This window comes from Streptomyces barringtoniae, assembly GCF_020819595.1.
Lineage (GTDB): Bacteria > Actinomycetota > Actinomycetes > Streptomycetales > Streptomycetaceae > Streptomyces > Streptomyces barringtoniae.
Genome location: NZ_JAJHNP010000006.1, coordinates 222,954 through 279,502, shown reverse-complemented (window position 1 = coordinate 279,502; position 56,549 = coordinate 222,954). Strand labels below are relative to the sequence as shown.

Here is a 56,549-nt window from a genome sequence, read left to right as displayed (position 1 = left end):
CCAGACGCAGCAGCAGTTGCGGCTGACCATCGAGGCGCTGCGCGAGCGGCAGGAGCACGAGCTGATCAACAACGAGGAGTTCGGGCTGCTCAACAACGCCGACTTCGACCAGCGCATCTCCACCTACTCCGGCCCGCCGACCCCCGACGACATGGACGAGCTGCTCAGCATGCGGCGCAAGACCCGCTGCTTCCTCGCCCACCCCAAGGCCATCGCTGCGTTCGGCCGCCAGTGCAACAAGCGGGGCCTGTACTTCGGCAGCATCGACCTGAACGGCAACCAGATCCCCGCGTGGCGCGGCGTGCCCCTCCTGCCCTGCGGCAAGATCCCGATCAGCGAGCAGGGCACGACGTCGATCATCGCCATGCGCACGGGCGAGGACGACCAGGGCGTCATCGGCCTGTACCAGACGGGCATCCCGGACGAGGTGGAGCCCGGCCTGAACGTCCGCTTCATGGGCATCAACGAGCAGGCGGTCATCTCCTACCTGGTCAGCACCTACTACTCGGCGGCCGTCCTGGTTCCCGACGCCCTCGGGGTCCTGGAGAACGTCGAGATCGCCCGCACGAACGGGAGCTGACGGCGGTGTCGTTGATCTCCCGGGTCACGGCACCGACCGCGGCCCACGACGTGGCGGGCCTGGTCCGGGCTCTGCTGTCGCAGGGCTCCCCGCCACCGCCCGGCGCGGGACTCCCCACCGGCCCCACGGGCCTGGGTACGTCGGCAACCCACATTCCCTTCGCACCAACGGCCATCCCGCACCGCTCCCGCACGAACGCCCTCCCGCTGCCCCTGCCGACGCCGACGACGACACTTCGGCCGGGCGCGGTGGATCCCCCGACGAGCGCCGGCCCGGGGACACGCGGGAACCGGCCGGAGGCCGGGCAGTCCGCGCCGGTCGGGCATCGGCCCGGGGTGGTGCGTCCGTCCGCGGCCGGGAATCCGGCAGGAACCGCACCCGAGCCGACGGCCGGCCGGCCCGCGGCGGTGTCTTCGCCGGAGTCCGGGCCGTCACCGGCGAGTGGATATCAGCCCGCGGCGGAGCGTCCGCCGACGGGCGGGAACGCGGTGACGGAGCATCAGCCAGAGGCCGGGGGCTCAGCGGCCGGGCATCCATCGGCGACCGGGCGGTCGGTGGGAGCCGCGCAGTCGGCGGTGGCCGGGCAGCCCACGGTGGCCGGGTATCCCTCGGCGGCCGGGCAGTCGGTGGGAGCCGGGCGGCCTGTTGTGGCCGGGCAGTTGGTGGCGGCGAGGCAGCCGACGGCGGTCGGGCATCGGCCCGGGGTGGTGCGTCCGTCCGCGGCCGGGAATCCGGCAGGAACCGCACCCGAGCCGACGGCCGGCCGGCCCGCGGCGGTGTCTTCGCCGGAGGCCGGGCCGTCACCGGCGAGTGGGTATCAGCCCGCGGCGGAGCGTCCGCCGACGGGCGGGAATGCGGTGACGGAGCATCAGCCAGGGGTCGGGGGCTCAGCGGCCGGGCATCCATCGGCGACCGGGCAGTCGGTGGGAGCCGCGCAGTCGGCGGTGGCCGGGCAGCCCACGGTGGCCGGGTATCCCTCGGCGGCCGGGCAGTCGGTGGGAGCCGGGCGGCCTGTTGTGGCCGGGCAGTTGGTGGCGGCCGGGCGGCCTGCGGCGGTCGGGCAGGCGGCGGTTTCGCAGGCGGGTGCGGGTGCGGGTGCGATGCAGTTGCCTGCCGGGCCCACTGGGCTCGGTACATCGGCGGCGGCTCTCGGCCGTACCGGTCCCGGCGCCTCGGCGGCAGTCGTCGCGCCCGACGGTTCCGGCGCCTCGGCGGTGGACCGCCGGGCCGCAGTCCTCGAGCCCCACCGGGAGGCACGCGAGGCGCCGGTATCCGATATCGGGCTCCGGCTGCACTGTCCGCCCGCCGTGCGCGACGATCCCGCCCTGGGTGAGATCGTCACCGAGCGTCTGGTGGAGTGGGCCGAGGAGGTCGGGATCTACCCGGGCCGGCTGGACAGGATCCGCGAGGCCGACTTCGGTCGGCTGATCATGCTCGCCCATCCCGAGTCCGACGACCCCGAGCGGCTGCTCGCGGCGGCCAAGTGCGCGCTGTCGGAGTGGGCCGTGGACGACCACTACGTGGACGGCGAGGTCGAGGAGGCAAGGCCGCAGGAGCTCGGCCGGCGGCTCGCCATCGCCCACTCGGTGATCGACCAGGCCCACCTCCCGCTCGCCTACGCCCCCCAGCTGGAGGAGGCCGTCCGGGCGGACCCCGTCATGCGGGCCCTCAGGGACAGCCTGCGCAACCTCCACTCGTACGCGACGACCTCACAGGTGCGCCGGCTCCGCCACGAGCTGGGCATCATGTTCGTCGCCTACAACCAGGAGGGCTACTGGCAGACCGCCGGTCACCGCCCGCCGGTGTGGGAGTACCTGATGCACCGGCACGAGAACAGCTTCATCCCGTGCATGGTGCTCGTCGACGCGATCGCCGGCTACGAGATCCCGTACGGCGAGTTCTCCGACCCCCGGGTCCGGCGCGCGTTCACGCTCGCGGGCACCGCCACCGTGATCGTCAACGACCTCTACTCCATGGCCAAGGAGAAGGGCCCGACGGACTACAGCCTGCCCCGGCTGATCGCCGCCGAGGACGGCTGCTCGCTGGAAGAGGCCGTCGACCGCACCGTGGACATCCACAACGAACTGATGCTCACCTTCGAGGCCGAGGCGGCCGCGCTCGCCCGGGCCGGCTCCCCGGAACTGCGCCGCTTCCTGGCCGGCACCTGGGCCTGGGCCGGCGGCAGCCGCGAGTGGCACGCCGGCAGCGCCCGCTACCACGAGACCGCGAAAGCCGCCTGAGCCGGCGCCTCCCGCACCCCCACCCCGTTCCCAGTAAGGAACCGCATGTCCAAGATCTCCACCCAGATGGAAAGCATCGCCATGGGCGATGTCCTGCGCACCGAGTACCAGAAGTCGGTCGCGGAGTACTGGAACAAGGAGAAGGACCCCGTCAACATCAAGCTCGGCGAGGTCGACGGCCTCTACCACCACCACTACGGCCTCGGCGAGTGGGACCCCTCGGTCCTCGCCGGCCCGCCCGAGAACCGCGACCAGCGCATCATCGAGGAACTGCACCGCCTGGAGACCGCGCAGGCCGACGTCCTCCTGGACCACCTCGGCGACATCAACCCCGACGACCACCTCCTGGACGCCGGTTCCGGCAGGGGCGGCACCAGCTTCATGGCCAACGCCCGCTTCGGCTGCCACGTCGACGGTGTCAGCATCTCCGAGCAGCAGGTGGCCTTCGCCAACGACCAGGCGCGGCACCGCGGGGTCACGGACAAGGTCCGCTTCCACTTCCGCAACATGCTCGACACCCGTCTGGAGACCGGATCGCGCCGGGCGATCTGGACCAACGAGACGACGATGTACGTCGACCTGTTCGAACTCTTCGCCGAGTTCTCCCGCCTGCTGGAGTACGGCGGACGCTACGTCTGCATCACCGGCTGCTCCAACGACGTCACCGGCATGCGCTCCAAGGCCGTCAGCAGGATCGACGAGCACTACACCTGCAACATCCACCCGCGCAGCGAGTACTTCAGGGCACTCGCGGCGAGCAACCTGGTGCCGATCCAGGTGGTGGACCTGACCCCGGACACGATCCCGTACTGGGAACTGCGGGCCAAGTCCTCCGTCGCCACGGGCATCGAGGACCCGTTCCTCGCCGCCTACAAGGAGGGCAGCTTCCACTACCTCCTCATCGCGGCCGACCGCATCTGAAACCAGGGCACATGCATGGTGTCGTACGCGCGGGGCGTTGCGGCACCACGCCCGGCGCGGGAGCCGGATCACGGGCCTGTCAAGCGCTTGCGGGGTACCCCGACACCTGTGGGAGAGGACATGAGAGCACATTGCCTTTGGGGCAAGGCCGTTGTCGTCGGCGGCAGCTATGCGGGACTCGTGACCGCACGCGTACTGGCCGACTTCTTCCGCGAGGTCGTCCTCGTGGAACGGGACGCCGTCGACGAGGACACCGGCGCTCATCCGGGTGCACCGCACGGCTACCAGGGGCACGCGATGCTGGCCAGGGGCGGCGAGATCCTGGAGCGGCTGTTCCCGGGACTGCGCGAGGAACTCAGGGAAGCGGGAGCGCCGGTCTTCGACTACGGGGAGGGCATCGACTTCCTGCTGCCCGTCGGACGCGCGCCACGGCAGCGTACGGGCGTCCCGGTCCAGAGCTTCACCCGTGACGAGCTGGAACGCCGCCTGCGACGCAAGGTGCTCGCACTTCCCCACGTCACGCTGGTGCCGTCCACCAGGTGCACGGGTCTGACCCGGGACTTCGCGGGCCGCGTGAACGGCGTGAGATGCCAGTCGCAGAGCGAGAAGCCCTTCCAGCTGGCCGCCGATCTGGTCGTCGACGCCTCCGGACGGTCCAGTTCCCTGGTGGACTGGCTGAACGAGCTGGGGATCAGCGTGCCACCCAAGCGGACCGTGAAGGCGAAGGTCACCTACACGTCGATGAACTTCGACCGGCCGGCGGAGAGCGATCCCGACCATCCCGACTACTACGTCGCCTATCAGATGCTGTTCGCTCCCCGGGTGCGCCGGGCCGGGATCCTGCTCGCCGTGGAGCGCAGCCGGTGGACGTGCATGCTGTTCGGGTTCCACGACCAGCCGCCGACCGACGACGAGGGCTACCTGGCGTTCGCGAAGAGCCTGAACACACCGCACCTGGCCGAACACCTCGCCCGGCGCACCGACCAGGAGCCCACCCGTCGCTACACCAACGTCGACAACCAGTGGCGGCCCTTCCACACCGTCCGCGACTGGCCGGACCGCCTCCTCGCCGTCGGCGACTCGGTGTGCGTCTTCAACCCCGTCTACGGCCAGGGCATGACGGTCGCCGCGATGGAGGCGGAGCTGCTGCAGCGCATGCTGCAGCGATGCGGCACGACCGGGCGGCTGGACGGTCTCGCCCGCGGATTCCAGAGGAAGGTGGGCCGTCTGCTGCTGCTTCCGTGGACGGTGTCCACCAACTCCGACCTGATGTGGACCCCGGACGGCCAGTCCCTCGGCGCGCGCCTCGCCCACTGGTACAACATGCGTCTCTTCCACGTGGCGGTACAGGACGCGGCTGTGTGGACCAGGTTCGTGCGAGTGGTGAACATGATGGCCTCACCGGCCCAGCTGTTCCATCCCTCGGTGGCCCTGAAGGTCCTGACGCTCACTTCCCGGAATACGTGACGCATGCCGACCAGGCGGCGGGGAGCCGGCGGCGACGACGGCGGCTCCGACCGGCTACCCCGCCTGCCCCATCCCCGCCGCGTTCGGCCAGCTCTGGGCGTTGGGCCAGCCTGTTGCCGGGGCCGGGGTCAGGCCGGTGGGCGGGGCCGGGGTGGCGGGGGCCGTCATGCCGCGCACCTGGGCGGCCGTGAGGCCACCGCGGGCCGGGACACCCGGCGGGGTGGGGCCGGCCACCGCGGCGGGGGCCGGGATGGGGACGGGGGCGGGTGCCGGGGCCGGAGCCGCGGGGACGGGTGCGGGGAAGGCGGCGGGGGCGGGTGCCGGGGCCGCGGGGACGGGTGCGGGGAAGGCGGCGGGGGCAGGGGTCGGCATCGGAGCTGGAACCGGGGCCGGAACCGGAACCGGAGCCGGAACCGGAGCCGGAGCCGGAGCCGGAGCCGGAGCCGGGATCTCTGCCGGTGGCTGTGGCATCGGCGCCGCCTGGGCTGCCGCCGGCATCGGCATCCCGGCGCCGGGCGGGGGTACGGCGGCGGGGAGCGGCATGCCGGTGCCGGCGGCCGGGGCGGGAGCGGCGGCCATGGCCTGGGCCTGCGCGGCAAGCTCCGGCATGCCGCCCCCGTTGGTCTCGCTCATCAGCCGGTCCACCGCCGCCGTACCCGAGCTGTAGCTGGTCCCTGTGCCCAGCTCGGGTACGGCGGCTCCCCTCCTGGACCCGTAGAGCACCTGTTCCAGGCCGGACACCAGGCGACGCACGTCGACCTGGGGGCGCACCACGAGTCTCAGGAAGCGGCTGGAGGAGCCGATCTTGTTGCCGCACTCGCGGACCAGGATCCGGTGCTCGGTGAGCATCCGGTCCCGGACCACCGTGCCCTCGGCGCCGACGGGCAGCCGTACGAAGAGGAAGTTCCCCTGGGACGGGTACACCGTCAGGCCCGGGAGTGCGGAGAGGTGGCCGGTCATGTCCAGGCGGTCGCGGCGGACCTGCTGCAGGCTCTGGGCGTACTCGGTGCCGTGCTCCTTCAGCATGAACACCAGGTGTTCGGCGAAGGAGTTGAGGTTCCACTTCGGGAGCATCGCCCGCACCTTGCCCGCGAGCGCCGGGTTCGCGACCAGGTAGCCGAAGCGGACGCCGTGCAGGCCGAAGTTCTTGCCGAGGCTGCGCAGCACGATGACGTTGGGGCGGAGCATGGCCTCCTGGACGACGCTCGGTTCGGCCTCCGCGTCGGCGAACTCCAGGAAGGACTCGTCGACGATCACCAGGTCGAGGTCGGCCATCGCGTCCATGAACTGGACCACCTGCTGCTTGCGCAGATAGCCGCCGTCGGGGTTGTTCGGGTTGCAGATCACCGCGACCCGCGTGCCCCGGGTGCGGATGAAGTTCGCGTACTGGGCGAGGTCCAGCGCGAACCCGCTCGCCTCCTGCAGCGGGAACATGTCGACCCGTTTGCCGGTCTCCATCGGCTGGTCGGTCCAGCGGCCGAAGGTCGGCACGGGGATCGCCAGGGACTCACGGACCAGGAGGTGGTCGATCCAGGTGATCAGCTCCGTGGAGCCGTTGCCCATCGCCACGCACTGCGGCGGCAGTCGGAGGAGGCTGCACAGCTCGGCGGTGATGGTGTCGGCGCTGCTCGGGTAGTAGGTGATGATCTCGCGCAGCCGGGCCGCCAGCTCGTCGTACATGGCCGGGGTGGGGAAGTACGGGTTGCACGGGATGCAGAAGTCCACCGGGCCGGTTCCGTCGCCGCCCTCGCGCGTCAGCGCCGCCATGGAGGGGCTGTGCGCGGGGGTGCCGCGGAACAACGAGGTGACGTTGCCGGCCAAAGGGACCTCCGTTTCGGGTGGCCCGTGCGGGGGAGCACGGGCCACCCATCGGTACGGAGGTGACGGCAGTGGCGTTCAACTCACCTGCCGTGTGAGCCGGTTCACGCCTCGAACGTGTGGATCGTCGTCGTCCGGTAGGTCTGCCCGGGCCGCAGCACGGTCGACGGGAAGTTCGCGTGGTTCGGCGAGTCCGGGAAGTGCTGGGTCTCCAGGCACAGGGCGTCGCCCTGACGGTAGGTGTGACCGCCGGTGCCGGTGAGCGTGCCGTCGAGGAAGTTGCCGGAGTAGAACTGCAGGCCGGGCTGGTCGGTGGCGATCTTCAGGGTGCGGCCGGAGCGCGGGTCGCGCAGGGTCACCACGTGTTCCGGGCGCTGCGTGATGCCCTTGTCGAGGACCCAGTTGTGGTCGTAGCCCTTGGCCTGCACCTGCTGGACGTGACCGGCGCGGATGTCCCGGCCGATCGGCTTGGCGTGGCGGAAGTCGAACGGGGTGCCCGCGACCTTCGCCAGCTCGCCGGTCGGGATCAGGCCCGAGTCGGTGGGGGTGTAGCGGGAGGCGGCGATCCGGAGCTCGTGGTCCTCGATGGTGCCGCTGCCCTCGCCGGCCAGGTTCCAGTAGACGTGGCTGGTGAGGTTGACGATGGTCGCCTTGTCCGTGGTGGCCTCGTAGTCGATGCGCCACTCACCGTGCCGGGTGAGGGTGTAGGTCACCTTCGCCTTGAGCGTGCCCGGGTAGCCCATCTCGCCGTCGACGCTGGTGTAGTGCAGGTGCAGGCCGACCTCGGAGCCGTCGGCGAACGGCTCGACGTCCCACACGTGCTTGTCGAAGCCCTGCTTGCCGCCGTGCAGGCTGTTCACGCCGTCGTTGACGGAGAGCTGGTAGCTCTTGCCGTCGAGCGTGAACCGGCCCTTGCCGATGCGGTTGCCGTACCGCCCGATCAGGGCGCCGAAGTACGGGCTCTTGGCCACGTAGTCGGCTATGTCGTCGAAGCCCGCGACGACGTTGGCGTGGTGGCCGCGGCGGTCGGGGACCTCCAGGGTCTGGACGATGCCCCCGTAGTTCAGGACCTTCAGGCGGGTGCCGCCGTTCTCCAGCGACCAGCGGTAGACCTTGGTGCCGTCGGCGAGCGTGCCGAACAGTTCCTTCACCGGCTTACCGCCTCCCGACGAACCGTTCGCGGCCTGGGTGCCCGTCGCGGCAGCGGCTGATGTCGCTGTCGAGCCGAGGGTGGTGGCGGCGAGGCCCGCCGCAGCGGCTCCCGCGATGACCGTGCGTCTGTTCAGTTCCATGTGCGGCTCCCGTAAAAGAGGGGCCCCGTCACGAGCGGCGGGGCCCGGTCTGACTCACGAACCGGACTTGCGCTTGTTCCACACGTCGAAGCCGACCGCCGCCAACAGGGCCAGGCCCTTGATGACCTGCTGCCAGTCGGTGCCGACGCTGAGGAGGTTCATGCCGTTGTTCAGCACGCCGAGGACGAGACCGCCGATGATGGCGCCGAGCACGGTGCCGACACCGCCGCTCATGGAGGCGCCGCCGATGAACGAGGAGGCGATGGCCTCCAGTTCGAAGCCGTCGCCCGCCTTCGGCGAGGCCGCGTTCAGACGGGCGGCGACCACCAGACCCGCCAGGGCCGCGAGCACGCCCATGTTCAGGAACACCTGGAAGGTGATGCGTTTGTCCTTCACACCGGACAGCTTGGCCGCCGGCAGGTTGCCGCCGATGGCGTAGATGTGCCGGCCGAAGACCGAGTTGCGCATGACGTAGCCGTAGCCGCCCACCAGGACGCCGAGGATGATCAGGATGATCGGCGCGCCGTCGTAGCTGGCGAGCAGCATGGTGAGGGCGAGGACCGCGGCGACCAGCGCCACGAGCTTGAGCAGGAACAGCTTGAAGGGCACCACGTCGAGGGAGAACTCCTGCTGGCGGCGCCGGTCGCGCACCTCCTGCCAGACCACTGCGGCGATCAGGACGATGCCGAGGAGCAGGGTGAGGTTGTGGTAATTGGTGTTCGGGCCGACCTCGGGCAGGAAGCCGTTGCCGATCTTCTGCAGGCCGTTCGGGAACGGGCCGAGGGTCTGGCCCTTGAGCAGGATCTCCGTCAGTCCGCGGAAGAGCAGCATCCCGGCGAGGGTGACGATGAACGACGGTATGCCGAAATACGCGATCAGGAAGCCCTGTACGGAGCCCGCCACCGCACCCACCAGCAGGCACAGCACCAGGGCGACGGGCCACGCCACATGGTGCTGCACCGTGAGCACGGCCGCGAAGGCGCCCACGAACGCCGTGATCGAGCCGACCGACAGGTCGATGTGCCCGGCGATGATCACCAGCATCATGCCGATCGCGAGGATCAGGATGTAGCTGTTCTGCAGCACCAGGTTGGAGACGTTGCGCGGCAGCAGCAGGTCGCCGCCGGTCCAGAACTGGAAGAGGACGACGATCAGACCGAGCGCGATCAGCATGCCGTACTGGCGCATGTTGCGTCGCAGGCCGCCGAGCACCAGCCGCAGCAGGCCCTCGCCGGCGGCCGGTCCGCCCTTGCCCGGCGGTGCGGCCGCCGGCGTCTTGTCGGTGACGTCCGTGCTCATCGGGTTACCTCTTTGTCCTTCGTCATCTGGCGCATCAGCACTTCCTGCGTGGCCTCGGCCCGCGGCACCTCACCGGTCAGCCGTCCCGCGGCCATCGTGTAGATGCGGTCGCACATGCCGAGCAGCTCCGGCAGCTCGGAGGAGATGAAGACGACCGCCTTGCCCTGGGCGGCCAGTTGGTCGATGACCGTGTAGATCTCGTACTTGGCGCCCACGTCGATGCCGCGCGTGGGCTCGTCCAGGATCAGCACGTCGGGACCCGCGAAGATCCACTTGCTGAGGACGACCTTCTGCTGGTTGCCGCCGGACAGCTTGCCGACCGGCTCGAACACCGTCGGCGCCTTGATGTTCATGGACGTGCGGAAGCCCTCGGAGACCTGCCGCTCCGCCTGCTCGTCCACCACGCCGCGCTTCGCGACCTTCTTCAGCGCGGTCAGCGAGATGTTCCGGTTGATGGTGTCGATCAGGTTGAGGCCGTAGTGCTTGCGGTCCTCGGTGACGTACGCGATGCCGTGCCCCACCGCCTCCGCGACGGACTTCGTACGGATCTCCGTGCCGTCCTTGAGGACCGTGCCGCCCGCGTAGCGGCCGTAGGTGCGGCCGAAGACGCTCATCGCGAGTTCGGTGCGGCCGGCACCCATCAGGCCCGCGATGCCGACGATCTCGCCCCGGCGGACGCTGATCGAGACGTCTTCCACGACCTTGCGCTGCTGGTCGATGGGGTGGTGGACGGTCCAGTTGCGGATCTCCAGCGCGGGGGCCGCGCCCTCCTCCGGCGTGTGCGGGGTGCGTTCGGGGAAGCGGTGGTCGAGGTCGCGGCCCACCATGCCGCTGATGATCCGGTCCTCGGTCGTCCCCTCCGCCTTCACGTCGAGCGTCTCGATGGACCGCCCGTCGCGGATGATCGTCACCGAGTCGGCGACCCGGCGGATCTCGTTCAGCTTGTGGGAGATGATGATCGAGGTGATGCCCTGGTTCTTCAGCTCCAGGATCAGGTCGAGGAGTTTGCCGCTGTCCTCGTCGTTCAGGGCCGCCGTCGGCTCGTCGAGGATGAGCAGCTTCACCTCCTTCGACAGGGCCTTGGCGATCTCCACGAGCTGCTGCTTGCCCACGCCGATGTCGGCGACGCGGGTCTCCGGGTGCTCGTCGAGGCCGACCCGGCGCAGCAGTTCGGTGGCGTGGCGCAGGGTCTCGCGCCAGTTGATGAGTCCACGCGTGGCGTGTTCATTGCCGAGGAAGATGTTCTCCGCGATGGAGAGGTACGGCACCAGCGCCAGCTCCTGGTGGATGATGACGATGCCGTGCTGCTCGCTCGCCCGGATGTCCTTGAACCGGCAGAGCTCTCCCTCGAAGAGGATCTCGCCCTCGTAGGTGCCGTGCGGATGGACGCCGGAGAGCACCTTCATCAGGGTCGACTTGCCGGCGCCGTTCTCCCCGCAGATGGCGTGGACCTCGCCCTGACGGACGGTCAGCGTGACGTCCGACAGCGCTTTGACACCGGGAAAGGTCTTGACGATCGAGCGCATTTCCAGGACGGGTCCCGCCATGGTCGTGCCTTCCAATCAGTGTGGGTCGGGCAGGTGGGCGGACTTACTTGAGCTGGGACTCGGTGTAGTAGCCGCCCTTGACCAGGACGTCCTCGTAGTTGGTCTTGTCCACGCTCACCGGCTGCAGCAGGTAGGAGGGGACGACCTTGGCGCCGTTGGTGTAGGTCTTGGTGTCGTTGACCTGCGGCTTCTTGCCGTGCAGGACGTCGTCGACCATGGTCACCGCGACCGCGGTCTCCTTGCGGCTGTCCTTGAAGACGGTCTGGGACTGCTGGCCCGCGATGATCGACTTCACCGAGGCCAGCTCGGCGTCCTGCCCGGTGATGACGGGCAGCGGGTTGCTGCCCGAGCCGTAGCCGTCCGACTTCAGCGCGGAGATGATGCCGATGGAGATGCCGTCGTAGGGCGAGAGCACCGCGTCGACCTTGCCGCTCTTGTAGGAGGAGGTGAGGATGTCCTCCATGCGCTTCTGCGCGGTGGTGCCGTCCCAGCGCAGGGTGGTGACCTGGTTGAGCTTGGTCTGCCCGGACTTGACCACCAGCTCCTTCTTGTCGATGTAGGGCTGGAGCACCTTCATCGCGCCGTCGAAGAAGTACTGGGTGTTGTTGTCGTCGTTGGACCCGGCGAACAGCTCGATGTTGAACGGGCCCTTCTTGCCGCTGTCCAGGCCGAGCTTGTGCACGATGTAGGTGCCCTGGAGGGTGCCGACCTTCTCGTTGTCGAACGAGGCGTAGTAGTCGACGTTCTTGGTGCCGAGGATGAGCCGGTCGTAGGCGATGACCGGGATGTTGGCCTGGGCGGCCTCCTGGAGCACGTTGTTCAGGGACTTGTTGTCGATGGCCGCGATGATCAGGCCCTTGACGCCCTGCGTGATCATGTTCTCGATCTGCGAGACCTGGGTGCTCGGGTCGTCCTCGCCGTAGACCAGCTTGGTCTTGTATCCCTTGGCCTTGAGGTTCTTGACCATGTCGTTGCCGTCGTTGATCCACCGCTCGGAGGATTTCGTCGGCATCGCGATGCCGATGGTGGCGCCCTTGACGTCACCGGTCTTCTCCTTGCTGCCGCCCGAACTGCTCTGTCCGCAGGCGGTCAGGGTGAGGGCGAGCGAGGCTGCTCCGGATATCGCGGCGAGTGCGGCTCTGCGGTTGCGCATGGTGATCCGTCCTTGGTCTTCTCGGTCGTCTCGTCGTTGAGGGGTCACACGGTGATGGGGAAGCGGTTGAGCGTTCCGGGCAGCCGGGAGCCGAGCGGCGCCATGTCGCCGTCCGCGCCGTGCCGGGCGAGCAGGTCCAGGGCGAGTCGGCCGCGCCGCACCCGCTCCCGGGCGGTGTCCAGGGTCACGTCCCTGAGGTGGGTGCCCCACGGATAGATGCCGGGTGCCTTGGACAGGCCGAACTTCAGATACAGCGGGGCGCCGCGCCGGATCAGCTCGGCGACCTCGTACATCCGCACATAGCCGCCGAGGTCGTCGGGGGCCTCGATGTACATGTCCATCGGGGCCGCGGACACCCGGCGGATCTCGGTGAGGTGATCCAGCGTCAGGTCGCTGGGCACGTTGAGGGAGTCGGCGCCGAGCCGCTCGAAGACGGCGTACGAGGCCGGGTTGACGGGGCCGATGAGCGCCGAGACCTTCAGCGTCGTGCCGGCCGGGATGATCCCCGCCTCGCGGGCGCGGTGCAGGGTCCACAGCACGCCCTCGTCGGCGACCAGCAGACACTTCACGCCCAACTCCGTCGCCCGTACGGCGTCCTCGACGCACCCGGCGACCGCGTCGTGGCCCCGTGCGCGCAGTCCGGCCCCCCGCGAGTCGGAGCGCACCGAGCCGCCGATGTCCCAGGTGCCGCGCGGGCCGGTGAACAGGCAGAGTTCGATGTCGCGTGCGGCGGTGGCCTCGACCATCTCGGTGATCTCGGCGTCGGTGAGCATCCACACGCCGCTGCCCTGGCTGATCCGGTGGATCGGCACATCCAGGCGCGAGGCCTCCTTCAGGACGACCGCCAGCGCTTCCGGACCCTCGCACGAGGGGATCTCGGTGCGCCAGCGGCCGCCGCCCGGGAAGCTGTGCGCGGAGGCGTCGGCGGGGTCGAGGGCGGGCGCGCCCAGGCCGAGGGCGGTGAGCGCCTGCTCACCGGGTCGGCGGGCCGCCGGGGCGGAAGCGTCGGTCGTCACAAGCTGTCCTTCATGTTCGATATATCGGACGAGGTTCGCGGCTCGGAGCGGGATACGGCCCGGGTGGTGCTGCGAAAAAAAAGCGGCCGTGGTGGTACGCCGGTCAGGGCGCCGTCAGGTCACGCCCTGACCGGCGTACGTCTTCAGGGACGGAGCAGGACCTTGCCCACCTTCGGATCACCCGCCCCGACCAGCTCGATGGCCTGCGGGAACCCGGTCAGCGGCAGCTCGTGCGTGACCAGCGGCAGCGGGTGAAGCAGTCCGGCGCCGAAGACCCGCACGGTGTGCGCCCAGGCGTCCGGCGGCGCCCCGAAGACGGTGTGCACCTCCAGCTGCCGTACGACCAGATCGGTCGGGTCGAGCCCCTCCGCGCCCGGCGCCGGGATCCCGGTCAGGACCAGGCGTCCGCCGCGCCGGAGCAGCGCGGCGGCGGTGCGCGCGGCGGAGGCGGACCCGGCGGTCTCGATCACCACGTCGAAGTCGTCCGGGAGCTGCTGGTCCTTCAGCCGGAAGTCGCTCGCCCCGAACCGCCGGGAAAGCGCCTCCCGGTCGTTCCTGGTCCCCACGACGAGCAGCTCCGCCGGCGAGACCGCCTTCAGGAACTGCACGGCGAACATCCCGAGTGTGCCCGTGCCGACCACCGCGACCCGCTCGCCCGGCAGGGCGCGGGCCTTCAGCGTGGCGGCCGCGATGCAGGCGGCCGGCTCCAGCAGGGCGGCGGCGGTGAGGTCGGCGTCGTCCGGCAGGACGTGCAGCAGCCGGGCCGGGAGGGTCAGCGTGGCGGCCATGGCGCCCGGCTGGGTGAACCCGGTCTCCTCGTACCCGTCGGTGCACAGGGTGGTCTCGCCCGCGTGACAGCGGTCGCAGACCTGGCAGTTGCGGAAGCCCTCGCCGACCACCTTGCGGCCGACGAGTCCCGCCGGCACCCCGGCGCCCACCTCCGACACCGTCCCCGACCACTCGTGGCCGGGGGTGAGCGGGTAACGGACGTACCCCTCGGGCCGGTTGCCCTGGTACACCTCGCGGTCGCTGCCGCAGATGCCGACCGCGTGCACGGCCACCAGCGCCTCGCCGGGACCGGGCTCGCGCGGCGTGTGCGCCACGAGCCGGTGCCGGCCCGGCGCCTCGACGACGACGGCGGTGCTCACTTGGACCCCTTCGGCCTGCGCTGCTCCCAGCCCTCGGCCCACAGGTCGAACCGGGCCTGCTGCTGCGGGAACTCGGCGGCGGCGTCCACGTCCAGCTCGACGCCGAGGCCGGGCGCGTCGGACAGGTGGAAGTACCCGTCCACGACCTGCGGCGCCCCCTTGACCACCTTCTTGATCTCCGCGTCCGCGAAGTCGTTGAAGTGCTCGAGGATCTTGAAGTTCGGGGAGGTGAAGCCGACTTGGAGGGACGCGGCGGTGAGCACGGACCCGCCGACGTTGTGCGGGGCGACCAGCATGTAGTGCGTCTCGGCGGTGGCCGCGAGCTTGCGGGTCTCCCAGATGCCTCCGACGTGACCGACGTCGGGCTGGATGATGTCCACGGCCTGGCTGTCGAACAGCTCGCGGAACTCGATCCGGTCGTGGATGCGCTCACCGGTGGCGACCGGGATGTCCACCTTGGCCGCGACCTTCTCCAGTGCCTTCAGGTTCTCCGGCGGCACCGGCTCCTCCAGCCAGGCCGGCTTGAAGGGCGCCATCTCCCTGGCCAGCCGGACGGCGGTGGCGGGGGAGAAACGGCCGTGCATCTCCAGCATCAGCTCGGCGTCCGGGCCGATCGCGTCCCGTACGGCCTCGATGAGGGAGACGGCGTACAGGGTCTCCTGGTGGTCCAGTTCGAAGTGCCCGGTGCCGAACGGGTCGATCTTCAGCGCCCGGTAACCGCGCTCCACGACCTGCTGGGCGGCCTTGTGGTACGCCTCGGGCGTTCGCTCGGTCGTGTACCACCCGTTGGCGTACGCCTTGACCCTGTCCGTCACCTTCCCGCCGAGCAACTGCCACACCGGCACGCCCAGCGCCTTGCCCTTGATGTCCCAGCAGGCCATCTCGACGACCGCGATGCCGGACATGACGATCTCACCCGCACGGCCGTAGTCGCCGTACTTCATCCGGCGGACGAGGTCCTCGACCGCGAACGGGTCCGAGCCGAGAATGTGATTGGCCTGGGCCTCCCGCAGGTAGCCGATCAGCGCGTCGGTGTGACCGAGCATCCGGGTCTCGCCGACTCCCGTGATCCCCTCGTCGGTGTGCACCTGCACGTAGGTCAGGTTGCGCCACGGCGTGCCGACCACGTGTGTGCTGATTCCGGTGATGCGCACGGCAGTTGCCCCTCAGCTGTTCGAGATTTCGTCACACGTTCGAAATGCTGGCGTGACAGTAAGGACGGGGCGGCGGGGGTGTCAATGGGTCGAACAGGTAACGGTTTCGACAAGCCTTTCGAGAATTCTTTCGCTTTCCACGAAACCTTCACAGCGGCGCCTAGGAACGTGACCGACGGGGAATCTAGTCTTCCGGCGTCATGGACTACTGCTACCCGTGCCAACGGCACCTCAACGGCGCCCTGGCCTGTCCCGGGTGCGGAACTCCGGCACGCGCCGGAGCAGAAGCGCCGGCCGCGTACGCGCGCGCGGGCACGGGTGAGACGCAGGGGTACGGCGTTCCCCAGCAGTACGGGTCTGCGCAGTACGAGTCTGAGCAGTACGGCTCCCCGCAGTACCGCGTCCCCCAGCAGCCGGCCGGTCCGGAACAGGTGGCGTGGACGCAGGGGCGGGAGCCGCACGAGGACTGGGCTCCCGAGGCGGAGTCCGGCACCGAGGCCGCGGCCGGCAGCGACCCCGAGCCCGATTCCCCGGCCGACCCCGACTCCGAGCCGGAGGCCGGTGGCCGGGCCGCGCGGCGCCGGGCACGCGGCGGCACCGCGGTGGGCCTCGCCGACGCCGACGCCAGCCGCCGCGACCGCAAGGCCGCCGCGCACCGGCGCCGGCGCCGCCGTACCGTGCTGATCACCGCGGGGTTCGTGCTGGCCGCGGGCAGCCTCGGTCTCGCCGAACTCGGCACGGACGCGCCGTTCTCGCCCTTCTCCAGCGGACAGCCGGACACCGCCGCGGACACCGCGGCCGACGGCGGCACGTCCTCCGCGTCCCCGGGCGCCACGGCCGACCCGGCCGCCGACACCTCCGGCGCGACCCCCGGCGTGGCCGGCTCGGCCTCCCCGGACGCCTCCGCGTCCGCCTCCAAGTCCCCGAAGGGCAAGGACTCCAAGTCCCCCGACGCCAAGGACACCGACAAGGCGCAGCAGACCGCCGCGACGGGCTCCGGCGCCCACCCCAGTCCCCCGGCCCCCACCGCCACCTCCCGGCCCGCCTCCACCCCCACCAGCGCCCCGACGACCTCACCCCCCTCCCCGACACCCGCCCCGACCAAGACCTGCACCCGCTTCCTGTGGTGGTGCACCTGATCCCGCCGCACATCCCCCCCAACCCGCCGAGCCCCACTGCGCCTGCCCCCTGCGCATCCGCACGGCATCCGCTGTGCGGGGGCGGCGTCGCCCCGGCCATGGGCGGTCGGTGCCGTCGACTCCGGTCGGTGGGCCGCGGGGAGCGGTGGCGCTGTGTCCCTCCTCGCGCTCGCCCGCCGAGGCCTGCGGTCGGTTCTGCGCGGGTGCGCCTGAGCCTCGCGCATCCGCATGTGCCGGCTTGCGGCATCCGTCGTGCGGCTCGCGGCATCCGTTGTGCGGGGCGGCGTCGATCCGGCTGGCCACGGGGGGTCGGGCCTGCGCGTCCGTGCGCCACCCCCCGCGCCATCCACCATCCGGGGCAGCTGTGACACCCATGGGCGTTCGCGGCGGTTGAGTCGAACGGGTACATCGCGCCGTACCGGTCTCGGGAACGCCCGGAGCGGGAACGGGCGTCGTAGTGGGGGGCAGCGAGCAGCGGCTCAGTTGAGGAGAGCGGATGACGCAGCAGATCACCGTCCACGGCACGGTCGCCGAGGGCTTCGAGGCGGTGCGCGAGGAGTTCGCCGCCTTCGTGGCCGGGGAACGCGACGACTACGAGGGCCAGTTGTGCGCGTATGTGCACGGACGGCAGGTCGTCGACCTGTGGGCGGGCGCGGAGGCGGACTCGCTGTACGCCGTGTACTCGTCCGCCAAGGGCGCCGCACACCTGGTGGTCGCGCTCCTGGTGCAGGACGGCACGCTGGAGCTGGACCGCAAAGTCACCTACTACTGGCCGGAGTTCGGCGCCGAGGGCAAGGGGGCGGTGACCTTGAGAGACCTGCTGGCGCACCGCGCGGGCCTGATCGGGATCGACGCCGGGTTCTCCGCCGAGGAGATGGCCGACGACCGGGCGATGGCCGAACGGCTCGCCGACCAGAAGCCGTTCTGGCGACCCGGCACGGCGTTCGGCTACCACGCGCTGGTGCTCGGCGCGCTCACCGGCGAGGTGGTCCGCCGGGCCACCGGCCGCACCCTCCAGGAGGTGTACGAGGAGCGGGTGCGCGCGCCGTACGGCACGGACTTCTTCCTGGGCCTGCCCGAATCCCGGGAACCCCGCTTCCGCCCGGTGCAGCCGATGCTCCCGACCCCCGAGCAGCAGGCCCTGCTGGACGCCCGGCCGACCGGCCCGCACACCCTGACCTCGATCGCCTCCAACACGCACGTCCCGAGGCCGGGCACGATGGCGGACTACGCCAACTCCCGTCTCGTACGCGCCAAGGGACCGGCGTCGGCGGGCGGCGTCGCCTCCGCGCGGGGGCTCGCCAAGATGTACGCGGCGGCGATCAGCGAGCTGGACGACCGGCCGCCGCTGCTGAAGCCGGACACGGTCGCCGAGGTGGGCCAGATCCACTCCGTGGGCTACGACCTGGTGGCCCGCGCCCACAGGTCGTACGGCCTGGGCTTCCAGGCCACCGCCGACATGTGGCACCCGGTCCTGGGCGCCGGCACCTTCGGCCACAGCGGCGCAGGCGGCAGCCAGGCCTTCGCCGACCCGCGCAGTGGCCTGGCCTACGGCTACACGCGGCGCCGGATCGCGTTTCCGGGCGGGGCGGCACCGGAGAACGACAGGCTGGTGGCAGCGGTTCACCGAGCGGCGCTGAAGAGCATCTGACCCGCAGGGGGCGCGACCGGCCACGACGGACCCGCACCCGACGGCGCACGGCGCCCGGCACACGCCCCCCGGCCGAAAGAGAGACCGCACCCCACGTCCAAGGGTGCGGCCTCCGCAGTGCGCAACGACGGGTGTCAGACCAGCGTCACGGTGATGTTCCCCCGCGTCGCCTTCGAGTACGGGCACACCTGGTGAGCCTTCTCGACCAGCTCGCGGCCCGCCTCGGCGGAAACGCCGGGAATGTTCGCCGAGATCTCCACGATGATCCCGAACCCGTCCTCGTTCCTGCCGATCCCGACCTTCGCGGTGACGGTCGACCCGGACACGTCGACCCCCTCCTGCCGGGCGACGACCCCCAGGGCCCCCTGGAAGCAGGCGGAGTATCCCGCGGCGAACAGCTGCTCCGGGTTGGTGCCGGCGCCGCTGCCGCCCATCTCCTTGGGCGGGTTGACGACGACGTCGAGTCGGCCGTCGTCCGTGGCGACCCGGCCGTCCCGGCCGTTCTCGGCGGTGGCGGCGGCGGTGTACAGGACGTCGGACTGCGTGATGGGCATGCGGTTGTCCTCCTCCTCGGTCCGCCGCGACTCGCGCCCACGATCGACGGCGGATTTCGGAAAGAAGTTACCGCATGCCGGAAACTGCAGGAAGGTCTGCCCGGGCCTCAGAGCTTGACGATCATCTTGCCGATGTTGTCGCCGCGCAGCACCCCGAGGAACGCCTCCAGGTTGTTCTCGATGCCCTCGACGACCGTCTCGCGGTACTTCAGCTCGCCCGAGGCGACCCACGGCCCCACCTTCTGGACGAACTCCGGCTGCAGGTCGTAGTGGTCGCCGACCAGGAAGCCCTCGATGCGGCCCCGGGTCTGGATCAGCCGGGCGAGGTTGCGCGGGCCGGGCGCGGGCTCGGTGTTGTTGTAGACCGAGATCATGCCGCAGACGGCGATCCGGCCGCCCTGGCGGAGCGAGCCGATGGCGGCCTCCAGGTGGTCGCCGCCGACGTTGTCGAAGTACACGTCGATGCCGTCCGGCGCGGCCTCGCGCAGCTGCTCGCCGACGGGGCCGTTCTTGTAGTTGAACGCGGCGTCGAAGCCGTACTCCTCGACCAGCAGCTTGACCTTCTCGTCGGAGCCGGCCGAGCCGATGACCCGCGAGGCGCCCAGCAGCTTGGCCAGCTGGCCGACCTCGCTGCCCACGGCACCCGCGGCGCCGGAGACGAACACGATGTCGCCCTCCTTGAAGGAGGCGGTGCGCAGCAGACCGGCGTAGGCGGTGAGGCCGGTCATGCCGAGGACGCCGAGGTAGGCCGACAGCGGCACCTCGTGGGCCTGGTCGTCGACCTTGACGGACGGGATGACCGCCGGTCCGACCTTGACCGCGTTCTTGGCGTCCATGACCGCGTACTCGCGCCAGCCGAAGAAGTGAAGGACGTGGTCGCCCGCCTCGATGCCCTCGGCGTTGGAGGTGATCACCTCGCCGACCGCGCCGCCCTGCATGACCTTGCCCAGCTCGAACGGGGCGGCGTACGACTTCGCGGCACTCATGCGGCCGCGCATGTACGGGTCCACGGAGAGGTACTTGTTCCGTACCAGCACCTGGCCCTCACCGGGGGTGGGTACCGGGGTCTCGACGAGCGCGAAGTCCTCCGGCTTCGGCCAGCCGACGGGACGGCTGAGCAGGTGCCACTCGCGGTTGATCATGACAGCGCCTTTCCTCTTGCTCCAGGGCGGATTCTGCGGATTACTTCAGTACCTGAAACAACAATGCGCTTCAATATTTCAGGATGTCAAGTAACCCGGTATCCTGAGGGGCATGGCCACACCACCGAAGACCCACCGCCCGGACGCCCTCACGATGGAGGTCGTCGAACTCATCGGGGACGTCGTGGCCCGCTTCTACGCGGACTACGAGGAAGCGGCGGGCGAGCACGCGCTGACGGGGCCCCAGGCCCGGCTCCTCAGCCTGCTCTCGGTGGAACCGCTGCCCATGCGCAAGCTGGCGCAGAAACTGAAGTGCGAGCCGTCGAACGTCACGGGCATAGTGGACCGCCTGGAGACCCGCGGGCTGGTCGAGCGCCGCCCCGACCCGGACGACCGCCGGGTCAAGGTGGCCGCCGCCACCGAGGACGGCGTGCGCGTGGCCCGGGACCTGCGCGAGGGCCTGCACTTCGCCCGCGAGCCCCTGGCCGGGCTGTCGGAGGAGGAGCGGCGCTCCCTGCGCGACCTGCTCCGCCGGATGCTGGCCGGCTGAAAGTCGGTAAAGTTCCCGCCATGCGCGATCTCGGGGTGGGGTTCGGTCATCTGCTGAAGGGCCAGCGCTGGGTGGCCCGGCACGGCCGGCGGTACGGGTTCGGACTGCTGCCCGGGCTGATCACCCTGGTGCTCTACGCGGCGGCGCTGGTCGCGCTCGCGGTGTGGGGCGAGGACGGGGTCGCCTGGGCGACGCCGTTCGCGGACCACTGGTCCAGCCCCTGGCAGGGCCTGTTCCGTGGCTTCCTCACGGCCGTCCTCTTCGCCCTCGGGCTGCTGCTGGCCGTCCTGACGTTCACGGCCGTCACGCTGCTGATCGGCCAGCCCTTCTACGAGAACCTGTCGGAGAAGGTCGACGCGGACGTCTCGCCCGACGGCACCGCCCCGCGGTCGGACCTGCCGCTGTGGCGCGAGCTGTGGATCTCGGCCCGGGACAGCGTGCGCGTCCTGGTGCGGGCCGCGGTGTGGGGCGTGCTGCTCTTCGCCCTCGGCTTCCTGCCGTTCGTCGGGCAGACCGCCGTCCCCGTGCTCGGCTTCTTCGTCACCGGCTTCTTCCTCACCGAGGAGCTCACCGCCGTCGCCCTCCAGCGCCGCGGCGTCGAACTGCGCACCCGGCTCGCCCTGCTCCGCTCCCGCAAGACCCTGGTCTGGGGCTTCGGCACGCCCCTGGGCCTGGCCTTCCTGGTCCCGTTCGCCGCGGTGTTCCTGATGCCGGGCGCGGTCGCGGGCGCGACACTGCTCGCGCGGGAGCTGCTGGGGGAGGACAGCGAGGAAGACGAAAGCGACTCCGCGACCGACGCCGACGGTACGGCGCCCACCCGTCAGGCCGGTTGAGACCGTCACCCCGGGATCCGTGCCGCCGCCTCCCGCAGGGCCGAGACGAAGGCCCGGGCCGCCGGCGACAGGGAACGTCCCCGCGCCGTCGCCGCGTACACCGCGCGCGGTGGCGCGTCCTCGGCGTCGATCGGCAGCAGGATGATGTCCGGCCGTACGGACGTGGCCGCCAGGGCCGGGATCAGGGTCACCCCCAGGCCCGCGGCGACATAGCCCTGCTTGGCGGTCCACCCCCCGACCACGTGCGCGACGCGCGGCCGGAAGCCCTGCCGTACCGCCGCGTCCAGGAGGGTGCCCTCGGGCCGGGCACTGCCGGCGATCCAGTCGGCGTCGGCGAGCGGGGCCAGCCGTACCGGCCCCTCGGTCGCGGCGAGCGGACCCCGCCGACGAGCATGACCTTCGAAGTGCCGCGCCTGTTCCGCCCGGAGGCACAGGTGGAGGTGGAGGTCGTGGCGGCCGTACGACCCTCGTGAGAGGAACCGCTCTCAGGCGGCCGGCTCGCCCAGCAGCCGCAGGAAGTCACGGAACGCGCCGGGCATGTCCACCGACTCCGGATCCAGCAGCCACTGGTACTGCAACCCGTCCATCACCGCGACGAGCAGGGGAGCGGTGCGCTCGGGGGTGAGGCCGTTCGGCAGGCGGTCGCCGTACTCGGCGCGCAGCACCGTCGCCATGGACTCCCGCACCCGCGCGTACCGCTCGGTGAAGTACGAGCGCGCCGGATGCCCCTCCGTCACGCTCTCGCCGAGCAGCGCCGAGAACGTCTGGATGATCGCCGGCCGCATCGCGTTGTACTCCACCAGCGAGGCCAGCAGATCAACCCGCCACTGGGTGTCCGGCACCGCGTCCCACCGGTCCCGCTCCTGGAGCACGGCCACCAGCAGGGCGTCCTTGGTGGGAAAGTAGTGCAGCAGGCCCTGCTGGGTGAGGCCGACGCGCTCGGCCACGGCCGCCAGGCTCGCCCCCCGGTAACCGCGCTCGGCGATCACCTCCAGGGCCGCCCCGACGATCTCCGCGCGCCGTTCCCCGCTCCTGACCCTCGCGTTCATGACGCCACCGTACGGCATCCGCACCGCCCGAAAATAACGACAAGATAACGAAACCTACCACTCTACAGGTAGCGGATGCACGATGGGAGGCACCTGCACGGACACGGACGTCAACGAGGAGGCACCGCGATGACGGGACCCCAGCGCACCCCGGCCGACACGGCCCGCGAGGCGGTCGTCGAGGCCGCTCTCGGCAAGCTCGACCTGGACGCGAAGGCGCGGCTGCTGGCCGGCCAGGACATGTGGACCCTGCCCGCCCTGCCGCAGATCGGTCTCGCGTCCCTGGTCATGTCCGACGGCCCGATCGGCGTCCGGGGCGTGCGCTGGACCGCCGACGACCCCTCCGTGGCCCTGCCCTCGCCGACCGCGCTCGCCGCCACCTGGGACCCCGAACTCGCCCGCCGTGCAGGCGTGCTGCTCGCCCAGGAGGCCCGCCGCAAGGGCGTGCACGTGCTCCTCGCGCCGACCGTGAACCTGCACCGCTCCCCGCTCGGCGGCCGGCACTTCGAGTGCTACAGCGAGGACCCCTGCCTGACCGGTGTCATCGGCACCGGCTACGTCACCGGGGTCCAGTCCGGCGGAGTCGGCACCACCGTCAAGCACTTCGTCGCCAACGACGCCGAGACCGACCGCTTCACCGTCAACAACGTGGTCTCCGAACGAGCCCTGCGCGAGCTGTACCTGGCGCCCTTCGAGGTCATCGTCGAGAACGCCCGCCCCTGGGGCATCATGACCGCCTACAACACGGTCAACGGCACGACCATGACCGAGCACCACCACCTGGTCAACGAGGTCCTGCGCGGCGAATGGGGCTTCGACGGCTTCAACGTCTCCGACTGGGCGGCCGCCCGGGACACGGTCGGCGCCGTCAACGGCGGCCTGGACGTGGCCATGCCCGGGCCGCGCACCGTCTACGGCGACGCTCTGGCCCAGGCCGTGCGGGACGGGAAGGTCGCCGAGGACACCGTCGACGCGGCCGTACGGCGTGTCCTGCGCCTCGCCGCCCGTGTCGGGATCCTCGACGGTGCCGAACCCGTCGTTCCCGAGCCGCCCGCCCCGGTCGACGGCGAGGCGCTGGCCCGCGAGATCGCCCGCCGCTCCTTCGTCCTCCTCCGCAACGAGAACGCCGCCCTGCCCCTGAAGCCGAACGGCACGGTGGCCCTGATCGGTGCCGCCGCCCGCGACGCCCGCATCCTCGGCGGCGGCTCCGCCACCGTCTTCCCGGCCCGTATCGTCTCCCCGCTGGACGGTCTCACCGCCGCCCTCCCCGAGGGCACCCTCACCTACGCCGTCGGCGCCGACCCGGCCACCGAACTCGGCGTGGCCGGCCAGGGGTTCAGCCTCCAGGCCGTCTGCCGCGACGGCGACGGCGCGGTCATCGGCACCCGCTCGGCCCCGAACGGCCTGATCCAGTGGATGGGTTCGGACCTCCCCGAGGGCGTCACCCACGACACCCTGCACACCGTCGAGCTGACCGGCACCTTCATCCCGCGCGCGACCGGCCCGCACACCTTCGGCGTCAAGGGCATGGGCGCCTTCACGCTCACCATCGACGGGACGACGTACTACGACGACGTCCAGCGCCCCGACAAGGACGACCCCTTCGAGGCCTTCTTCGGCGCCCCCGTACCCCGCGCCCAGGCCGAACTCACCGCCGGCGAGCCGGTCGAGGTCTCCCTCACGTACGTCGTCCAGCTGCCCGACGACATCCCGATGAAGGTCGTCACCTTCGCGCTCGCCCACTCCGAGCCGCAGCGCGACCCCGACGAGCTGATCGCCGAGGCCGTCCGCGTGGCGCGGAACGCCGACACGGCCGTCGTCATGGTCGCCACCACCGACCGCGTCGAGTCCGAGGGCTTCGACCGTACCGACCTCAGGCTCCCCGGCCGCCAGGACGACCTGGTCCGCGCGGTCGCCGCCGCCAACCCGAACACCGTGGTCGTGGTCAACTCCGGCTCCCCGGTGGAACTGCCCTGGCGCGAGGAGGTCGCCGCCGTCCTGCTCAGCTGGTTCCCCGGCCAGGAGGGCGGCGCCGCCCTGGCCGACGTCCTCACCGGCGCCCGCGAACCCGGCGGCCGGCTCCCCACCACCTGGGGATCCCTCACCGACGCCCCGGTCACCCAGGTCGTCCCGACCGACGGCGAGCTGACCTACACGGAGGACGTGTTCATCGGCTACCGCGCCTGGGAGCAGGCCGGCCGCACTCCCGCCTACCCCTTCGGCCACGGCCTCGGCTACACCGAATGGGCCTACGAGTCCCTGGACGCCGACGGCACCAGCGCGCGCATCCGGCTGCGCAACACGGGCGAGCGGCCCGGCCGTGAGGTCGTCCAGGTCTACGTCTCCCCGGCCGAGCCCGACCCCGCGCGCCCGGCCCGCCGGCTCGCGGGCTTCGCCTCCGCCGAGGCCGGTCCCGGCGAGAGCGTCGAGGTGACCGTCGCGCTGCCGCGCCGTGCCTTCGAGAGCTGGGACGAGACGGCGAACGCGTGGGCGTATGTGAAGGGTTCGTACGAGATCGCCGCCGGACGCTCGATCGCGGACCGCAGGCTCACCGCGCCGATTAACGTCTGATCAGGGACAAGTCCCCCACGAGCAGCCCCGGCCCGGGACCTGACCCCTGGGCCGGGGCTCGTCGCCTCCGGCTGCGTATAGACTCCCGGCCCGCGAACACCGGAAGACACCGGCACGGGGGAGAGACATCGTGTATCCAGGCCAGCAGCCGGGGCCGTACGGCCAGCAGCAGCCGACGGGGCCGTACGGCCAGCAGCAGCCGACGAAGCCGTACGGGCAGCCGCCGCAGTACCAACAGCCGTATCCGCAGCAGCCCTACGCGCCGCAGCAGCCGTATCCGCCCCAGGGGTACCCGCAGCAGCCGTATCCGCCGCAACAGCCCTACCCGCCGCAGCAGCCCTATCCGCCCCAGCCGTCCCCCCAGCCGCCCGCCCAGCACGTCGGCGAGGGCCGGATGCGGCTGGACCCGAACCTCACCCCCGCCCAGCGTGACCTGGTGCTGAAGATCCAGGCGAAGTCCAAGCCCATGGCCTACGGCATGGTGCTCGGCATACCGCTCGCCTTCGGCGGAGTCCACTACGGCATCACCGAAAAGCCCCTCGGGTTCGTCGCGGCGCTCGCCGGACTGGGCCTGCTGGCCTTCGGTGTCTTCTCGCTGATGCAGATGCAGGCCCTCAAGCGGCAGCTGCGGCTCATCACGGCGGACGCCTGGCGTTCCCCGGCCGCGCATCTGCCCGGCGCCCGGAAGGCCGCCACACAGGCCGCCTACCTCAACGGCCTGCTGGTCCTGCTCTCCCTCGCCGCGACCGGCTACCTGCTCTACAAGGGCGCCGGCTGGGGCGCGTACGGCAACTCCCTCGGCTTCGGTGCGCTGATGCTCGGCGCGGCCCTGCCCTTCGGGATGGCGGTGGCCGCCGCGACCACCATCCCGCAGCTGCTCCAGGTGATCCCGGCCGGCGCGAAGGTCGGCCGCAGCCTGTACTCGGTCATCTTCGTGCTGGCGACGACGGTGACGGGGGAAGGGATCAAGGGGGGCTCGGTCGGGCCGGTCGTGGGCGGGGGGCTGACGTTGCTGATCTGCGGCGGTGCGATGTCCCTGCTCGGGAAGTCGGCGAAGCGGATGCGGGGCGAGACGCCCTAGCGGACCCCGAACCCGTACACCGTCTCCGAGCGGAACACCTCGCCGGGCCTGAGCACCGTGCTCGGAAACTCCTGCCGGTTGGGGGAGTCCGGGAAGTGCTGGGTCTCCAGGGCGATGGCGTCGCCCGGGGCGAACGGTTCCGTCAGATGGTCGGCGGTGTACAGCTGCAGGCCCGGCTCGGTCGTCGCCACGGTCAGGGTGCGCCCGGAGCCCGGGTCGTGCAGTTCGGCGACCTCCTCCGGGGCGCCGGTCACCCCCTTGTCCAGCACGAAGTTGTGGTCGTAGCCCGAGCCGACCTTTCGGGAGGCACGGAAGTCGAACCGGGAGCCGGTGACGTCCTGAAGGGCGCCCGTCGGGATCAGGTCGGCGTCGACCGGGGTGAAACGGGAGGCGGCGAGCCGCAGTTCGTGCCCGCCGGCATCGCCCGAGCCGGCCAGGTTGAAGTAGCTGTGGTTGGTGAGGTTGACCACGGTCGGCGCGTCCGTGACCGCCTCGTAGGCGATCCGCAGCGCGCCGGAGGCGTCCAGCGTGTACGTGGCCGACACCTCAAGTCGGCCCGGGAAGCCCTCCTCGCCGTGCGGGCTCACCCGGCTCAGCCGCACGCCGTCCCCGACGGCCTCCCCGGACCACACCCGCTTGTCGAAGCCGCGCGCGCCGCCGTGCAGGGAGTTCGGGGCGTCGTTCGGCTCCAGGGAGTACACCGCGCCGTCCAGCGGGAAGCGGGCGTGCGCGATCCGGTTTGCGTACCGGCCGATCAGGGCGCCGAAGTACGGCTCCGGATGGGCGAGGTAACCGTCGAGGTCCGCGAAGCCCAGCACCACGTTCGCCGTCCGGCCCTCCCGGTCCGGCACCCGGACCGACCGCACGATCCCGCCGTACGTCAGGACCTCCACCCGTGTTCCGGCGCGCTCCAGCGTCCAGCGGTGGACCTCGGTACCGTCGGAAAGTGTGCCGAAAAGTTCGCTCATGTGGAAAACACTAGGCGATACGTGTCCTAGGCAACCGGATTGGCCGCGGTGATGGTCCGGTACGCGATCGCCGCGAGCCGCGCCTGACCGTCCCTGCTGGGGTGGAACCAGTCCCAGTGGCTGAGCTGGCCGGTGCCGAAGCGGTAGTCGTACACCGCGTTGTTGTCGAAGCGGCAGCGGCTGTCCTTGGCGCAGACCTCCTTCAGCACCCTGTTGTACTCCACCACCCGCTGCTGCACCCGGTCCCGGCGGAGCGTGGCCGCGTTGGTCAGATCGTCGGCGTCGGACAGCATCGACGGGCAGATGCCGAGCTTCCACACCTCCTTGCCCAGCGGATTGCCCCGGCCCTCGGACCACAGCCGCTTCAGGTTCGGCACGCTCGCCACGTAGACCTGGGTCTTCGGGGACGCCGCGCGCAGGGTGTGCAGGGACTCCTCGAAGTCCGCGCGGAAGTCGGCCACCGAGGTCATCGCCCGAGCGGAGGACCGGCAGGCGTCGTTCGCGCCCACCATCACCGTCACCAGCTGCGGGTCGTGCGCCGCCGCCTGCGCCATCTGCTCGGGCAGGTCCGCCACGCGGGCCCCGGTCACCGCGTAGTTCCAGCTGCGCTCCGCCGCGCCCGCCACCCCGAGCAGCCGCACCGCCAGGCTGTCCACCCCCGTGTCACTGCCGGTCGCCCAGGACACCTCGGGGCAGTCCGACAGCACGGTGCACGCGTCGAAGCCGCGGGTGATGGAGTCGCCGACCGCGGCGATCGAGTCGGGGCTGCGGTTCCACACCGGCGCCGGTCTGGCGGCGCGCGCCCTGGTGCCCTGCGCCGCGGGCGAACCCCCGCCCCCGGCGTCGCACCCTGCGATGCCCAGCATGGCGGCCGCCACGAGGGCGAGAGCGGCTCGCGTACGACTGCCCGGCTTCCGCATCCCCTGTTGATCCCCTCGTCGTCGCACCCGGTGCCCCCGGGTGGTCGTCTGTGCTTCCTCCCATAACAACGTGTGAGGGTTCCCGAGCCGGTGCCCTGGAACGGAGCACCCCCGTACAAGCGTCCCCCTGGGTGAATGGCGGAGGTTTCCTGACGCCGGGACCGACGGTACGTCACACTCCTTGCACCGCCGCAGGGTAGCCTCGCCATCAACGCGGCCGTCGTGCCACTGCCGCCAGCCAGTCCGCAAGATGTCCCGCTCTGCCCGGAGGTCCCGGTGACGACACGTGGAGTTCTGTACGTGCACTCCGCGCCGCGCGCGCTGTGCCCGCACGTCGAGTGGGCCGTCGCCGGGGTGCTCGGCACGCGCGTCAACCTCGACTGGATCCGGCAGCCCGCGGCCCCCGGCACCTGGCGCTCGGAGTTCTCCTGGCAGGGCGAGGCGGGCACGGCCTCCAAGCTGGCCTCCGCCCTGCGCGGCTGGCACCTGCTCCGCTTCGAGGTCACCGCCGAGCCCTGCCCGACCGCCGAGGGCGAGCGCTACAGCTGCACCCCCGACCTCGGCATCTTCCACGCCGTCACCGGCATCCACGGCGACATCCTCATCCCCGAGGACCGCCTGCGCGCCGCGCTGACGCGCTCTCAGCGGGGAGAGACCGACCTGGAAGCGGAGATCGCCAAGCTCCTGGGCAAGCCGTGGGACGACGAACTGGAGCCGTTCAGGTACGCCGGCGAGGGCGCGCCGGTGCGCTGGCTGCACCAGGTGGTGTGAGCATCCGGGCAGAGGGCAGGGCAGAGCATCAGGACACGAGGAAGGGCCCCCGCCGGTCGGCGGGGGCCCTCACTCACGTTCTCAGACGGTCCTGAACGCCAGGACCACGTTGTGCCCGCCGAAGCCGAACGAGTCGTTCAGCGCGGCGATACGGCCCTCGACCGGCAGCTTGCGGGCCTCCCCGCGGACGACGTCCGCGTTGGCCTCGGCCTCGGGGTCGATGTTCTCGATGTTGATCGTCGGCGGCGCCACCCGGTTGTACAGCGCGAGCACGGTCGCGACCGACTCCACACCACCGGCGCCACCGAGCAGGTGCCCGGTCATCGACTTGGTCGCGGACACCGCCATGTGGTCGGCGTCGTCACCGAACACCTTGCGCAGCGCCTTCAGCTCGGCGATGTCACCGGCCGGCGTCGACGTGGCGTGCGCGTTGACGTGCACGATCTCGGCCGGGTCCAGGTCCGTGTTGTCCAGCAGGTTCTGCAGCGCGTGCGAGATGCCGCGGCCTTCCGGCTCCGGCTGCACGATGTCGTGGCTGTCGGCGGAGATGCCCTGCCCGACCGCCTCCGCGTACACCCGCGCGCCGCGCTTGGCCGCGTGCTCGGCGGACTCCAGGACGATCACACCGGCGCCCTCGCCGAGGACGAAGCCGTCGCGGTCGACGTCGTAGGGACGCGAGGCACCCTGCGGGTTCTCGTTGTTCTTGGACATCGCCATCATGTTGCCGAACGCGGCGATGGGCAGCGGGTGGATGGCCGCCTCGGTACCGCCGGCGACGACGACGTCGGCGCGGCCGGTGCGGATCATCTCGATGGCGTAGCCGATGGCCTCGGCACCCGACGCGCACGCGGAGACCGGCGTGTGCACGCCCGCGCGGGCGCCCACGAGCAGGCCCACGTTGGCCGAGGGGCTGTTCGGCATCAGCATGGGGACGGTGTGCGGGGAGACGCGGCGGACGCCCTTCTCCTTGAGCACGTCGTATTGGTCGAGCAGCGTGGTCACGCCGCCGATGCCGGAGGCGATGACGGCACCGAGCCGGTCCGGGTCGACGCTGCCGTCCTCACCGGCCTTGGCGGTGAAGCCCGCGTCCTTCCAGGCCTCCTGAGCCGCGATCAGCGCGAACTGCGCCGAACGGTCCAGGCGGCGCGCCTGCGGCCGAGGGATGACCTCGGTCGGCTCCACGGCGACGGGAGCCGCGATACGGACGGCCTGCTCGGCCGCCCAGTCCTGCTCCAGGGGCTTGACACCGGACGTGCCGGCGACGAGGGCGTCCCAGAACGAAGCTGCGTCGCCACCCAGCGGTGTGGTTGCGCCGATACCGGTGACGACCACGGTGCGATTGGTCGGGCTCACGGGAATTCTTTCTCCAACGGATACGGGATTCAACGGCGCCACCGCCGGGTGGCGGGGCCTTGCAGCCTTCAGGGCCGAGCGGTGGCTCAGGCCTGGTGCTTGAGGATGTAGTCGGTCGCGTCGCCGACGGTCTTGAGGTTCTTGACGTCCTCGTCCGGGATCTTCACGTCGAAGCGCTCTTCGGCGGCGACGACGACCTCGACCATGGACAGCGAGTCGACGTCCAGGTCGTCGGTGAAGGACTTGTCCAGCTGGACGTCCTCGGTGGGGATCCCGGCGATCTCGTTCACGATCTCGGCGAGACCGGCGACGATCTCTTCCTGAGTGGCGGCCATGTCAGGCGCTCCTTCTTCGATGTTCCAGACGGTTTGTGGCAATTGCTGCCGTGCCCGATCGCGAGATCCGGCACGGAGTGCCTAGGGGAGGGTAACGACCGTGGCGGCGTAGACGAGACCCGCCCCGAATCCGATGACGAGCGCGGTGTCGCCGCTCTTCGCCTCCCCGGTCGCCAGAAGCCGCTCCATCGCGAGCGGAATCGAGGCGGCCGAGGTGTTGCCGGTGGTGCGGATGTCACGGGCGACCGTGACATGCTCCGGCAGTTTGAGGGTCTTCACCATCGAGTCGATGATCCGCACGTTGGCCTGGTGCGGGATGAAGACGTCCAGCTCTTGCGGGCTGATGCCGGCCGCGTCCAGCGCCTGCTGGGCGACCTTCGCCATCTCGAACACGGCCCAGCGGAACACCGCCTGGCCCTCCTGCGTGATGGCGGGGAACTTGATGTTGCCGTCGCTGTCGAGCGGCAGCTCGGACAGGTCGCCGAGCCGGAACCGGTCCCAGGGGACGGTCTGCTTGATCGTCTCGGCCTTGTCGCCCTCGGAGCCCCACACGGTGGGGCCGATCGCGGGCTCCTGCGAGGGGCCGACGACGACCGCGCCGGCGCCGTCGCCGAACAGGAAGGCCGTGGCCCGGTCCTCCAGGTCGGTCAGGTCGCTGAGCCGCTCCACGCCGATGACGAGCACGTACTCGGCGGAACCTTCCGCCACCATGCCCTTGGCGAGGGTCAGGCCGTAGCCGAAGCCCGCGCAGCCGGCCGAGATGTCGAAGGCGGCGGCCTTGTTCGTGCCCAGCTTGTCGGCGATCTCGGTGGCGACGGCCGGGGTCTGGCTGAAGTGCGAGACCGTCGAGACGACCACGGCGCCGATCTGCTCCGCGTCGATGCCGGCGTCCGCGATCGCCTTGCCGGAGGCCTCGATCGCCATCGCGGCCACGGTCTCATCGGGACCGGCCCAGTGCCGCGTCTCGATGCCGGAGCGCGAGCGGATCCACTCGTCGGAGGAGTCGATCTTCTCGAGGATCACCTCGTTGGGCACGACCCGGGTCGGCCGGTAGCCGCCGACACCGAGGATGCGCGCATACGGGGCGCCCTTGCTGGGCTTGATCTTCGCCATGTACGGCTCCTTAGGCGCCGGCGTGCTCGGAGACGAGCGCGCGTGCCGCGTCGAGGTCGTCGGGGGTCTTCAGGGCCAGGGTCGCGACGCCGGGCAGCGCCCGCTTGGCCAGTCCGGTCAGGGTGCCACCCGGGCACACCTCGATGAGCGCGGTGACGCCCAGCTCCTTGAAGGTCTCCATGCACAGGTCCCAGCGCACCGGGTTGGCGACCTGGCCGACCAGCCGCTGGAGCACCTCGGCGCCGGCCGCGACGGCCTGCCCGTCCTTGTTGGAGACGTAGGCGACCTTCGGGTCGGCGGGCGTCAGCTCCGCGGCGGCCTTGGCCAGTGTCTCGACGGCGGGAGCCATGTGGTGGGTGTGGAAGGCGCCGGCGACCTTCAGCGGGATGACCTTGCGGACGCCCTCGGGCTTGTCCTCGGCCAGCGCGGCCAGCTGCTCCAGCGTGCCCGCGGCGACGATCTGGCCCGCGCCGTTGATGTTCGCCGGGGTCAGGCCCAGCTTCTCCAGGTGCGCGACGGAGGTCTCGGGGTCGCCGCCGAGCAGCGCCGACATGCCGGTCTCGGTGATCGCGGCGGCGTCGGCCATCGCCAGACCCCGCTCGCGGACCAGGCCGAGCGCGGCGGCGTCGTCCAGCACGCCCGCGAAGGCGGCGGCGGTGATCTCACCGACGCTGTGACCGGCGACGGCGCCCGGAGCGATCTCGGAGATGTCACCGAGTGCCGCGGCGGACAGGAGGCCGGCGGCGACCAGCAGCGGCTGGGCCACCGCGGTGTCACGGATGGCGTCGGCGTCGGCCTGGGTGCCGTAGTGGGCCAGGTCCAGTCCGATGGCGTCCGACCAGGCGGCGACACGGTCGGCGGCGCCGGGCAGTTCGAGCCAGGGAGTCAGGAAGCCGGGCGTCTGGGCGCCCTGGCCGGGAGCGACGAGTACGAGCACTCTCACACTCTCTCTTGGGGACGGCCGGGGCCGCCCGTGAGGACAGGGACGAAGAACACGAAGGGCTTTTGTGGAACTCCGACAAAACCCTATGCCGGGAGTTCGCCGTCGACCAGACGCCCCAGGATGAGCGCGATCCGCAGCGTAAACGCGGATCGTACATCCGATGGCGACCAACCGGTGACGTCAGTCACACGTCGGAGCCGGTAGCGCACGGTGTTCGGGTGAACGAAGAGCATCCGGGCGGCGCCCTCCAGGCTGCTCGCCTGTTCCAGATAGACGCTCAGGGTTTCCAGCAGCGCCGAACCGGCCTCTTCGAGGGGTCTGTAGATCTCCTCCACCAACTGCTCGCGGGCGCTCGGATCACCCGCGATCGCGCGCTCCGGCAGCAGATCGTCCGCCAGCACCGGCCGCGGCGCGTCCTGCCAGGCGGAACACGCCTTCAGGCCTGCGGCGGCGGCCTGCGCGGACCGCGTGGCGGCCAGCAGGTCGGGTACGACGGGCCCGGCGACCACCGGCCCGGCGGCGAAGGGCCCGATCAGCGACTTGGCGACGGCGAGCGGGTTGTTGCTGCCCCCGGCGATGACGACGAGCCGGTCCCCGAGAACCCCGGTGAGCACCTGGAGCTTGGCGTGCCGGGCGGCCCGCCGGATGGCCTCGACGGTCAGCTCGCTGTCCCCGTCGGGCGCGGTCCCGAGTACCACGCACACGTGTTCCGGCGAGTTCCAGCCGAGCGCGGCGGCCCGGCTGACGGCGCCTTCGTCCGCCTCCCCGCTCAGCACGGCGTTGACGACCAGCGACTCCAGCCGCGCGTCCCAGGCACCGCGTGCCTCGGCGGCCTGCGCGTACACCTGCGCGGTGGCGAAGGCGATCTCCCGGGCGTACACGAGCAGCGCCTCCCGCAGCACGCTCTCGTCACCCGGGGCCGCGACCTCGTCGATCGCGCTCTCCATGACTTCGATGGTGGTGCGCACCATCTCCACGGTCTGCCGCAGCGTGATGGCCCGGGTCAGCTCGCGCGGCGCGGTGCCGAAGACGTCGGTCGAGATCGCCTGGGGGGCGTCGGGGTGCCGGAACCACTCGGTGAAGGCCGCGATGCCCGCCTGGGCCACGAGCCCGATCCAGGAACGGTTCTCCGGGGGCATGGCCCGGTACCACGGCAGGGTCTCGTCCATCCGTGCGATGGCCTGCGCGGCGAGAGACCCGGAGGACTTCTCCAGCCGCTTGAGGGTCGCGGCGTGCGGGTGGACGGCGAGTGCGTGGCGATCGGCGTGGGGTTCGCTGCTGCGGGATTCGGGTTCGGGCACGGGACAAGACTGCCTTATCCGGACGCCGGTGCGTGCCGCCGGGTCTGGCTCGGCGCCCCGGGGCGGGGTCTACCGTTGTGCGCGTGATGGACGTACGGCGCGCCGACGAGCGCTACCCAGGGGGCGAGCCGGAGGCCGGGATCGAGTCCTGGCACGCGTTTTCCTTCGGCCCCCACTACGACCCCGGCAACCTCCGCTTCGGCGCGGTCATCGCCTGCAACGAGGAGCGGCTCGCGCCCGGTGCCGGCTTCGGGGAACACCCGCACAGCCACACCGAGATCATCACCTGGGTCGTCGAGGGCGAGCTGACCCACCGCGACTCCACCGGCCACGAGACCTGCGTCCGCCCCGGGGACGTCCAGCGGCTCAGCGCGGCGGCAGGCGTCCGCCACGTGGAGCGCAACGACGGGTCGTCGCCGCTCACCTTCGTCCAGATGTGGCTGGCGCCGCGGGAGCCGGGCGGGGAGCCGTCGTACGAGATCATCCCGGGCATCGCCGACTCCACGCCGTACGCCGTCCCGGAGTCCGGCGCGATGCTCCACATACGGCGCCTGGCGGCGGGGGAACGGACGGCGGTGCCGGACGGGGCGTTCGTGTACGTGCACGTGGTGCGGGGCACCGTCCGGCTGGCCGACGAGGAACTGGACGCCGGTGACTCGGCCCGGATCACGGACGCGCGGGGCCTTGAGGCGGTGGGGGTGACGGCGACCGAGTTGCTGATGTGGGAAATGGGCGGGTAGGGGTCGTCGTGCCCGCGGGGCGCTGGTGGCGGCCTCAGCCGCGCAGTTCCGCGAGCACCGCGTCCGTGAACGTCGGCCAGGCCTCGACCGCCCAGGGGCCGAACGCCCGGTCGGTCAGGGCGGCGCACGCCGCACCCGCGTCCGGGTCGATCCACAGGAACGTACCGGACTGCCCGAAATGCCCGAAGGTGCGCGGCGAGGAGGAACTCCCCGTCCAGTGCGGCGACTTGGAGCTGCGGATCTCGAGGCCCAGGCCCCAGTCGTTCGGGTTCTGGTGGCCGTATCCCGGAAGCACACCCTTCGTCCCGGGGAACTGCACACTCATCGCCTCCGCGACCGTCCGCGGATCCAGCAGCCGCGGCGCCTGCACCTCCGCCGCGAACCGCAGCAGGTCGGCCACCGTGGACACGCCGTCCTTCGCGGGGGAGCCCTCCAGCGACGTCGACGTCATCCCCAGCGGCTCCAGCACCGCCTGCCGCAGATACTCGGCGAACGGAATGTCCGTCGCCTTGGCGATGTGGTCCCCCAGCTGCTCGAACCCGGCGTTGGAGTAGAGCCGGCGCTCACCGGGCGGCGCCATCGCCCTGTGCTCGTCGAAGGCGAGCCCGGAGGTGTGCGCGAGGAGGTGCCGGACGGTCGAACCGGGCGGCCCGGCCGGCTCGTCCAGTTCGATCGCGCCCTCCTCGTACGCGACCAGCGCCGCGTACGCGGCCAGCGGCTTGGTGACCGAGGCGAGCGCAAAGCGGTGCCCGACGGGACCGTGCGTCCCGAGGACGGTCCCGTCGGCCCGTACGACACCCGCCGCCGCGGTGGGGACGGGCCACTTCTCGATCGACGCCACGCTCGTCAGGCTGTTCAACGACATGCTGACGAGCCTATGCGGCTCACAGCAGCAGCCGCATCGACGGGTCCGGGTCACGCGTGAAGCCGAGCGAGGCGTACAGCGGCTCGGCCTCCTGGGAGGCGGTCAGCAGCACATGACCCACGCCACGCTCCCGGAACCAGGCGACCAGTTCCTCCATGCACGCGCGCGCGTACCCGCGCCGCCGGGCGTCCGGGTCGGTCGCGACGCTGAAGACGTACCCGACCCGCCCGTGCGGATTGCCGGCCTTCCCGATCCGGTACTCCAGCGTCCCGGCCACCAGCGCGGCCAGCGCCCCCGGCCGGTCCGGATGGTCCACGACGAAGGCGACGAAGTCGCCGTCCGGCTCGGCCAGCCGCTCCCGCAGCGTCGGCAGCGACTCGGCGTGCCACTCCGTCGGCCCGCCGCCTCCCGTGCTCCGCAGGGAGTCGATCATCACCTGGCGCAGCCGCAGCAGTTCCACGGCGTCCTCGGGCAGGGCCCGGCGTGCAAGACTCATGTGCCGCACGCTAGCCAGGAGTCGGGGCCGGCGTCCCGCTGATTTCTTACCGAATCCGCTTGCTTGGAGTGCACTCCAACCCCATAGCGTGGGGGCCATGACGGTGATGCAGACCACGCCGGCGGACACCGCACGCACGGCCCCCGCAGACATCTGCTCCGCCCCGCCCAGACGCCATCCGCGCGCCGACGGCCAGGACAGCTACACGATCAGCGAGGTCGTCGCGTTCACCGGCCTGACCGCGCACACCCTGCGCTGGTACGAGCGGATCGGCCTGATGCCGCACGTCGACCGCTCGCACACCGGGCAGCGGCGCTACAGCAACCGCGACCTGGACTGGCTGGACTTCGTGACGAAGCTGCGGCTGACCGGCATGCCGGTGGCCGACATGGTCCGGTACGCGGAACTGGTCCGGGAGGGCGAGAGCACCTACGGGGAACGACGGGAGCTGCTGGAGTCGACCCGCCGGGACGTCCTGAACAGGATCGCCGAGCTGCGGGACACGCTCGCCGTACTCGACCGCAAGATCAGCTTCTACGCGATGGAGGGGACCACGCGATGACCGGCACCAGGATTCCGGCGGTACGGCTCGGCGAGGGCGGACCGGAGGTCGGCGTTCAGGGCCTCGGCTGCATGGGCATGAGCTTCGCGTACGGCCCCACCGACGCAGGCCAGGCGCGCGCCGCGCTGGAGCGGGCGCTGGAACTGGGCGTGACGCTGTACGACACGGCGGACGCCTACGGCGCCGGCGAGAACGAGCGGTTCCTGTCCCCGTTCTTCACGGCGCACCGGGACGAGGTGGTCATCGCCACCAAGTTCGCCCTGTCGATCCCCGAGGACGACCCGACCAGGCGGATCGTCCGCAACGACGCCCCGTACATCCGCGAGGCCGTCGAGGCCAGCCTGAAGCGGCTCGGCGTCGACGTGATCGACCTGTACTACATGCACCGCCGTGATGTGAACGTCCCCATCGAGGAGACGGTCGGCACGATGGCGGAGCTGGTCCGCGAGGGCAAGGTCAAGCACCTCGGGCTGAGCGAGGTCACCGCCGACGAGCTGCGCGCCGCGCACGCCGTGCACCCGATTGCGGCCGTGCAGTCGGAGTGGTCGCTGTTCAGCCGGGACATCGAGGCCAAGGTCGTACCGGCCGCGCGGGACCTGGGCGTCACCCTGGTGCCGTACTCGCCGCTCGGCCGAGGCTTCCTCACCGGCTCCTTCACCAACGCCGAACAGGACCTCACGGCCGACGACTTCCGCCGACAGCAGCCCCGCTTCACCGGCGCCAACGCGACCGCCAACGCGGCCCTCCTGGAGCCGATCCGCACCATCGCCGAGGCCCACGACGCCACCCTCGGCCAGATCGCCCTGGCCTGGGTGCAGCAGCGGGCGACGATCGACGCCCTCCCGGTGGTCCCGATCCCGGGCACCCGCAAGCCGAACCGGGTGGAGGAGAACGTGGCGGCGACGGCGATCGTCCTGACGGCCGAGGAACTGTCCCGACTGGAGCCGATCGCGGCGAAGGTGGCGGGCAACCGGTACGCGGACATGGCGTTCACCTCTGCGGGCCGGGAGTAGCTCACAGCTCCGCCAGGAGTTCCGCCTTCTTCGAGGAGAACTCCTCGTCGGTGACCAACCCGGCCTGATGCAACTCCCCCAGGTGCCGGATCCGTTCGGCGATGTCGGCGGGGTCACGCCGTGACGGGGCCGGTACCGCGGATACCGGCCCACGCGTGCGTACGGCGGCGAGGACGGCCGCGGCGAACGGCAGCGACTCGTGCACCGGGCCGTACCCCAGCCCGAAGACAACGGCCGCCGGATCCTGGTCGGGCTGCACCGCGGCCGACTCGGCCGAGCGCGGGACCAGCCGGAGGTGTCCCTCGAACACCTCCGGCGACCGCCACTCCACCCCGCTCAGCTCCGTGACCGGGAAGCTCTGGTCGCCGGCCTTCCACTTGGCCGAGGACGCGCCCGTCCAGGACCAGCGGAACTGCACGGCCGCACCGTCGAAGCTCGCCTTGCCGTCGTACGCCTTGAACGACAGCGGCACCTCGGGCGCCGTCACTTGAGGGCGGTCGGCGGGCCCGGACTCGGTCAACAGGCCCTTGAGCTCGTCGGCGTAGTACTCGGCGAGGGTCTCCCGCTCGGCCGGCAGCACCAGCCGGTAGGGATCGGAGCCCTCCTTCAGCTGCCCGGCCGCCGCCTCCATCAGCGGATCCGCGCCGGCACGCGGCAGCAGCCGCAGTACGACGGTGCCGCGCCTGCCCGGGGAGAGCGTCACGCCCTCGACCGCGGACAGCGGGATCCGCCGTTCCCCGAGTGCCTGGAACAGCTTCGGTGTCCGAATCCCCCGTTCGTAACGGATGAGCACGGAGTCGGACTCGAACTCCCAGACGGCATGAAAACCCGCCAGTACGTCACCCATGCGGCTCATCGTATGCGGCACGTGCTCCTCCGTCGCCACCCGCGCAGACCGCACTTCCTGCTGTTTCTACGCGCGTCCGGCCGTGGTAGTGGCGGGCACACCGGCCCGGCACAGGTCGTTCTCGCGTGCGCACGTCACCTCGTCGTACGCCCCGACGGCCACGTCGGCGAGGTTGCGCAGACTGTCCGTGCCCGGCTGGAAATAGCCGGCGTGCCCCTGCGCGTCCCGAGCGGTCAGCACGCGCGCACCGAACGCCGAGGACACCGGATCGGCGCCGTGCCCGAGCCCGCCGAGCTCCAGGTACGGCACGTCCTGGATCCAGTCGGTGGCGTCCCGCATGGCCCACACCCGGGCCTTGGTGTCCAGGTGGGAGGCGCTGGAGACGCGCATGCCCGGGCTCGCGGCCACCGCTATGTCGGTCACCCGGCGCGGCATCGCGTGCGCGGCCACCCCGCAGACCACGGAGCCGTAGCTGTGACAGACCATCGTCACCGGGGCGCGCCCGGGCAGGCCGCCCAGCAGCGCGTTCAGCCGTACGGCGCCCTCCTCGGCACGCAGCCCGGTGGCCGCGTCCACGCCGAGCCCGTCGGGGGCGGTGTAGTCGGCCCAGGCGATCACGGCGGTACGGGTCGCGGGGCTCTGCGCGCGCTCCGCCGCGTACAGCGCCTTGCCCATGCCGACCGGGGCGGTGTACTGGCGGTTGGTCTTCTGGAAGGTGAGCAGGTCGGTGTCGACGCCGGGGACGACGACCGAGATCCGCTGCGCCGTGTCCAGGTTCCCGAACACCTCCGCGATACGGCCCGAGCCCTCGGGGTCGAAGGCCAGGATCTGCCGGCCGTCGGACAGCAGGGACTCGTAGCGGTGCATGAGGCGGCCCGCGTCCTGCTGCCCGGCCGCGCTGAGCCGGCTGTCGTGCATGCGCTTCTTCTCGACCTTGCGCTGCTGCTCCATCGCGATGTGGTTGGCGCGGTAGCGCAAGGTGGCGGGGGCGCCGTTCATGTTGCCGACCGCGAGCGGGTAGCGGTGGGCGAGACGGTGCTGGTCCTCGGCGGAGAGGGAGGCGAAGAAACGGCTGAGCACGGCCGGTGCGGCGTGCGGGTCCGGCAGATGGAGGCCGTGGATGCTGCCGTGGTCCCACTTGTCGAGCGAGGCCTGCAGCGCGGTCGACTCCCGGTGGCTGTGCAGGGCGGTCCAGCCGGTGGTCGCGAGCATCACGAACACCACGGCCAGGGCCAGCAGGGCGCGCCAGACGTTCAGTTGCGGGGAGGTGTCGAAGGAAGTCACTGGGAGGACACACTAGGAGAACGGGAGGGTCTCGGGGTAACCGAGTGACAGGTATCACGTTTCGCGAAGCGTCGAACGCGTTGTCAACGATCTTGATTTGAGCGCCAGTTCCCGATGAGTGCCGAATCCACCAGATCGAGGTGGGACGCGGTGAGTTGACGGATCGCCTCCAGGCTGAAGTCGTCGCCCGTGCACCACTGCCGTTCCGTGACCCTTATCACTGCGCCGAACACGGCCACGGCGAGCCGCGGTCGGGGGTCGGCGTCCACGTCCACGCCCTCGCGCCCGGCCAGCAGCCGCGCGATCGTCTCCTCCGTCGCCGCCGAGCGGCGCAGGTGGGCGGCGAGCAGCGCGGGCGTCGACTCGATCGTCCGGTACATGCGCAGGTACAGCTCGACCGGGACGGCCGACTCGACCGTCTCCCGGATCCCGTCCCAGCCCTCCAGGACCGCCTGCCGCAGGGCCTCCAGCGGTGCCTCGTGCGGCGGACGCGCGCGTACGGCCTCGACGAAGCGCGCCTCCGTCATCTCCTGGACGGCGAAGGCCACGTCCTCCTTGCCGGCGAAGTAACGGAAGAAGGTGCGCTGCGAGACGTCGACGGCCTCGGCTATCTCGTCGACGGTCGTGTGCTCGTACCCCTGGGTCGTGAAGAGCTCCAGAGCGGCCCGCAGCAGCGCCTCCCGGGTGCGCTGTTTCTTGCGTTCGCGCAGTGTTTCCATACGTGTCAGTTACTGACTGATGAAACGGTTTGTCAATTGTCAGAGGCTGTCACTAGCCTCGAACACATGACTAGTCAGACCACCATCGACGCGACGGGGCCGGGGGACACGGCACCCCAAGTCCCGCTCGAGTCACCTCCGGCCGCGGGGCTGCGCGGCCATCCCTGGCTCACCCTCATCACCGTCGCCGTGGGCGTCATGATGGTGGCCCTCGACGGCACCATCGTGGCGATCGCCAACCCGACCATCAAGGAAGACCTGGGCGCGACCTTCGCCGATGTCCAGTGGATCACCAACGGCTACTTCCTCGCCCTCGCGGTCACCTTGATCACCGCGGGCAAGCTCGGTGACCGCTTCGGCCACCGGCAGACCTTCCTCATCGGCGTGACCGGCTTCGCCGCCGCCTCCGGCGCCATCGGCCTGTCCCACAGCATCGCCGCGGTCGTCACCTTCCGCGTCTTCCAGGGCCTGTTCGGCGCGCTGCTGATGCCGGCCGCGCTCGGCCTGCTGCGGGCCACCTTCCCGGCCGAGAAGCTCAACATGGCCATCGGCATCTGGGGCATGGTGATCGGCGCGTCCACCGCGGGCGGCCCGATCCTCGGCGGCGTCCTCGTCGAGCACGTCAACTGGCAGTCGGTGTTCTTCATCAACGTCCCCGTGGGAGCGCTCGCCCTGGTCCTGGGCGCGCTGATCCTGCGCGACCACCGCGCCGAGAACGCCCCGCGCTCCTTCGACGTCCTCGGCATCGCGCTGCTCTCCGGCGCGATGTTCTGCCTGGTCTGGGCCCTGATCAAGGCCCCGACGTGGGGCTGGGGCGACGACAGGACATGGATCTTCATCGCCGCGTCCGTGCTTCTCTTCGCCCTGTTCTCCGTCTGGGAGACGAGGGTCAAGGAGCCCCTGATCCCGCTGGGCCTCTTCCGCTCGATACCGCTGTCGGCGGGCGTGGTCCTGATGGTCCTGATGGCCATCGCGTTCATGGGCGGGCTGTTCTTCGTGACGTTCTACCTCCAGAACGTGCACGGCATGAGCCCCATCGACGCCGGCCTGCACCTGCTGCCGCTCACCGGCATGATGATCGTCGGCTCGCCGCTCGCCGGTGCCGCGATCACCAAGCTCGGCCCGCGCATCCCGCTGGCCGGCGGCATGGCCGCGACCGCCATCGCGATGTACGGCATGTCGACGCTCGAGGCCGACACCGGCAGCGGCGTGATGTCGGTCTGGTTCGCGCTGCTCGGCCTCGGCCTCGCGCCGGTCATGGTCGGCGCGACGGAGGTCATCGTCGGCAACGCCCCCATGGAACTGTCCGGTGTCGCCGGCGGCCTCCAGCAGGCGGCCATGCAGATCGGCGGCAGCCTCGGCACGGCCGTGCTGGGCGCTGTGATGGCCTCCAAGGTCGACAGCGACCTGCCGGGCAACTGGACCGGCGCCGGACTGCCGCCGCTGACACCGGGTCAGCTGGACAAGGCCTCGGAGGCGGTCCAGGTGGGCGTCGCGCCGGTGCCCAAGGGTGTGCCGGAGCAGGTCGCCGCGAAGATCACCGAGGTCGCCCATCACACCTTCATCTCCGGCATGAGCCTCGCCTCCCTGGTCGCCGCGGGCGTGGCGGCGGTCGCCGTCCTCGTCGCGCTGCTGACCAAGCGGGGCGCGAACGCGGAGGCGGGCGCGGGCGTGGGCCACATCTGAGGGTTACTGCTCGGGCCTCCGCCCGGGCGTCTGCCTGGGTCTCCGCCCGGGCGTCTTCCGGGCGGAGTTCCCCTATCAGGGTGACTCCGCTAAAGATCGCTCGCACCGGGCGCGCGCCGCGGGTCACAGTGGGTCAAGTCCTCCGCAGACATGGGGGACGGCCGGGCCGCGGCGCGCGCTGCCGGAGGGGGGCAGCGCGCGCAGGTCTGCCGGGCCGGAATCGGGGTACTCGCACCGCGAAGCCGAACTGTCCATGACCCCCAGGGAGTTGATGATGACAGGCTTCGGGCACGGAACGCGCGGGTACCCCCGGTCACGTGGCCGGACGTGGCAACGGACCGGGCCGGACCGCGCGACACTCGGCATCATCGGCGCGATCTGTGCCGTGGCCGGCTTCTTCGCGCTGGGCATCGTCCTGGGCCCGGTGGCGATGGTCTGCGGCTGGCAGTCCATGGGCCGCAAGTGGTCCAACGACCGAGACATCCCAGCGCTGGTGGCGTTGGTCCTCGGCGCGATAGACACGGTGCTCGCCGTCGTCGCCCTGGCGGGCGCGGCCACATGGGGCCACGGGCTCCTATAGCCGACGGTTGCGTCGTGGGGCCCGGGGCCGTCCGCCGGGCGCGGGACCCCACCCGGTCGGCCACGGCACCGGGCAGCGCGTCAACTCCGCTGCTGCTCCCGCTCGTCGGCCAGCCGAGCCACCTCCGCGCGCAGTGAGCGAACCTCCTCGGCCAACGCGGCGATGGCCTCCGTCTGCCGCCGCTCCTCCACGTCGTCCTTCTCGAACCGCGCGATGAACTACGCCGCGATGTTCGCGGTCACCACACCGAGCAATGCGATCCCGGACAGCATCAGCCCGACGGCGATCACCCGCCCCAGCCCGGTCGTCGGCGCGTGGTCCCCGTACCCCACGGTCGTCATCGTCGTGAACGACCACCACACCGCGTCACCCAGCGTCCGGATGTTCCCGTTCGGCGAGTCCCGCTCCACGGACAGCACCGCCAGCGACCCGAACATCAGCAGCCCGGTCACCGACCCGGCGACATAGGTCGTCAGCCGGATCTGCGAGGCCATCCGCGCCCGCCGCCCCACCAGCAGCAGCGTCGACACCATCCGCAGCAACCGCAGCGGCTGCAGCAGCGGCACCAGCACCGCGCACAGGTCTGTCCAGTGTGTGCGGACGAACTCCCGGCGCCGCGGGGCGAGTGCGAGCCGCATGAGGTAGTCCACGGCGAACGCGGCCCAGACCACCCACTCGACCACCGTGCACGCGGCCGTCAGCGAATGACCCGCGGAGTGGGCCACGATCGGCACGGCATAGGCGACGGCGAACGCCACAGCCAACGCCAGCAGGGGCCGTTGGGTACGCCGCTCCCAACGGGCCTGCGCCGACTGATCGCTCATGCCCGCATCGTAAACGCGCCCCAAAGGGGTGCGGGGGACTGCGCGACCAGCCACGCAGTCCCCCGCACCCGGCGACGAACCAGCAGACCCTCCCCGGTTGCCGCCCCGTCAAAGCCGAGGGAAACGGCTACGCGTCGCCGCCCGCCGCCCCCGGATGCGCCGCCGACACGTCCAGCAGCTGGTACCGGTCGATGGCCTGCTTCAGCACCGAGCGGTCCACCTTGCCCTCGCGCGCCAGTTCGGTCAGCACCGCGACGACGATCGACTGGGCGTCGATGTGGAAGAAGCGCCGCGCCGCACCCCGGGTGTCGGCGAAGCCGAAGCCGTCCGCGCCCAGCGACTGGTACGTGCCCGGCACCCACCGCGCGATCTGGTCCGGAACCGATCGCATCCAGTCGGACACGGCCACGAACGGACCCTCGGCGCCGCTGAGCTTCCGCGTCACATACGGCACCCGCTGCTCCTCCTCCGGGTGCAGCAGATTGTGCTCCTCGCACGCCACCGCCTCGCGGCGCAGCTCGTTCCAGGAGGTGGCCGACCAGACGTCGGCGCGCACGTTCCAGTCCGCGGCGAGGATCCGCTGGGCCTCCAGCGCCCACGGGACCGCCACGCCGGACGCCATGATCTGCGCCGGGAGCGAGCCGGCCGTGCCCTCGCTGATCTTGTGGACGCCCTTGAGGATGCCCTCCACGTCGACGTTCGCCGGCTCCGCCGGGTGCTGGATGGGCTCGTTGTAGACGGTCAGGTAGTAGAAGACGTCCTCGCCGTGCGGGTGCTCGGCGTCGCCGCCGTACATCCGGCGCAGGCCGTCCTGGACGATGTGCGCGATCTCGTAGGCGTACGCCGGGTCGTAGGCCACGCACGCCGGGTTGGTCGAGGCGAGCAGCTGCGAGTGGCCGTCGGCGTGCTGCAGACCCTCACCGGTCAGGGTGGTACGGCCGGCGGTCGCGCCCAGCACGAATCCGCGCGCCAGCTGGTCGGCCATCTGCCAGAACTGGTCGCCGGTGCGCTGGAAACCGAACATCGAGTAGAAGACGTAGACCGGGATCAGCGGCTCGCCGTGCGTGGCGTAGGCCGAGCCCGCCGCGATCAGGGAGGCCGTACAGCCCGCCTCGGAGATGCCGTCGTGCAGCATCTGGCCGGTCGGCGACTCCTTGTAGGCGAGCAGCAGCTCCCGGTCCACCGACTCGTACTGCTGGCCCAGCGGGTTGTAGATCTTCGCGCTCGGGAAGAAGGAGTCCATGCCGAACGTGCGGTACTCGTCCGGCGCGATCAGCACGAACCGCTTGCCGATCTCCTTGTCCCGCATGAGGTCCTTGAGGAGTCGCACGAAGGCCATCGTCGTGGCGATGGACTGCTGGCCCGTGCCCTTCTTCACGGTCGCGTACGTCTTGTCGTCCGGCAGCGCGAGCGGCTGGGAACGCACGACGCGCGTCGGGACGTAGCCGCCGCACTGCTTGCGCATGTCGTGCATGTACTGGATCTCGTCCGTGTTCCGGCCCGGGTGGTAGTACGGCGGCGGGCCGGACTCCAGCTCCCTGTCGGAGATCGGCAGGTGCAGCCGGTCCCGGAAGCGCTTGAGGTCGTCGACCGTCAGCTTCTTCATCTGGTGCGTGGCGTTGCGGCCCTCGAAGTTCGGGCCCAGCGTCCAGCCCTTGACCGTCTTGGCCAGGATGACCGTCGGCTGGCCCTTGTGCTCCAGGGCCGCCTTGTACGCCGCGTAGATCTTCCGGTGGTCGTGACCGCCGCGGCCCAGCATCAGGATCTGGTGGTCGGTCATGTTCTCGACCATCGCGCGCAGCCGCTGGTCGCCGCCGAAGAAGTGCTCGCGGATGTACGCGCCGGACTCGGTGGCGTAGGTCTGGAACTGCCCGTCCGGGGTCGTGTTCATCTTGTTGACCAGGACACCGTCGCGGTCCTGCGCGAGCAGCGGGTCCCACGTGCGGTCCCAGATCAGCTTGATCACGTTCCAGCCGGCGCCCCGGAAGATCGACTCCAGCTCCTGGATGATCTTGCCGTTGCCGCGCACCGGGCCGTCGAGCCGCTGCAGGTTGCAGTTGACGACGAAGGTCAGGTTGTCCAGGCCCTCCCGGGCGGCGATGGACAGCTGGCCGAGCGACTCCGGCTCGTCCATCTCGCCGTCGCCGAGGAACGCCCACACGTGCGACTTGGAGGTGTCCGCGATGCCGCGCGCCTCCATGTAGCGGTTCATCCGGGCCTGGTAGATCGCGCCGAGCGGGCCGAGGCCCATGGAGACCGTCGGGAACTCCCAGAAGTCCGGCATCGAGCGCGGGTGCGGGTAGCTGGACAGGCCGTTCGGGTACTTCGACTTCTCCTGGCGGAAGCCGTCGAGCTGGCCCTCGGTGAGCCGGTCGAGCAGGTAGGCGCGCGCGTAGATGCCGGGGGAGGCGTGGCCCTGGAAGAAGACCTGGTCACCGCCGTCGCCCTCGTCCTTGCCGCGGAAGAAGTGGTTGAATCCGACGTCGTACAGCGAGGCCGAGGAGGCGAAGGTGGCGATGTGGCCGCCGACGCCGATGCCGGGGCGCTGGGCGCGCGAGACCATCACGGCCGCGTTCCAGCGGGTCGCGTTGAGGATCTGGCGCTCGATCTCCTCGTTGCCCGGGAAGAACGGCTCGTCCTTGGTGGCGATCGTGTTGACGTAGTCCGTGCTGCGCATCTCGGGCACGGCCACGCGCCGCTCGCGGGCCCGCTCGATCAGCCGGAGCATGAGGTAGCGGGCCCGTTCCCGGCCGCGCTCGTCCACCGCGGCGTCGAGGGAGTCGAGCCACTCCCGGGTTTCCTCGGGATCGAAGTCAGGAACCTGACTCGGAAGGCCGCCAATGATGATCGGATTGCGATCGGATCCGGAAGCCACGCTGTTCCTTACCTGTCAGAGGGCCGATTTTCTGCACCTGCCTACACCGTTCCCCATCGTGTACCTCGGGACGGCGTACGTCATCTCCTCGGTGCCTCTCGGTGTCTTGATCGGTCAAAACGCAACGATACGCCCGGGGTGTGACGTGCTTGGCAAAGGTGTTCGAGGGGCGTATCGGCGGATGATTCTGAGATGATTTCGAACGGCGCAAACCGGGCACATCGGTGTGATGTGGGTCACGCGGAATCGGGATACGGTGCCAGGAGTTGCGGCGACACGGCCGGGATCGTCACCGTTTCGGCGGTCCGGAGGGCCGGGTACTTGCGCGATCCGCCCCGCCCGTGTGGACTACGGCCAATGCTTCGCGCACGCGCGTGGCTGAGATATTCATCAAGACATGATCAGGAGGCAACCCGTGAGCGCGACCGCGGACCACGCGGAGGAGCGGACGAACCCTGCCGCCAGGCTGGGGTTCCAGCCCGGGCAGGTGGTCCAGGAGATCGGCTACGACGACGACGTCGATCAGGAACTCCGTGAGGCCATCGAGGAAACCATCGCAGGCGACCTCATGGACGAGGAGTACGACGACGTGGCCGACGCCGTTGTGCTGTGGTTCCGTGACGACGACGGCGACCTGACGGATGCGCTGGTGGATGCCACCACGTACATCGAAGAGGGTGGCGCAATCCTGCTCCTGACGCCGAAGACCGGCCGGACGGGATACGTGGAGCCGAGCGACATCCAGGACGCCGCCACGACGGCCGGCCTGACAGCGTCGAAGAGCGTCAGTGTGGGCAAGGACTGGAGCGGAAGCCGGCTGGCCACGCCGAAGGCGGCCAAGTCCAAGAAGTGATCTCCTCTCCCACTGCCGGACGGGCTGGATTTCGCCCCGGCCCGTTCGGAAGGCCCTGGTGATCGCTGCGTAGGGTGGAGCCGCGCGTGTGCTGTGCGCGCTCCACCCGAACGGCCCACCGAAGGGATGCACGACGATGGCGATCCAGGTCGGCGACAAGGCGCCCGACTTCGAGCTCAAGGACAACCACGGCCGCACCGTGAAGCTCTCGGACTTCCGCGGCGAGAAGAACGTGGTCCTGCTCTTCTACCCCTTCGCCTTCACCGGCGTCTGCACCGGCGAGCTGTGCGAGCTGCGCGACAACCTTCCGAAGTTCGAAGGCCGCGACACGCAGCTGCTCGCCGTATCCAACGACTCCATCCACACCCTGCGCGTCTTCGCCGAGCAGGAGGGCCTGGAGTACCCGCTGCTCAGCGACTTCTGGCCGCACGGCAACGTCTCGCGCGCGTACGGCGTCTTCGACGAGGACAAGGGATGCGCCGTCCGGGGCACCTTCATCATCGACAAGGAGGGCGTCGTGCGGTGGACCGTGGTCAACGGCCTGCCGGACGCGCGCGACCTGAACGACTACGTGAAGGCGCTCGACACCCTGTAGGCCGACCGTGGCCGACACCTGTGATTCTCCGGGTCCAGGGTCTGCGGGGTGCGGGAACCCGTCACTAGGATCGGCTCGTTGATCCCATATCCGAAGCACGACGGGGCTCCCCGCCCCTGGACACCACATGGAGGACCCGTGGGAGTCAGCCTCAGCAAGGGCGGCAACGTATCGCTGACGAAGGAGGCCCCGGGCCTGACCGCCGTCATCGTCGGTCTGGGGTGGGACGTGCGCACCACGACCGGCTCCGACTTCGACCTCGACGCGAGCGCACTGCTGCTGAACAACACCGGAAAGGTCGCGAGCGACCAGCACTTCGTCTTCTTCAACAACCTCAAGAGCCCCGACGGCTCGGTCGAGCACACCGGTGACAACATCACCGGTGAGGGCGAGGGCGACGACGAACAGATCAAGATCAACCTGGCCGGCGTCCCGGCCGACATCGAGAAGATCGTCTTCCCGGTGTCGATCTACGACGCCGAGAACCGCCAGCAGTCCTTCGGTCAGGTCCGCAACGCGTTCATCCGCGTCGTGAACCAGGCGGGCGAGCAGGAGATCGCCCGCTACGACCTCAGCGAGGACGCCTCCACCGAGACCGCCATGGTCTTCGGCGAGCTGTACCGGCACGGGGCGGAGTGGAAGTTCCGCGCCATCGGCCAGGGCTACGCCTCGGGCCTGCGCGGCATCGCGCAGGACTTCGGCGTCAACGTCTGATCCCGGCAGGGTTACGACACCTGCACCGTCCGGCGCCGCACCGTTTACGGGCGGCGCCGGACGCGCAGGACAACCAGGGAAAGCACCACTAGGGGAGGACCAGCATCATGGGCGTCACGCTCGCCAAGGGAGGCAACGTCTCCCTCTCCAAAGCCGCACCGAACCTCACCAACGTCATGATCGGACTCGGCTGGGACGCGCGTTCCACCACCGGCGCCCCCTTCGACCTGGACGCCAGCGCACTGCTGTGCGGCGCCGGCAACCGCGTCCTGGGCGACGAGTGGTTCGTCTTCTACAACCAGCTCAAGAGCCCCGACGGCTCGGTGGAGCACACCGGTGACAACCTCACCGGTGAGGGCGAGGGCGACGACGAGTCGATCCTGGTGGACCTCGGCAAGGTGCCGGCGCACTGCGAGAAGATCGTCTTCCCCGTCTCGATCCACATGGCGGACGAGCGCGGCCAGACCTTCGGCCAGGTCTCCAACGCCTTCATCCGCGTGGTGAACCAGGCCGACGGCCAGGAACTGGCCCGCTACGACCTCAGCGAGGACGCCTCCACCGAGACCGCCATGATCTTCGGCGAGCTGTACCGCTACCAGGGCGAATGGAAGTTCCGCGCCGTCGGGCAGGGGTACGCCTCGGGCCTGCGCGGCATCGCCCTCGACTTCGGGGTGAACGTCTCGTAGCCGGGCACCGCTCCCAGCGGCCTGTGCTGTGGCTTTTCGGTGAGGGTTGCCCTCGGCGGTACCGCCGGTAGGGTGCACCTCTAGACTCGGGGTCAACGTTTAGCAAAACCGAGTACGGCGCGGGGGACCCCCGTACACACACGATTGGGTAGCCAGTGCTTCTGAAAACCTTCGGCTGGTCGTTCGCGATCACCGCGCTCGGCCTGGTCGCCGCGGTCTTCTACGGGGGGTGGGAGGCCTTCGGCGTCGTGGCGATCCTCGCCATCCTCGAGATCTCGCTGTCCTTCGACAACGCGGTGGTCAACGCCGGCATCCTGAAGAAGATGAACGCCTTCTGGCAGAAGATCTTCCTCACGGTCGGCGTTCTCATCGCGGTGTTCGGCATGCGGCTGGTCTTCCCCGTCGTGATCGTCGCCATGACCGCCAAGCTCAACCCCTACGACGCGGTCCACCTGGCCCTCACCGACAAGGACCGCTACCAGCAGCTGGTCACCGACGCGCACCCGGCGATCGCCGCGTTCGGCGGGATGTTCCTGCTGATGATCTTCCTGGACTTCATCTTCGAGGACCGGGACATCCAGTGGCTGCAGTGGCTGGAGCGTCCGCTGGCCAAGCTCGGCAAGGTCGACATGCTGGCGGTCTGCATCGCCCTGATCGTCCTGCTGATCACCTCCTTCACCTTCGCCACCCACGCCCACCAGCACGGCGGCGCCCACGTCGACAAGGCTCAGACGGTCCTGATCGCCGGCATCGCCGGCCTGATCACCTACATGATCGTCGGCGGTCTTTCGGGCTACTTCGAGGACCGGCTCGAGGAAGAGGAGGAGCGCGAGCACGAGGAGGAGGAAGAGGCCGCCCGCACCGGCAAGAAGAAGTCGGCGGTGCTGCTGGCCGGCCAGGCCGCGTTCTTCATGTTCCTGTACCTCGAGGTACTGGACGCGTCCTTCTCCTTCGACGGCGTGATCGGCGCCTTCGCCATCACCAACGACATCGTGATGATGGCCCTCGGCCTCGGCATCGGCGCGATGTACGTCCGTTCCCTCACGGTCTACCTGGTCCGCCAGGGCACCCTCGACGACTACGTCTTCCTGGAGCACGGCGCCCACTACGCCATCGGCGCCCTGGCCGTGATCCTCATGGTCACCATCCAGCACGAGATCAACGAGGTCATCACCGGTCTCGTCGGCGTCGTCCTGATCGCCTTGTCCTTCTGGTCCTCCGTCCGCCGCAACCGAGCACTGGCGGCCGAGGGCGAGGGCACCGACGAGAAGGCCGAGGTCTCCTCAGGGGTGTGAGCCGGGTCCCCTACGGGACAGATCCGGGCTGTGACGGGGTGTGACACCCCGCCCGGTGAGGAACGCTCTGAATCGGGGCGGCCGACGCGGTCGGCCGCCCCGACGGCGTTGTGGACGAGTACACGAGCACCTGGGGGCGGGAATGGGATTCTTCGACGGGCTGCGGGGCGCCAGCGCCGCCGAATTCGACGCGGGCAACGCCTCGACGAACTCCATCGAACTGACCAGGCGGCACCAGACGGTGTCCCTCACCAAGCAGGACGCCGCCACCGGCCACCTGCGCATCAACCTCGCCTGGCGGATGCGCACCTCGGACTTCGACAGCAACCAGCGCACCAGCCTCTTCCGGCACCCCTTCAGGGCCCTCAAGCCACCGGAGGTCCTCGGCCACGGCCAGAGCATGGTCAACGTCGACCTGGACCTGGGCTGCCTGTACGAACTGACCGACGGCACCAAGGGCGTCGTCCAGCCGCTCGGCAACTACCTCGGCGACGTCAACGCACCGCCGTACATAAAGCTCAGCGGCGACGACCGGTTCGGTTCGGCGTCGGGCGAGACGATGTACATCAACCTCGACCACCGCGACGCCATCAAGCGCCTGCTGGTCTTCGTCTACATCTACGACCAGACCCCGGCCTTCGACCGCACCCACGCCATCGTCACCCTGTACCCCAGCAACGGCCCCCGCATCGAGATAGGCCTCGACGAACGCCACCCCCAGGCCCGCTCCTGCGCGGTGGTGATGATCGAGAACGTCAAGGGCGAACTGGTCGTCCGCCGCGAGGTGAAGTTCGTGTACGGCTTCCAGGGGGAGCTGGACCGGTTGTACGGGTGGGGATTGCAGTGGGGCAGGGGTTACAAGACGAAGGTGGATCGCTGAACCGGTAGGCCGGCTCACCGCCCGATGAACTGCGGCCCCTGCGGAGGCAGCCGGAAGTTCGGATCCACCGGCCCCGCGGCCACAGCCACCGGCACCGGCTGAGGGTACCCGTACGCCGGCGGAGCCGACGTCGGCTGCGGATAGCCGTACGCGGGCGGCTGCTGCGGCACGGCGGACGTCGGCTGCTCCGGGGGCAACGGCTGCGAAGAGCTCGGTTCCTCCACCTCCGACTCGTCCACCGAGATACCGAAGTCGGTCGCGAGCCCCTTCAGCCCGTTGGAATAGCCCTCGCCGAGCGCGCGGAACTTCCAGCCCTCGCCGCGCCGGTACAGCTCACCGCAGATCAGCGCCGTCTCCGCACCCGTCTCCGGCTTGATCTCGAACCGGGCCAGCGGCTCGGCGTCGGCGACCGCGGCGTCGTACAGCAGGATGCACAGCGCCGGCACCCGGTCGAAGGTGATCCCGTCCGCGGACGCCACCAGCAGGATGCGGCCGACGTCCGGCTCGACGCCGGGCAGGTCCGACTGGATGGTGTCGGTCAGCCCCTCGGCGACGCGCTTCTTGCCCAGCCGCCACACCTTTCCGGAGGGGTGCCGGGGCTGGTTGTAGAAGACGAAGTCCTCGTCGGAGCGCACACGGCCGTCGGGCCCCAGCAGCAGCGCCGAGGCGTCCACGTCCGGGACCCCCTGCCCAGGCGCCCAGCGCAGCACGGCGCGGACCGTGCCGGCTTCCAGCGGGACGTTCGACCCCTTCAGCATCGCGTGCGTCATGCGGTCATCCTGCCTTCTCGGTCCTGGTCACGACAATGCGGGGGGTGGTGTACCAGTGCGCCGCCGACATGGGCGAGTTACCGGAAATTCATGCCCACAGGGAACCTCTGACATGGATCCCTACGTACTATTACCGGCCACCCTTTACCGAACACTGAGACTCGGGCTCGAGCCCTGGGGGAGTTCTATGCGTCATTTCCGGCACATCGCCCCCGAGGTGCGGCAGCGCCTCTTCCACCGGGAGCCGTGCGCGTTCACCGCCGACTCTCCGGCCAGGCTGCTCGCCGCCGCCCTCGGCGCCACCCTGTACAGCCCGGCCACCCGGCCGCGGCTCGCCGACGACATCGTCAAGCAGGCCGGGAACGGCGTGGTCTCGATGGTGCTGTGCCTGGAGGACTCGATCGACGACGCGGACGTGGTGGCCGGCGAGGAGAACCTCGTCCGGCAGTTCGCCGGCCTTGCCGCCCGGCCCGGCGTCGAGCCACCGCTGCTCTTCATCCGGGTACGCACCCCCGAGCAGATACCCGACCTCGTACGGCGTCTCGGCCCGTCCGTACGGCTGCTGTCCGGCTTCGTGCTGCCCAAGTTCACCGAGGAGCGCGGCATCCCCTTCCTGGAGGCCCTGACGGCCGCCGAGGCGCTCAGCGGGCGCCGGCTGTTCGCCATGCCCGTCCTGGAGTCCCCTGAGCTGCTCTACCGCGAGTCCCGCGTGGACACCCTGGAGGGCATAGCCCGCGCGGTCGACAAGTACCGCGACCGGGTCCTCGCGCTGCGCCTCGGGGTGACCGACTTCTGCTCTTCCTACGGCCTGCGCCGCGCCCCCGACATGACCGCCTACGACGTGCAGATCGTCGCCTCGGTGATCGCCGACGTCGTGAACATGCTGGGCCGTGCGGACGGCACCGGATTCACCGTGACCGGGCCCGTGTGGGAGTACTTCCGGGTCTCCGAGCGCATGTTCAAGCCACAGCTGAGGCAGAGCCCCTTCCTGGAGGTGCAGGCCGTCGAGCTGCGCGAGAAGCTGATCGAGCACGCCATGGACGGACTGCTGCGGGAGATCTCCCTCGACCAGGCCAACGGCCTGCTCGGCAAGACCTGCATCCACCCCTCCCACGTGCTGCCCGTCCACGCGCTGTCCGTGGTCAGCCACGAGGAGTACAGCGACGCCCAGGACATACTGCGGCCGGAACGCGGCGGCGGGGGTGTACTCCGGTCGGCCTACACGAACAAGATGAACGAGGTGAAGCCGCACCGCGCCTGGGCCGAGCGCACCCTGCTGCGCGCCGAGGTCTTCGGTGTGGCCCACGAGGACGTCGGCTTCGTGGAGCTGCTCGCCGCGGGAATGAACGCATGAGGAACGCAGTGAACGACGGGGTCTGGTCCGGCAGCTGGGTCGCCGAGCGGCTCGGGGTCGAACTCGTGGGGGACGACGGCCTGCGGGACCTGCTCGGCCTCGCCCTGCGGCGCAATCCCAAGCGGGCCCATCTGCTGGTGTCCAACGTGCTCGGCAAGCATGTTCCGCAGTCGCCGGCGGTGGTGTACGGCCATGGCCACCGCCTGGGCCGACGCGTCCGTGAACTGCTCGGCGACGCCGAGGCCGCCGCTGCCGTGGTCCTGGGGTACGCGGAGACCGCGACGGGACTGGGCCACGCCGTGGCCGACGGGCTCGGTGCGGCGCCGTATCTGCACTCCACCCGTCGGCCGGTGGCCGGGGTCGCCCGTGCGGGCGGCTTCGAGGAGAGCCACTCGCACGCCACCTCCCATCTGCTGCTCCCCGAGGATCCCGGCCTGCTGGGCGGGGATGGTCCGCTGGTCCTGGTCGACGACGAGTTCTCCACCGGGAACACGGTCCTGAACACCATCCGTGAGCTGCACGAACGCTATCCGCGCAAGCGTTACGTGGTGGTCGCCCTGGTCGACATGCGCTCACCCGAGGACGCCGACCGGATGGAGCGGTTCGCCACCGGGATCGGCGCCCGGGTGGACCTGATCGCCGCTGCCTCCGGGACCGTGCGGCTGCCGGAGGGTGTGCTGGACAAGGGGCAGCGGCTGGTCGCCGAGCACGACCAGCGGCACGGCTCGCCCGAGCCGTCGTACGGCCGCGTCACCCGGGTGGACCTCCACTGGCCCACCGGCCTCCCCGACGGCGGCCGGCACGGCTTCACCCCCGCTCACCGTGCCCGCCTCGAAACCGCGCTGCCCGAGATGGTGGCCCGAATAGGCGGCGCCCTGCCCCCCGGCGCCCGGCGCGTCCTCGTCCTCGGCTTCGAGGAGCTGATGTACGCCCCCCTGCGCCTCGCACGCGAGCTGGAACAGGTCACGGACGTCGAGGTGCGCTTCTCCACCACCACCCGTTCGCCCGTCCTCGCGCTGGACGACCCCGGGTACGCGATCCGCACCCGACTGGTCTTCCCCGCCCACGACGACCCGGCCGACGGCCCCGGCGACAGGTACGCCTACAACGTCGCAGGGGGCGGCTTCGACGCCGTCGTGGCCGTGGTCGACTCCGTCGCCGACACCCCGGCCCTGCACGCCTCCGACGGCCTGCTGGCCCGCCTCGCCGCCCACACCCCGCACGTCCTGCTCGCGGTCGTCCCGTCGTACGTCCCGCACGCTTTCGAAAGGCCGGTCATGCTGCCCGAGCCCCTCCGCGGCCCCGCATTCTCCAGCTACGCCCCCGAGGAGGTCGGCTGGCTGCTCCAGGACCTCTCCGACGTCACGCTGGAGGCGCCGACCGAGGAGCGCGAGGAGGCCATCCAGAGCGGTGGCGCGCACTACGCCGAGTCGCTGCCGGTGGAGTACCAGCCCAGCGAGCAGTACCAGCAGCTGTTCCACGCGGCCCTCGACGTCTCCGCCGCCCGGATCGCCCAGGCGGTGGGCGTGGTGACCGAGGCCGTGATCGCCGAGCGGTCGCCGCGCCCGGTGCTGGTCTCGCTCGCCCGCGCGGGCACCCCGGTCGGCATCCTGATGCGCCGCTGGGCCCGGTTCCGGCACGGCCTCGACCTGCCGCACTACGCGGTGTCGATCGTGCGCGGCCGGGGCATCGACGCCAACGCGCTGCGCTGGCTCGCCGCCCACCACGACCCGCGGGACGTGGTGTTCGTCGACGGCTGGACCGGCAAGGGCGCCATCACCCGCGAACTCGCCCAGGCCATCGAGGAGTTCGAGGCGAAGGAGGGCATCACCGGCTTCGACGCGGAGATCGCCGTACTCGCCGACCCGGGCTCCTGCGTACGCACCTACGGCACCCGCGAGGACTTCCTCATACCCTCCGCGTGCCTCAACTCGACCGTCTCCGGGCTGATCTCCCGTACGGTGCTCCGCGCGGACCTGGTCGGCCCGGACGACTTCCACGGCGCGAAGTTCTACCGCGAACTCGCCGGCGCCGACGTCTCCGTGGCCTTCCTCGACGCCGTCTCCGCCCGCTTCCCGGAGGTCGCCGACACCGTCGACACCGCGGTCAAGGAGCTGATGGCCGAGGACCGCGACCCGACCTGGGCCGGCTGGCGGGCGGTCGAGCGGATCAGCGAGGAGTACGGCATCCATGACGTGAACCTCGTCAAGCCCGGCGTCGGCGAGACCACCCGGGTGCTGCTGCGCCGGGTGCCCTGGAAGATCCTGGCCCGCGCAGGGGCCGGCGCCGACCTCGACCACGTGCGCATGCTCGCCGAGCAGAGGGGAGTCCCCGTCGAGGAGGTCGGCGAGCTGCCGTACACCTGCGTCGGCCTGATCCACCCCAAGTACACGCGCGGTGCCACGGGCGCCCACGGCAGGGCGGTGAACGTCTGATGCCGGTGCTGGTGGCGAGCGACCTCGACCGCACGCTGATCTACTCCTCGGCGGCCCTCGCGCTGACCATGCCGGACGCGCGGGCGCCCCGGCTGCTCTGCGTGGAGGTGCACGAGGCCAGGCCGCTCTCCTACATGACCGAGACGGCGGCCCAGCTGCTGACCGACCTCGGCGACACGGCCGTCTTCGTCCCGACGACGACCCGGACGCGCAAGCAGTACCAGCGGATCAACCTGCCCGGCCCGCCCCCGAAGTACGCGATCTGCGCCAACGGCGGCCATCTGCTGGTCGACGGCGTGACGGACGCCGACTGGCACGCCGGTGTGCTCGCCCGCCTCGCCGACGAGTGCGCGCCGCTGGCCGAGGTCCACGAGCATCTGATGCGCTCGGCGGACCCGGCCTGGGTACGCAAGCACCGCATCGCCGAGGATCTGTTCACCTACCTCGTCATCGAGCGCGAGCTGCTGCCCGAGGACTGGGTGAAGGAGCTGGCGGTATGGGCGGAGAACCGCGGCTGGACCGTCTCGCTCCAGGGCCGCAAGATCTACGCCGTCCCCAAGCCGCTCA

51 protein-coding genes and 2 pseudogenes (2 of these 53 cut by a window edge) are annotated in these 56,549 nt (G+C 70.7%); 26 read left to right on the top strand and 27 right to left on the bottom strand.

What is annotated here, in order from left to right:
- From LMU33_RS12925 to LMU33_RS12910, 4 genes are all read left to right on the top strand, one after another.
- Positions 1-580: the 3' portion of a family 2B encapsulin nanocompartment shell protein gene (locus tag LMU33_RS12925; protein ID WP_228620188.1), read on the top strand. Its footprint begins 854 nt before the window's first position; 580 of the gene's 1,434 nt are visible here — the last part of the coding sequence; its start codon lies off the left edge, out of view; it ends in the stop codon at positions 578-580.
- Between the two features lie 1,100 nt (positions 581-1,680).
- Positions 1,681-2,820, top strand: a complete 1,140-nt coding sequence (locus LMU33_RS12920; protein ID WP_283844134.1) for a family 2 encapsulin nanocompartment cargo protein terpene cyclase — start codon at positions 1,681-1,683, stop codon at positions 2,818-2,820.
- Between the two features lie 45 nt (positions 2,821-2,865).
- Positions 2,866-3,741: a geranyl diphosphate 2-C-methyltransferase gene (locus tag LMU33_RS12915; RefSeq protein WP_228620184.1), complete on the top strand. Its 876-nt coding sequence runs from the start codon at positions 2,866-2,868 to the stop codon at positions 3,739-3,741.
- A 15-nt stretch (positions 3,742-3,756) separates the two neighbouring features.
- Positions 3,757-5,208 carry an FAD-dependent oxidoreductase gene (locus tag LMU33_RS12910; RefSeq protein WP_308280773.1) on the top strand — a complete coding sequence of 484 codons (1,452 nt, stop codon included), beginning with the start codon at positions 3,757-3,759 and terminating at the stop codon, positions 5,206-5,208.
- Between the two features lie 54 nt (positions 5,209-5,262).
- Here the strand turns inward: LMU33_RS12910 and LMU33_RS12905 are convergent, their stop codons facing one another.
- The 8 genes from LMU33_RS12905 to LMU33_RS12870 all read right to left on the bottom strand — a co-directional run bounded on the left by LMU33_RS12905 (position 5,263) and on the right by LMU33_RS12870 (position 15,635).
- Positions 5,263-7,029 carry a pyridoxal phosphate-dependent aminotransferase gene (locus tag LMU33_RS12905; protein WP_228620181.1) on the bottom strand — a complete coding sequence of 589 codons (1,767 nt, stop codon included), beginning with the start codon at positions 7,027-7,029 and terminating at the stop codon, positions 5,263-5,265.
- A 101-nt stretch (positions 7,030-7,130) separates the two neighbouring features.
- Positions 7,131-8,318 carry an aldose epimerase family protein gene (locus LMU33_RS12900; RefSeq protein ID WP_228620179.1) on the bottom strand — a complete coding sequence of 396 codons (1,188 nt, stop codon included), beginning with the start codon at positions 8,316-8,318 and terminating at the stop codon, positions 7,131-7,133.
- A 54-nt stretch (positions 8,319-8,372) separates the two neighbouring features.
- Positions 8,373-9,617 carry a multiple monosaccharide ABC transporter permease gene (mmsB, locus tag LMU33_RS12895; RefSeq protein WP_228620177.1) on the bottom strand — a complete coding sequence of 415 codons (1,245 nt, stop codon included), beginning with the start codon at positions 9,615-9,617 and terminating at the stop codon, positions 8,373-8,375.
- Complete coding sequence (mmsA, locus tag LMU33_RS12890; RefSeq protein WP_228620175.1) at positions 9,614-11,164, bottom strand: multiple monosaccharide ABC transporter ATP-binding protein; 1,551 nt, start codon at positions 11,162-11,164, stop codon at positions 9,614-9,616. Before mmsA ends, mmsB begins: the two co-directional genes overlap by 4 nt.
- Positions 11,165-11,207: 43 nt before the next feature.
- Entirely contained in the window at positions 11,208-12,317 is a 1,110-nt protein-coding gene (gene chvE, locus LMU33_RS12885; protein ID WP_228620173.1) for a multiple monosaccharide ABC transporter substrate-binding protein, read from the bottom strand.
- Between the two features lie 44 nt (positions 12,318-12,361).
- Complete coding sequence (locus LMU33_RS12880; RefSeq protein ID WP_228620171.1) at positions 12,362-13,333, bottom strand: hypothetical protein; 972 nt, start codon at positions 13,331-13,333, stop codon at positions 12,362-12,364.
- Positions 13,334-13,476: 143 nt separating this feature from the next.
- A complete protein-coding gene (locus tag LMU33_RS12875; RefSeq protein ID WP_228620169.1) occupies positions 13,477-14,481 on the bottom strand; it encodes a zinc-dependent alcohol dehydrogenase in 1,005 nt (334 codons plus the stop codon).
- Positions 14,478-15,635, bottom strand: coding sequence for a mandelate racemase/muconate lactonizing enzyme family protein (locus tag LMU33_RS12870; protein ID WP_228620167.1), 1,158 nt, complete (start codon positions 15,633-15,635; stop codon positions 14,478-14,480). The genes LMU33_RS12875 and LMU33_RS12870 overlap by 4 nt, the downstream gene beginning before the upstream one ends.
- Positions 15,636-15,835: 200 nt before the next feature.
- Between LMU33_RS12870 and LMU33_RS12865 the strand changes: the two genes are divergently transcribed.
- Both LMU33_RS12865 and LMU33_RS12860 read left to right on the top strand, forming a co-directional pair.
- Positions 15,836-16,774: an SCO2400 family protein gene (locus tag LMU33_RS12865; RefSeq protein ID WP_228620165.1), complete on the top strand. Its 939-nt coding sequence runs from the start codon at positions 15,836-15,838 to the stop codon at positions 16,772-16,774.
- A 496-nt stretch (positions 16,775-17,270) separates the two neighbouring features.
- Positions 17,271-18,425, top strand: a complete 1,155-nt coding sequence (locus LMU33_RS12860; protein WP_228620163.1) for a serine hydrolase domain-containing protein — start codon at positions 17,271-17,273, stop codon at positions 18,423-18,425.
- Between the two features lie 134 nt (positions 18,426-18,559).
- On the opposite strand, the gene LMU33_RS12855 is transcribed toward LMU33_RS12860, so the two are convergent.
- Both LMU33_RS12855 and LMU33_RS12850 read right to left on the bottom strand, forming a co-directional pair.
- Entirely contained in the window at positions 18,560-18,979 is a 420-nt protein-coding gene (locus LMU33_RS12855; RefSeq protein ID WP_228620162.1) for an organic hydroperoxide resistance protein, read from the bottom strand.
- Positions 18,980-19,086: 107 nt separating this feature from the next.
- Positions 19,087-20,121: an NADP-dependent oxidoreductase gene (locus LMU33_RS12850; RefSeq protein ID WP_228620160.1), complete on the bottom strand. Its 1,035-nt coding sequence runs from the start codon at positions 20,119-20,121 to the stop codon at positions 19,087-19,089.
- 112 nt (positions 20,122-20,233) lie between these two features.
- Between LMU33_RS12850 and LMU33_RS12845 the strand changes: the two genes are divergently transcribed.
- Positions 20,234-20,671 (top strand): MarR family winged helix-turn-helix transcriptional regulator, encoded by a 438-nt coding sequence (locus LMU33_RS12845; RefSeq protein ID WP_228620158.1) that lies wholly within the window; start codon positions 20,234-20,236, stop codon positions 20,669-20,671.
- Between the two features lie 20 nt (positions 20,672-20,691).
- The gene (locus tag LMU33_RS12840; protein ID WP_228620156.1) at positions 20,692-21,504 is read left to right on the top strand and encodes an EI24 domain-containing protein; all 813 of its coding nucleotides are present in this window, start codon (positions 20,692-20,694) and stop codon (positions 21,502-21,504) included.
- Positions 21,505-21,509: 5 nt separating this feature from the next.
- Here LMU33_RS12840 and LMU33_RS12835 read toward each other — a convergent pair whose 3' ends face one another.
- Positions 21,510-21,851, bottom strand: a complete 342-nt coding sequence (locus tag LMU33_RS12835; protein ID WP_308280775.1) for a LysR substrate-binding domain-containing protein — start codon at positions 21,849-21,851, stop codon at positions 21,510-21,512.
- A gap of 30 nt (positions 21,852-21,881) precedes the next feature.
- On the opposite strand from LMU33_RS12835, the pseudogene LMU33_RS12830 reads away from it, so the two are divergent.
- Positions 21,882-21,977, top strand: a pseudogene (locus LMU33_RS12830) (RidA family protein); the annotation flags it as partial.
- Positions 21,978-21,989: 12 nt separating this feature from the next.
- On the opposite strand, the gene LMU33_RS12825 reads toward LMU33_RS12830, so the two are convergent.
- Positions 21,990-22,571, bottom strand: a complete 582-nt coding sequence (locus LMU33_RS12825) for a TetR/AcrR family transcriptional regulator (protein ID WP_228620498.1) — start codon at positions 22,569-22,571, stop codon at positions 21,990-21,992.
- Positions 22,572-22,682: 111 nt separating this feature from the next.
- On the opposite strand from LMU33_RS12825, the gene LMU33_RS12820 reads away from it, so the two are divergent.
- Together LMU33_RS12820 and LMU33_RS12815 are read left to right on the top strand one after the other, a co-directional pair.
- Positions 22,683-25,124 carry a beta-glucosidase family protein gene (locus LMU33_RS12820; RefSeq protein ID WP_228620154.1) on the top strand — a complete coding sequence of 814 codons (2,442 nt, stop codon included), beginning with the start codon at positions 22,683-22,685 and terminating at the stop codon, positions 25,122-25,124.
- 130 nt (positions 25,125-25,254) lie between these two features.
- A complete protein-coding gene (locus tag LMU33_RS12815) occupies positions 25,255-26,205 on the top strand; it encodes a hypothetical protein (RefSeq protein WP_228620152.1) in 951 nt (316 codons plus the stop codon).
- On the opposite strand, the gene LMU33_RS12810 is transcribed toward LMU33_RS12815, so the two are convergent.
- Both LMU33_RS12810 and LMU33_RS12805 read right to left on the bottom strand, forming a co-directional pair.
- The gene (locus LMU33_RS12810; RefSeq protein ID WP_228620150.1) at positions 26,202-27,173 is read right to left on the bottom strand and encodes an aldose epimerase family protein; all 972 of its coding nucleotides are present in this window, start codon (positions 27,171-27,173) and stop codon (positions 26,202-26,204) included. The genes LMU33_RS12815 and LMU33_RS12810 overlap by 4 nt on opposite strands.
- A 26-nt stretch (positions 27,174-27,199) precedes the next feature.
- Positions 27,200-28,093: an SGNH/GDSL hydrolase family protein gene (locus LMU33_RS12805; protein WP_228620148.1), complete on the bottom strand. Its 894-nt coding sequence runs from the start codon at positions 28,091-28,093 to the stop codon at positions 27,200-27,202.
- A 276-nt stretch (positions 28,094-28,369) separates the two neighbouring features.
- Here LMU33_RS12805 and LMU33_RS12800 point away from each other — a divergent pair, with 276 nt between their 5' ends.
- Entirely contained in the window at positions 28,370-28,864 is a 495-nt protein-coding gene (locus LMU33_RS12800; RefSeq protein WP_030341287.1) for a DUF3145 domain-containing protein, read from the top strand.
- A gap of 81 nt (positions 28,865-28,945) precedes the next feature.
- Here LMU33_RS12800 and fabF read toward each other — a convergent pair whose 3' ends face one another.
- The 5 genes from fabF to fasR form a co-directional block, all read right to left on the bottom strand.
- A complete protein-coding gene (gene fabF, locus LMU33_RS12795) occupies positions 28,946-30,217 on the bottom strand; it encodes a beta-ketoacyl-ACP synthase II (RefSeq protein ID WP_228620147.1) in 1,272 nt (423 codons plus the stop codon).
- Positions 30,218-30,303: 86 nt separating this feature from the next.
- Positions 30,304-30,552 (bottom strand): acyl carrier protein, encoded by a 249-nt coding sequence (locus LMU33_RS12790; protein WP_018545314.1) that lies wholly within the window; start codon positions 30,550-30,552, stop codon positions 30,304-30,306.
- 81 nt (positions 30,553-30,633) lie between these two features.
- Positions 30,634-31,665 (bottom strand): ketoacyl-ACP synthase III, encoded by a 1,032-nt coding sequence (locus LMU33_RS12785; protein ID WP_228620145.1) that lies wholly within the window; start codon positions 31,663-31,665, stop codon positions 30,634-30,636.
- Between the two features lie 10 nt (positions 31,666-31,675).
- Positions 31,676-32,602 carry an ACP S-malonyltransferase gene (locus LMU33_RS12780; protein ID WP_228620144.1) on the bottom strand — a complete coding sequence of 309 codons (927 nt, stop codon included), beginning with the start codon at positions 32,600-32,602 and terminating at the stop codon, positions 31,676-31,678.
- 89 nt (positions 32,603-32,691) lie between these two features.
- Positions 32,692-33,909: a fatty acid biosynthesis transcriptional regulator FasR gene (gene fasR, locus LMU33_RS12775; RefSeq protein ID WP_228620142.1), complete on the bottom strand. Its 1,218-nt coding sequence runs from the start codon at positions 33,907-33,909 to the stop codon at positions 32,692-32,694.
- A gap of 86 nt (positions 33,910-33,995) precedes the next feature.
- On the opposite strand from fasR, the gene LMU33_RS12770 reads away from it, so the two are divergent.
- A complete protein-coding gene (locus LMU33_RS12770) occupies positions 33,996-34,649 on the top strand; it encodes a pirin family protein (RefSeq protein WP_228620497.1) in 654 nt (217 codons plus the stop codon).
- A gap of 34 nt (positions 34,650-34,683) precedes the next feature.
- Here LMU33_RS12770 and LMU33_RS12765 read toward each other — a convergent pair whose 3' ends face one another.
- The gene (locus LMU33_RS12765; RefSeq protein WP_228620140.1) at positions 34,684-35,514 is read right to left on the bottom strand and encodes a serine hydrolase domain-containing protein; all 831 of its coding nucleotides are present in this window, start codon (positions 35,512-35,514) and stop codon (positions 34,684-34,686) included.
- Between the two features lie 19 nt (positions 35,515-35,533).
- Complete coding sequence (locus LMU33_RS12760) at positions 35,534-36,010, bottom strand: GNAT family N-acetyltransferase (RefSeq protein ID WP_228620139.1); 477 nt, start codon at positions 36,008-36,010, stop codon at positions 35,534-35,536.
- A gap of 97 nt (positions 36,011-36,107) precedes the next feature.
- On the opposite strand from LMU33_RS12760, the gene LMU33_RS12755 reads away from it, so the two are divergent.
- Entirely contained in the window at positions 36,108-36,572 is a 465-nt protein-coding gene (locus LMU33_RS12755; RefSeq protein WP_228620137.1) for a MerR family transcriptional regulator, read from the top strand.
- Entirely contained in the window at positions 36,569-37,585 is a 1,017-nt protein-coding gene (locus LMU33_RS12750) for an aldo/keto reductase (protein ID WP_228620136.1), read from the top strand. Before LMU33_RS12755 ends, LMU33_RS12750 begins: the two co-directional genes overlap by 4 nt.
- Position 37,586: 1 nt before the next feature.
- On the opposite strand, the gene LMU33_RS12745 is transcribed toward LMU33_RS12750, so the two are convergent.
- The 3 genes from LMU33_RS12745 to LMU33_RS12735 form a co-directional block, all read right to left on the bottom strand.
- The gene (locus LMU33_RS12745) at positions 37,587-38,432 is read right to left on the bottom strand and encodes a DUF4429 domain-containing protein (protein ID WP_228620134.1); all 846 of its coding nucleotides are present in this window, start codon (positions 38,430-38,432) and stop codon (positions 37,587-37,589) included.
- Positions 38,433-38,498: 66 nt separating this feature from the next.
- Positions 38,499-39,716 (bottom strand): alpha/beta hydrolase, encoded by a 1,218-nt coding sequence (locus LMU33_RS12740; RefSeq protein ID WP_228620132.1) that lies wholly within the window; start codon positions 39,714-39,716, stop codon positions 38,499-38,501.
- An 83-nt stretch (positions 39,717-39,799) separates the two neighbouring features.
- On the bottom strand, positions 39,800-40,435 hold the full coding sequence (locus LMU33_RS12735) for a TetR family transcriptional regulator (RefSeq protein ID WP_228620131.1): 636 nt from the start codon (positions 40,433-40,435) through the stop codon (positions 39,800-39,802).
- 66 nt (positions 40,436-40,501) lie between these two features.
- Here LMU33_RS12735 and LMU33_RS12730 point away from each other — a divergent pair, with 66 nt between their 5' ends.
- Positions 40,502-42,121, top strand: a complete 1,620-nt coding sequence (locus LMU33_RS12730) for an MFS transporter (protein ID WP_228620129.1) — start codon at positions 40,502-40,504, stop codon at positions 42,119-42,121.
- 274 nt (positions 42,122-42,395) lie between these two features.
- Positions 42,396-42,701 (top strand): small hydrophobic protein, encoded by a 306-nt coding sequence (locus tag LMU33_RS12725; RefSeq protein ID WP_228620127.1) that lies wholly within the window; start codon positions 42,396-42,398, stop codon positions 42,699-42,701.
- Between the two features lie 80 nt (positions 42,702-42,781).
- On the opposite strand, the pseudogene LMU33_RS12720 reads toward LMU33_RS12725, so the two are convergent.
- Both LMU33_RS12720 and aceE read right to left on the bottom strand, forming a co-directional pair.
- A pseudogene (locus LMU33_RS12720) lies at positions 42,782-43,525 on the bottom strand (potassium channel family protein).
- A 127-nt stretch (positions 43,526-43,652) separates the two neighbouring features.
- Positions 43,653-46,400: a pyruvate dehydrogenase (acetyl-transferring), homodimeric type gene (aceE, locus tag LMU33_RS12715; protein ID WP_228620126.1), complete on the bottom strand. Its 2,748-nt coding sequence runs from the start codon at positions 46,398-46,400 to the stop codon at positions 43,653-43,655.
- Between the two features lie 415 nt (positions 46,401-46,815).
- Between aceE and LMU33_RS12710 the strand changes: the two genes are divergently transcribed.
- The 6 genes from LMU33_RS12710 to LMU33_RS12685 all read left to right on the top strand — a co-directional run bounded on the left by LMU33_RS12710 (position 46,816) and on the right by LMU33_RS12685 (position 51,423).
- Positions 46,816-47,253, top strand: coding sequence for a DUF3052 domain-containing protein (locus LMU33_RS12710; protein WP_228620124.1), 438 nt, complete (start codon positions 46,816-46,818; stop codon positions 47,251-47,253).
- A 136-nt stretch (positions 47,254-47,389) separates the two neighbouring features.
- The gene (locus LMU33_RS12705; protein WP_228620122.1) at positions 47,390-47,848 is read left to right on the top strand and encodes a peroxiredoxin; all 459 of its coding nucleotides are present in this window, start codon (positions 47,390-47,392) and stop codon (positions 47,846-47,848) included.
- A gap of 138 nt (positions 47,849-47,986) precedes the next feature.
- Complete coding sequence (locus LMU33_RS12700) at positions 47,987-48,562, top strand: calcium homeostasis/redox stress adaptation protein (protein WP_228620121.1); 576 nt, start codon at positions 47,987-47,989, stop codon at positions 48,560-48,562.
- A 107-nt stretch (positions 48,563-48,669) separates the two neighbouring features.
- A complete protein-coding gene (locus LMU33_RS12695; RefSeq protein WP_228620119.1) occupies positions 48,670-49,248 on the top strand; it encodes a TerD family protein in 579 nt (192 codons plus the stop codon).
- A 155-nt stretch (positions 49,249-49,403) separates the two neighbouring features.
- Positions 49,404-50,543 (top strand): DUF475 domain-containing protein, encoded by a 1,140-nt coding sequence (locus tag LMU33_RS12690; RefSeq protein WP_228620118.1) that lies wholly within the window; start codon positions 49,404-49,406, stop codon positions 50,541-50,543.
- A gap of 142 nt (positions 50,544-50,685) precedes the next feature.
- Positions 50,686-51,423, top strand: coding sequence for a TerD family protein (locus LMU33_RS12685; RefSeq protein WP_228620116.1), 738 nt, complete (start codon positions 50,686-50,688; stop codon positions 51,421-51,423).
- A gap of 14 nt (positions 51,424-51,437) precedes the next feature.
- Here the strand turns inward: LMU33_RS12685 and LMU33_RS12680 are convergent, their stop codons facing one another.
- Entirely contained in the window at positions 51,438-52,193 is a 756-nt protein-coding gene (locus LMU33_RS12680) for a TerD family protein (RefSeq protein WP_228620114.1), read from the bottom strand.
- 187 nt (positions 52,194-52,380) lie between these two features.
- On the opposite strand from LMU33_RS12680, the gene LMU33_RS12675 reads away from it, so the two are divergent.
- The 3 genes in view from LMU33_RS12675 to LMU33_RS12665 are tightly spaced (each overlapping or abutting the next) and all read left to right on the top strand, a layout consistent with a single transcriptional unit that may run on beyond the window.
- Entirely contained in the window at positions 52,381-53,547 is a 1,167-nt protein-coding gene (locus LMU33_RS12675) for an HpcH/HpaI aldolase/citrate lyase family protein (RefSeq protein ID WP_228620112.1), read from the top strand.
- On the top strand, positions 53,544-55,982 hold the full coding sequence (locus LMU33_RS12670; RefSeq protein ID WP_228620111.1) for a phosphoribosyltransferase: 2,439 nt from the start codon (positions 53,544-53,546) through the stop codon (positions 55,980-55,982). Before LMU33_RS12675 ends, LMU33_RS12670 begins: the two co-directional genes overlap by 4 nt.
- Positions 55,982-56,549, top strand: partial view of an HAD family hydrolase gene (locus LMU33_RS12665; RefSeq protein ID WP_228620109.1) — the 5' portion only. The gene runs 257 nt beyond the window's last position; the window shows 568 of its 825 coding nt (coding positions 1-568); it begins with the start codon at positions 55,982-55,984; its stop codon lies beyond the right edge, outside the window. Before LMU33_RS12670 ends, LMU33_RS12665 begins: the two co-directional genes overlap by 1 nt.

What these genes read in the sequence shown, in the direction of transcription:
- LMU33_RS12920 (WP_283844134.1), top strand. Translation starts at nt 1,681, where the DNA reads ATGCAGTTGCCTGCCGGGCCCACTGGGCTCGGTACATCGGCGGCGGCT.
- LMU33_RS12915 (WP_228620184.1), top strand. Translation starts at nt 2,866, where the DNA reads ATGTCCAAGATCTCCACCCAGATGGAAAGCATCGCCATGGGCGATGTC.
- LMU33_RS12910 (WP_308280773.1), top strand. Translation starts at nt 3,757, where the DNA reads ATGGTGTCGTACGCGCGGGGCGTTGCGGCACCACGCCCGGCGCGGGAG.
- LMU33_RS12900 (WP_228620179.1), bottom strand. Translation starts at nt 8,318, where the DNA reads ATGGAACTGAACAGACGCACGGTCATCGCGGGAGCCGCTGCGGCGGGC.
- mmsB (WP_228620177.1), bottom strand. Translation starts at nt 9,617, where the DNA reads ATGAGCACGGACGTCACCGACAAGACGCCGGCGGCCGCACCGCCGGGC.
- mmsA (WP_228620175.1), bottom strand. Translation starts at nt 11,164, where the DNA reads ATGGCGGGACCCGTCCTGGAAATGCGCTCGATCGTCAAGACCTTTCCC.
- chvE (WP_228620173.1), bottom strand. Translation starts at nt 12,317, where the DNA reads ATGCGCAACCGCAGAGCCGCACTCGCCGCGATATCCGGAGCAGCCTCG.
- LMU33_RS12865 (WP_228620165.1), top strand. Translation starts at nt 15,836, where the DNA reads ATGGACTACTGCTACCCGTGCCAACGGCACCTCAACGGCGCCCTGGCC.
- LMU33_RS12860 (WP_228620163.1), top strand. Translation starts at nt 17,271, where the DNA reads ATGACGCAGCAGATCACCGTCCACGGCACGGTCGCCGAGGGCTTCGAG.
- LMU33_RS12855 (WP_228620162.1), bottom strand. Translation starts at nt 18,979, where the DNA reads ATGCCCATCACGCAGTCCGACGTCCTGTACACCGCCGCCGCCACCGCC.
- LMU33_RS12850 (WP_228620160.1), bottom strand. Translation starts at nt 20,121, where the DNA reads ATGATCAACCGCGAGTGGCACCTGCTCAGCCGTCCCGTCGGCTGGCCG.
- LMU33_RS12845 (WP_228620158.1), top strand. Translation starts at nt 20,234, where the DNA reads ATGGCCACACCACCGAAGACCCACCGCCCGGACGCCCTCACGATGGAG.
- LMU33_RS12840 (WP_228620156.1), top strand. Translation starts at nt 20,692, where the DNA reads ATGCGCGATCTCGGGGTGGGGTTCGGTCATCTGCTGAAGGGCCAGCGC.
- LMU33_RS12825 (WP_228620498.1), bottom strand. Translation starts at nt 22,571, where the DNA reads ATGCCGTACGGTGGCGTCATGAACGCGAGGGTCAGGAGCGGGGAACGG.
- LMU33_RS12820 (WP_228620154.1), top strand. Translation starts at nt 22,683, where the DNA reads ATGACGGGACCCCAGCGCACCCCGGCCGACACGGCCCGCGAGGCGGTC.
- LMU33_RS12810 (WP_228620150.1), bottom strand. Translation starts at nt 27,173, where the DNA reads ATGAGCGAACTTTTCGGCACACTTTCCGACGGTACCGAGGTCCACCGC.
- LMU33_RS12805 (WP_228620148.1), bottom strand. Translation starts at nt 28,093, where the DNA reads ATGCGGAAGCCGGGCAGTCGTACGCGAGCCGCTCTCGCCCTCGTGGCG.
- LMU33_RS12790 (WP_018545314.1), bottom strand. Translation starts at nt 30,552, where the DNA reads ATGGCCGCCACTCAGGAAGAGATCGTCGCCGGTCTCGCCGAGATCGTG.
- LMU33_RS12785 (WP_228620145.1), bottom strand. Translation starts at nt 31,665, where the DNA reads ATGGCGAAGATCAAGCCCAGCAAGGGCGCCCCGTATGCGCGCATCCTC.
- LMU33_RS12770 (WP_228620497.1), top strand. Translation starts at nt 33,996, where the DNA reads ATGGACGTACGGCGCGCCGACGAGCGCTACCCAGGGGGCGAGCCGGAG.
- LMU33_RS12765 (WP_228620140.1), bottom strand. Translation starts at nt 35,514, where the DNA reads ATGTCGTTGAACAGCCTGACGAGCGTGGCGTCGATCGAGAAGTGGCCC.
- LMU33_RS12760 (WP_228620139.1), bottom strand. Translation starts at nt 36,010, where the DNA reads ATGAGTCTTGCACGCCGGGCCCTGCCCGAGGACGCCGTGGAACTGCTG.
- LMU33_RS12755 (WP_228620137.1), top strand. Translation starts at nt 36,108, where the DNA reads ATGACGGTGATGCAGACCACGCCGGCGGACACCGCACGCACGGCCCCC.
- LMU33_RS12750 (WP_228620136.1), top strand. Translation starts at nt 36,569, where the DNA reads ATGACCGGCACCAGGATTCCGGCGGTACGGCTCGGCGAGGGCGGACCG.
- LMU33_RS12745 (WP_228620134.1), bottom strand. Translation starts at nt 38,432, where the DNA reads ATGGGTGACGTACTGGCGGGTTTTCATGCCGTCTGGGAGTTCGAGTCC.
- LMU33_RS12735 (WP_228620131.1), bottom strand. Translation starts at nt 40,435, where the DNA reads ATGGAAACACTGCGCGAACGCAAGAAACAGCGCACCCGGGAGGCGCTG.
- LMU33_RS12730 (WP_228620129.1), top strand. Translation starts at nt 40,502, where the DNA reads ATGACTAGTCAGACCACCATCGACGCGACGGGGCCGGGGGACACGGCA.
- LMU33_RS12725 (WP_228620127.1), top strand. Translation starts at nt 42,396, where the DNA reads ATGACAGGCTTCGGGCACGGAACGCGCGGGTACCCCCGGTCACGTGGC.
- LMU33_RS12705 (WP_228620122.1), top strand. Translation starts at nt 47,390, where the DNA reads ATGGCGATCCAGGTCGGCGACAAGGCGCCCGACTTCGAGCTCAAGGAC.
- LMU33_RS12695 (WP_228620119.1), top strand. Translation starts at nt 48,670, where the DNA reads ATGGGCGTCACGCTCGCCAAGGGAGGCAACGTCTCCCTCTCCAAAGCC.
- LMU33_RS12685 (WP_228620116.1), top strand. Translation starts at nt 50,686, where the DNA reads ATGGGATTCTTCGACGGGCTGCGGGGCGCCAGCGCCGCCGAATTCGAC.
- LMU33_RS12680 (WP_228620114.1), bottom strand. Translation starts at nt 52,193, where the DNA reads ATGACGCACGCGATGCTGAAGGGGTCGAACGTCCCGCTGGAAGCCGGC.
- LMU33_RS12675 (WP_228620112.1), top strand. Translation starts at nt 52,381, where the DNA reads ATGCGTCATTTCCGGCACATCGCCCCCGAGGTGCGGCAGCGCCTCTTC.
- LMU33_RS12670 (WP_228620111.1), top strand. Translation starts at nt 53,544, where the DNA reads ATGAGGAACGCAGTGAACGACGGGGTCTGGTCCGGCAGCTGGGTCGCC.